The organism is Microbacterium alkaliflavum, from assembly GCF_044325405.1.
Taxonomy (GTDB): domain Bacteria; phylum Actinomycetota; class Actinomycetes; order Actinomycetales; family Microbacteriaceae; genus Microbacterium; species Microbacterium alkaliflavum.
In genome coordinates this window covers 115344-159789 of the sequence record NZ_JBIQWL010000005.1, presented here as the reverse complement: position 1 = coordinate 159789, position 44446 = coordinate 115344, and the positions used below count along the sequence as shown (strand labels likewise).

The 44446-nt window shown below is 70.5% G+C and carries 44 protein-coding genes and 1 pseudogene (1 of these 45 running past the window's edge); 23 read left to right on the top strand and 22 right to left on the bottom strand.

Annotated features, from left to right (window positions below):
- The first annotated feature begins 49 nt into the window (after nucleotides 1-49).
- From ACH3VR_RS15010 to ACH3VR_RS14995, 4 genes are read left to right on the top strand one after another with little or no spacing between them, the layout of a single operon-like run.
- On the top strand, nucleotides 50-1141 hold the full coding sequence (locus ACH3VR_RS15010) for a carbohydrate ABC transporter permease (protein ID WP_397557125.1): 1092 nt from the start codon (nucleotides 50-52) through the stop codon (nucleotides 1139-1141).
- Nucleotides 1138-2058, top strand: coding sequence for a carbohydrate ABC transporter permease (locus ACH3VR_RS15005; RefSeq protein WP_397557124.1), 921 nt, complete (start codon nucleotides 1138-1140; stop codon nucleotides 2056-2058). Before ACH3VR_RS15010 ends, ACH3VR_RS15005 begins: the two co-directional genes overlap by 4 nt.
- 32 nt (nucleotides 2059-2090) lie before the next feature.
- Nucleotides 2091-3560 carry a GH1 family beta-glucosidase gene (locus ACH3VR_RS15000; RefSeq protein ID WP_397557123.1) on the top strand — a complete coding sequence of 490 codons (1470 nt, stop codon included), beginning with the start codon at nucleotides 2091-2093 and terminating at the stop codon, nucleotides 3558-3560.
- 21 nt (nucleotides 3561-3581) lie between these two features.
- Nucleotides 3582-4595 carry a LacI family DNA-binding transcriptional regulator gene (locus ACH3VR_RS14995; RefSeq protein ID WP_397557122.1) on the top strand — a complete coding sequence of 338 codons (1014 nt, stop codon included), beginning with the start codon at nucleotides 3582-3584 and terminating at the stop codon, nucleotides 4593-4595.
- Between the two features lie 112 nt (nucleotides 4596-4707).
- Here ACH3VR_RS14995 and ACH3VR_RS14990 read toward each other — a convergent pair whose 3' ends face one another.
- Together ACH3VR_RS14990 and ACH3VR_RS14985 are read right to left on the bottom strand one after the other, a co-directional pair.
- Nucleotides 4708-5589: a VOC family protein gene (locus tag ACH3VR_RS14990; RefSeq protein WP_397557121.1), complete on the bottom strand. Its 882-nt coding sequence runs from the start codon at nucleotides 5587-5589 to the stop codon at nucleotides 4708-4710.
- Between the two features lie 141 nt (nucleotides 5590-5730).
- The gene (locus tag ACH3VR_RS14985; RefSeq protein WP_397557120.1) at nucleotides 5731-7065 is read right to left on the bottom strand and encodes a uracil-xanthine permease family protein; all 1335 of its coding nucleotides are present in this window, start codon (nucleotides 7063-7065) and stop codon (nucleotides 5731-5733) included.
- A 146-nt stretch (nucleotides 7066-7211) separates the two neighbouring features.
- On the opposite strand from ACH3VR_RS14985, the gene ACH3VR_RS14980 reads away from it, so the two are divergent.
- Nucleotides 7212-8102 (top strand): LLM class F420-dependent oxidoreductase, encoded by an 891-nt coding sequence (locus ACH3VR_RS14980; RefSeq protein WP_397557119.1) that lies wholly within the window; start codon nucleotides 7212-7214, stop codon nucleotides 8100-8102.
- A 13-nt stretch (nucleotides 8103-8115) separates the two neighbouring features.
- Here ACH3VR_RS14980 and ACH3VR_RS14975 read toward each other — a convergent pair whose 3' ends face one another.
- The gene (locus tag ACH3VR_RS14975; RefSeq protein WP_397557118.1) at nucleotides 8116-9009 is read right to left on the bottom strand and encodes a phosphoribosylaminoimidazolesuccinocarboxamide synthase; all 894 of its coding nucleotides are present in this window, start codon (nucleotides 9007-9009) and stop codon (nucleotides 8116-8118) included.
- Nucleotides 9010-9026: 17 nt separating this feature from the next.
- Nucleotides 9027-9365: a TfoX/Sxy family protein gene (locus ACH3VR_RS14970; protein WP_397557117.1), complete on the bottom strand. Its 339-nt coding sequence runs from the start codon at nucleotides 9363-9365 to the stop codon at nucleotides 9027-9029.
- Between the two features lie 92 nt (nucleotides 9366-9457).
- On the opposite strand from ACH3VR_RS14970, the gene ACH3VR_RS14965 reads away from it, so the two are divergent.
- Nucleotides 9458-10078: a PadR family transcriptional regulator gene (locus ACH3VR_RS14965; RefSeq protein ID WP_397557116.1), complete on the top strand. Its 621-nt coding sequence runs from the start codon at nucleotides 9458-9460 to the stop codon at nucleotides 10076-10078.
- Nucleotides 10079-10140: 62 nt separating this feature from the next.
- Nucleotides 10141-11616, top strand: coding sequence for a DHA2 family efflux MFS transporter permease subunit (locus ACH3VR_RS14960; protein ID WP_397557253.1), 1476 nt, complete (start codon nucleotides 10141-10143; stop codon nucleotides 11614-11616).
- 88 nt (nucleotides 11617-11704) lie between these two features.
- On the opposite strand, the gene ACH3VR_RS14955 is transcribed toward ACH3VR_RS14960, so the two are convergent.
- Complete coding sequence (locus ACH3VR_RS14955; protein ID WP_397557115.1) at nucleotides 11705-12544, bottom strand: siderophore-interacting protein; 840 nt, start codon at nucleotides 12542-12544, stop codon at nucleotides 11705-11707.
- Between the two features lie 91 nt (nucleotides 12545-12635).
- Between ACH3VR_RS14955 and ACH3VR_RS14950 the strand changes: the two genes are divergently transcribed.
- Entirely contained in the window at nucleotides 12636-13919 is a 1284-nt protein-coding gene (locus ACH3VR_RS14950; RefSeq protein ID WP_397557114.1) for an ATP-binding protein, read from the top strand.
- 16 nt (nucleotides 13920-13935) lie between these two features.
- On the opposite strand, the gene ACH3VR_RS14945 is transcribed toward ACH3VR_RS14950, so the two are convergent.
- The 6 genes from ACH3VR_RS14945 to purD form a co-directional block, all read right to left on the bottom strand.
- Entirely contained in the window at nucleotides 13936-14592 is a 657-nt protein-coding gene (locus ACH3VR_RS14945) for a response regulator (RefSeq protein ID WP_397557113.1), read from the bottom strand.
- Nucleotides 14589-15713 (bottom strand): sensor histidine kinase, encoded by a 1125-nt coding sequence (locus ACH3VR_RS14940; RefSeq protein ID WP_397557112.1) that lies wholly within the window; start codon nucleotides 15711-15713, stop codon nucleotides 14589-14591. Before ACH3VR_RS14940 ends, ACH3VR_RS14945 begins: the two co-directional genes overlap by 4 nt.
- Nucleotides 15710-16384, bottom strand: coding sequence for a DUF2306 domain-containing protein (locus ACH3VR_RS14935; protein ID WP_397557111.1), 675 nt, complete (start codon nucleotides 16382-16384; stop codon nucleotides 15710-15712). Before ACH3VR_RS14935 ends, ACH3VR_RS14940 begins: the two co-directional genes overlap by 4 nt.
- 90 nt (nucleotides 16385-16474) lie before the next feature.
- Nucleotides 16475-16855, bottom strand: coding sequence for a CU044_2847 family protein (locus ACH3VR_RS14930; RefSeq protein WP_397557110.1), 381 nt, complete (start codon nucleotides 16853-16855; stop codon nucleotides 16475-16477).
- 12 nt (nucleotides 16856-16867) lie between these two features.
- Nucleotides 16868-19234: a CHAT domain-containing protein gene (locus ACH3VR_RS14925; RefSeq protein WP_397557109.1), complete on the bottom strand. Its 2367-nt coding sequence runs from the start codon at nucleotides 19232-19234 to the stop codon at nucleotides 16868-16870.
- A gap of 54 nt (nucleotides 19235-19288) precedes the next feature.
- The gene (gene purD / locus ACH3VR_RS14920) at nucleotides 19289-20590 is read right to left on the bottom strand and encodes a phosphoribosylamine--glycine ligase (protein ID WP_397557108.1); all 1302 of its coding nucleotides are present in this window, start codon (nucleotides 20588-20590) and stop codon (nucleotides 19289-19291) included.
- Nucleotides 20591-20646: 56 nt separating this feature from the next.
- On the opposite strand from purD, the gene ACH3VR_RS14915 reads away from it, so the two are divergent.
- From ACH3VR_RS14915 to ACH3VR_RS14905, 3 genes are read left to right on the top strand one after another with little or no spacing between them, the layout of a single operon-like run.
- Nucleotides 20647-21015: a sterol carrier family protein gene (locus ACH3VR_RS14915; RefSeq protein ID WP_397557107.1), complete on the top strand. Its 369-nt coding sequence runs from the start codon at nucleotides 20647-20649 to the stop codon at nucleotides 21013-21015.
- Nucleotides 21016-21057: 42 nt separating this feature from the next.
- Nucleotides 21058-21531 (top strand): hypothetical protein, encoded by a 474-nt coding sequence (locus ACH3VR_RS14910; RefSeq protein WP_397557106.1) that lies wholly within the window; start codon nucleotides 21058-21060, stop codon nucleotides 21529-21531.
- 7 nt (nucleotides 21532-21538) lie between these two features.
- Complete coding sequence (locus ACH3VR_RS14905) at nucleotides 21539-21895, top strand: potassium transporter Trk (RefSeq protein WP_397557105.1); 357 nt, start codon at nucleotides 21539-21541, stop codon at nucleotides 21893-21895.
- A gap of 11 nt (nucleotides 21896-21906) precedes the next feature.
- Here ACH3VR_RS14905 and ACH3VR_RS14900 read toward each other — a convergent pair whose 3' ends face one another.
- The gene (locus ACH3VR_RS14900; RefSeq protein ID WP_397557104.1) at nucleotides 21907-22518 is read right to left on the bottom strand and encodes a zinc-binding alcohol dehydrogenase; all 612 of its coding nucleotides are present in this window, start codon (nucleotides 22516-22518) and stop codon (nucleotides 21907-21909) included.
- Between the two features lie 207 nt (nucleotides 22519-22725).
- On the opposite strand from ACH3VR_RS14900, the gene purM reads away from it, so the two are divergent.
- The 3 genes from purM to ACH3VR_RS14885 are packed head-to-tail and all read left to right on the top strand — an operon-like array spanning nucleotide 22726 to nucleotide 26552.
- Nucleotides 22726-23853, top strand: coding sequence for a phosphoribosylformylglycinamidine cyclo-ligase (gene purM / locus ACH3VR_RS14895; RefSeq protein WP_397557252.1), 1128 nt, complete (start codon nucleotides 22726-22728; stop codon nucleotides 23851-23853).
- Between the two features lie 6 nt (nucleotides 23854-23859).
- Complete coding sequence (gene purF / locus ACH3VR_RS14890; RefSeq protein WP_397557103.1) at nucleotides 23860-25320, top strand: amidophosphoribosyltransferase; 1461 nt, start codon at nucleotides 23860-23862, stop codon at nucleotides 25318-25320.
- Entirely contained in the window at nucleotides 25314-26552 is a 1239-nt protein-coding gene (locus ACH3VR_RS14885) for an MFS transporter (RefSeq protein ID WP_397557251.1), read from the top strand. The genes purF and ACH3VR_RS14885 overlap by 7 nt, the downstream gene beginning before the upstream one ends.
- A 44-nt stretch (nucleotides 26553-26596) precedes the next feature.
- Here the strand turns inward: ACH3VR_RS14885 and ACH3VR_RS14880 are convergent, their stop codons facing one another.
- On the bottom strand, nucleotides 26597-27163 hold the full coding sequence (locus ACH3VR_RS14880) for a DJ-1/PfpI family protein (RefSeq protein ID WP_397557102.1): 567 nt from the start codon (nucleotides 27161-27163) through the stop codon (nucleotides 26597-26599).
- Between the two features lie 106 nt (nucleotides 27164-27269).
- Here ACH3VR_RS14880 and ACH3VR_RS14875 point away from each other — a divergent pair, with 106 nt between their 5' ends.
- The gene (locus tag ACH3VR_RS14875; protein ID WP_397557101.1) at nucleotides 27270-28040 is read left to right on the top strand and encodes an IclR family transcriptional regulator; all 771 of its coding nucleotides are present in this window, start codon (nucleotides 27270-27272) and stop codon (nucleotides 28038-28040) included.
- 32 nt (nucleotides 28041-28072) lie between these two features.
- Here the strand turns inward: ACH3VR_RS14875 and ACH3VR_RS14870 are convergent, their stop codons facing one another.
- A complete protein-coding gene (locus ACH3VR_RS14870; RefSeq protein ID WP_397557100.1) occupies nucleotides 28073-28249 on the bottom strand; it encodes a DUF3073 domain-containing protein in 177 nt (58 codons plus the stop codon).
- A 166-nt stretch (nucleotides 28250-28415) separates the two neighbouring features.
- Between ACH3VR_RS14870 and ACH3VR_RS14865 the strand changes: the two genes are divergently transcribed.
- Nucleotides 28416-28955: a universal stress protein gene (locus ACH3VR_RS14865; protein ID WP_397557099.1), complete on the top strand. Its 540-nt coding sequence runs from the start codon at nucleotides 28416-28418 to the stop codon at nucleotides 28953-28955.
- Nucleotides 28956-28996: 41 nt separating this feature from the next.
- Here ACH3VR_RS14865 and ACH3VR_RS14860 read toward each other — a convergent pair whose 3' ends face one another.
- Both ACH3VR_RS14860 and ACH3VR_RS14855 read right to left on the bottom strand, forming a co-directional pair.
- Nucleotides 28997-29620: a PadR family transcriptional regulator gene (locus tag ACH3VR_RS14860; RefSeq protein WP_397557098.1), complete on the bottom strand. Its 624-nt coding sequence runs from the start codon at nucleotides 29618-29620 to the stop codon at nucleotides 28997-28999.
- Nucleotides 29620-30492 carry a DUF4097 family beta strand repeat-containing protein gene (locus ACH3VR_RS14855; RefSeq protein ID WP_397557097.1) on the bottom strand — a complete coding sequence of 291 codons (873 nt, stop codon included), beginning with the start codon at nucleotides 30490-30492 and terminating at the stop codon, nucleotides 29620-29622. The genes ACH3VR_RS14860 and ACH3VR_RS14855 overlap by 1 nt, the downstream gene beginning before the upstream one ends.
- A 164-nt stretch (nucleotides 30493-30656) precedes the next feature.
- On the opposite strand from ACH3VR_RS14855, the gene ACH3VR_RS14850 reads away from it, so the two are divergent.
- Nucleotides 30657-31415 (top strand): MerR family transcriptional regulator, encoded by a 759-nt coding sequence (locus ACH3VR_RS14850; protein WP_397557096.1) that lies wholly within the window; start codon nucleotides 30657-30659, stop codon nucleotides 31413-31415.
- 106 nt (nucleotides 31416-31521) lie between these two features.
- On the opposite strand, the gene ACH3VR_RS14845 is transcribed toward ACH3VR_RS14850, so the two are convergent.
- Complete coding sequence (locus ACH3VR_RS14845) at nucleotides 31522-31689, bottom strand: hypothetical protein (RefSeq protein ID WP_397557095.1); 168 nt, start codon at nucleotides 31687-31689, stop codon at nucleotides 31522-31524.
- A 249-nt stretch (nucleotides 31690-31938) separates the two neighbouring features.
- Here ACH3VR_RS14845 and ACH3VR_RS14840 point away from each other — a divergent pair, with 249 nt between their 5' ends.
- The 5 genes from ACH3VR_RS14840 (at nucleotide 31939) to ACH3VR_RS14820 (ending at nucleotide 37479) form a co-directional block, all read left to right on the top strand.
- Complete coding sequence (locus tag ACH3VR_RS14840) at nucleotides 31939-32208, top strand: DUF7218 family protein (RefSeq protein ID WP_397557094.1); 270 nt, start codon at nucleotides 31939-31941, stop codon at nucleotides 32206-32208.
- Between the two features lie 13 nt (nucleotides 32209-32221).
- Nucleotides 32222-33184: a DNA topoisomerase IB gene (locus ACH3VR_RS14835; protein WP_397557093.1), complete on the top strand. Its 963-nt coding sequence runs from the start codon at nucleotides 32222-32224 to the stop codon at nucleotides 33182-33184.
- Nucleotides 33185-33265: 81 nt separating this feature from the next.
- Nucleotides 33266-33697: a fluoride efflux transporter FluC gene (locus ACH3VR_RS14830; RefSeq protein ID WP_397557092.1), complete on the top strand. Its 432-nt coding sequence runs from the start codon at nucleotides 33266-33268 to the stop codon at nucleotides 33695-33697.
- Nucleotides 33694-34086: a fluoride efflux transporter FluC gene (locus tag ACH3VR_RS14825; protein WP_397557091.1), complete on the top strand. Its 393-nt coding sequence runs from the start codon at nucleotides 33694-33696 to the stop codon at nucleotides 34084-34086. Before ACH3VR_RS14830 ends, ACH3VR_RS14825 begins: the two co-directional genes overlap by 4 nt.
- 159 nt (nucleotides 34087-34245) lie before the next feature.
- Entirely contained in the window at nucleotides 34246-37479 is a 3234-nt protein-coding gene (locus ACH3VR_RS14820; protein ID WP_397557090.1) for an efflux RND transporter permease subunit, read from the top strand.
- A 181-nt stretch (nucleotides 37480-37660) separates the two neighbouring features.
- Here ACH3VR_RS14820 and ACH3VR_RS14815 read toward each other — a convergent pair.
- The 4 genes and pseudogenes from ACH3VR_RS14815 to ACH3VR_RS14800 form a co-directional block, all read right to left on the bottom strand.
- A pseudogene (locus ACH3VR_RS14815) lies at nucleotides 37661-38128 on the bottom strand (hypothetical protein); the annotation flags it as partial.
- A 332-nt stretch (nucleotides 38129-38460) separates the two neighbouring features.
- A complete protein-coding gene (locus ACH3VR_RS14810; RefSeq protein ID WP_397557089.1) occupies nucleotides 38461-39576 on the bottom strand; it encodes a DUF998 domain-containing protein in 1116 nt (371 codons plus the stop codon).
- A gap of 88 nt (nucleotides 39577-39664) precedes the next feature.
- Nucleotides 39665-40594 carry an aldose 1-epimerase family protein gene (locus tag ACH3VR_RS14805; RefSeq protein WP_397557088.1) on the bottom strand — a complete coding sequence of 310 codons (930 nt, stop codon included), beginning with the start codon at nucleotides 40592-40594 and terminating at the stop codon, nucleotides 39665-39667.
- Between the two features lie 2 nt (nucleotides 40595-40596).
- Nucleotides 40597-41214: an antibiotic biosynthesis monooxygenase gene (locus ACH3VR_RS14800; protein ID WP_397557087.1), complete on the bottom strand. Its 618-nt coding sequence runs from the start codon at nucleotides 41212-41214 to the stop codon at nucleotides 40597-40599.
- 276 nt (nucleotides 41215-41490) lie between these two features.
- Between ACH3VR_RS14800 and ACH3VR_RS14795 the strand changes: the two genes are divergently transcribed.
- Complete coding sequence (locus ACH3VR_RS14795) at nucleotides 41491-43650, top strand: DEAD/DEAH box helicase (protein WP_397557086.1); 2160 nt, start codon at nucleotides 41491-41493, stop codon at nucleotides 43648-43650.
- Between the two features lie 73 nt (nucleotides 43651-43723).
- On the opposite strand, the gene ACH3VR_RS14790 is transcribed toward ACH3VR_RS14795, so the two are convergent.
- On the bottom strand, nucleotides 43724-44446 hold the 3' portion of the coding sequence (locus ACH3VR_RS14790) for an Rv2578c family radical SAM protein (RefSeq protein ID WP_397557085.1). Its footprint extends 348 nt past the window's final position; the window shows 723 of its 1071 coding nt (coding positions 349-1071); the start codon falls outside the window, past its right edge — the gene reads right to left on this strand; its stop codon occupies nucleotides 43724-43726.

The following is a 44446-nucleotide window of genomic DNA, read 5'->3' as shown; positions in this document are numbered from 1 at the left end:
GACCCCCCCCCCCCCCCCCCGCGACCTCTCCGTCCAGCGAAGGATCGACGTGACCAGCACCCTGACGCCGCCGTCGGCGACGGCTCCCGAGGAGAAGCCCGAGCGCACCCCGCGCCGCATCGGCTTCGGGCATCGCCTGAGCCACTGGGACCTCAAGTTCTCCCCATACCTCTACATCTCGCCGTTCTTCCTGCTCTTCGTGATCGTCGGGCTCTTCCCGATCGCCTACACGGCCGTGATCTCGTTCATGGACTGGGATCTCGTCCGCAACAGCGGCACGTTCATCGGCTTCGACCAGTACGCATGGGTGCTCGCCAACCCGAAGTTCTGGATCGCGCTGCGCAACACGTTCAGCATCTTCCTGCTGTCGAGCATCCCGCAGCTCGCCGTCGCGATCTTCATCGCCGCGATGCTCGACCAGAACATCCGGGCCAAGACCTTCTGGCGCATGGGCGTGCTCGTGCCCTACGTCATGGCCCCCGTCGCCGTAGCCCTCATCTTCAGCGCGATGTTCGGCGATAAGTACGGCCTGGTCAACACGGTGCTCCAGAACATCGGCCTTCCCGCCATCCCCTGGCACTCCAACGCCTTCGCGAGCCACATCGCCATCGCGACGATGGTCAACTTCCGCTGGACGGGCTACAACACCCTCATCCTCCTTGCCGCCATGCAGGCGATCCCGCGGGACTACTACGAGGCCGCGACGGTCGACGGCGCCGGCAAGGCACGCCAGTTCTTCTCCATCACCGTCCCGAGCCTGCGTCCGACGCTCATCTTCGTCATCATCACCTCGACGATCGGCGGCCTGCAGATCTTCGACGAGCCCCGCATGTACGACCAGTACGGCACGGGCGGCCCCAACTCGCAGTGGCTCACCATCACCCTCTGGCTCTACAACATCGGGTGGGGCGAGTGGAACTTCGGCCGCGCGGCGGCCCTCGCCTGGATCCTGTTCCTCATCATCCTCGTCATCGGCATCGTCAACCTGTTCGTCACGCGCAGCCTCGTGCGCGACGAGGGGTCGCGCAACGCCCTCTCGCGCCGCGAGCGCCGTGCCGCCGAGCGCGCCGCGCGGCGACGGGTGCAGGAGCAGTCGCGGGCCGTGGCGACCCACACTCACGAGAAGGAGGAGGCGCGATGACCGCCGTCAGCCCCATCCCCCTGGCTCCGCGCGACGAGCTGACCCCCGAAGAGGCCAAGGCTGCGCGCCGACGCCGCCGTCCTCGCCACATCAAGGGCTCGCGCCCGGGCTGGATCGTCTACGGCGTGCTCGGGGTGTTCCTCCTCGGCTCGGTCTTCCCGTACTACTGGTCGCTCCTGATCGGGTCGGGCGACGCCTACACGATCCGCGACCCCAACATGTCGTGGCTGCCGGGCGGCAACTTCATCACCAACGCCCTCGCGGTCGTCAACGACCCCGCGGTGAACTTCTGGGTCGCCCTGTGGAACTCGATCTGGAGCTCCGCCGTCATCGCCCTGTCGGTCGTGTTCTTCTCGACCCTCGCCGGCTGGGCGTTCGCGAAGCTGCGCTTCGGCGGCAGCAAGTGGCTGCTCGTCTTCGTCATCGCGACGATGGCGGTGCCGACGCAGCTGGGCGTCGTGCCGCTGTACATCCTGTTCGCCGACCTCGGCTGGACGGGACAGATCGGCGCCATCATCGTGCCGGCGCTCGTCACGGCGTTCGGCGTGTTCTGGATGACGCAGTACCTGCAGCAGGCCGTGCCCGACGAGCTCATCGAGGCGGCGCGCGTCGACGGGGCCAACTCGTTCCGCACGTTCCTCACGGTGGGCCTTCCCGCCGCCCGGCCCGCGGCCGCGATGCTGGGCCTGTTCACCTTCGTGACGGCCTGGAACAACTTCTTCTGGCCGTTCATCGTGCTCGACCGGCAGAACCCGACGCTTCCCGTCGCGCTGTCGCTCCTGCAGTCGAACTACTTCATCGACTACTCGGTGGTGCTCGCGGGCGTCATCCTCGCGACCATCCCCCTCCTGCTGCTCTTCGTCTTCGCCGGCAAGCAGCTCGTGAGTGGGATCATGGCCGGAGCAGTCAAGGGCTGATGATGACTTTTCTCAGAGAGGACACCTCGCAAATGACCGCGACCGACGCGCGCTCGTTCCCGACCGGCTTCCTGTTCGGCGCGGCCACCGCCGCGTTCCAGATCGAGGGCGCCGCGCTCGAGGACGGCCGCAAGGCCTCGATCTGGGACACGTTCTGCCGTGTGCCCGGCGCGGTCATCAACGCCGACAACGGCGATGTGGCCTGCGATCACTACCACCGCTACGGCGACGATGTCGCGCTCATGAAGCGCATGGGCCTGCAGACGTACCGCTTCTCCACCTCGTGGTCGCGCGTGCGGCCCGACGGCGGTGCGCTCAACCCGAAGGGCGTCGACTTCTACAGCCGGCTCGTCGACGAGCTGCTCGCGGCCGACATCCTCCCGTGGCTCACGCTCTACCACTGGGACCTCCCGCAGGCCCTCCAGGACAAAGGCGGCTGGGCGAACCGCGACACAGCCGAGAAGTTCACCGAATACGCGCTCGACATGCACGATGCGCTCGGCGACCGCGTCAAGGTGTGGACGACGCTCAACGAGCCGTGGTGCTCGTCGTTCCTCAGCTACACGGCCGGTCTGCACGCCCCGGGTCACTACAGCGCGACCGAGGGTGTGCTCGCGGCGCACCACCTCCTGCTCGGGCACGGGCAGGTCGTGCGGGCGCTCCGCGAGCGTGATGCGGACCTCGAGCTCGGCATCACCCTCAACCTGACGGTGGCGGATGCCGCAGACCCGTCGAAGCCGGAAGACGTCAACGCCGCGCGGCTCATCGACGGCCAGTTCAACCGCTGGTTCCTCGACCCGGTGTTCCTCGGCGCCTACCCCGCCGACATCGTCGAGGACATCCGCGAAACGCACCCCGACGCGATCGAGGCCCTCGAGGCCGCGGTGCGCCCCGGCGACCTCGAGACGATCGCGACCCCGATCGACGCGCTCGGTGTGAACTACTATCACGGCGAGTTCGTGGGCGGCACGCCGTCGCCGAACCCGCCGGAGGGCGGCGACGCTCCGACCGATCGCGTCGGGCACTCCCCGTTCCCCGTGTCGGACGGCATCCACTGGTACGACCGCGGCCTGCCGCGCACGTCGATGCACTGGGAGGTCGAGCCGGAGGCGCTCACGCGCCTGCTCACCCGGGTGTCGGAGGAGTACGCCGCGCCCGCCGGCACGGTGCTCTACGTCACGGAGAACGGGGCGGCGTACGACGACGTGCCCGAGCTCGAAGACGGCGAGATCCGCGTGCACGACGAGGACCGCGCAGAGTTCCTCCGCGGCCACCTCGGCGCGATCCTCGACGCCGTCGACGCCGGCGTCGACGTGCGGGGCTACTTCTACTGGTCGATGCTCGACAACTTCGAGTGGGCGTGGGGCTATGAGAAGCGATTCGGCATCGTCCGCGTCGACTACGACACCCAGGAGCGCTCGATCAAGGACAGCGGACGCGAATACGCTCGGATCATCGCCGAGCGGGCACTCGGACGTGTAACGTCCGACGCCGGCGTGTAGCTCCGGGGGGAGACTGGTCGCATGACGACGGATGCCACACGCGCCGCTGCGACGATCGAGGAGGTCGCCGCGGCGGCGGGCGTCTCACGCTCCACGGTTTCTCGCGTCGTGAACGGCTCGACCGCTGTGAGTCCGAGCGCGCTCGAAGCGGTGCGCCGGGCCATCGAGGAGCTCAACTACGTGCCCAATCGCGCGGCGCGCTCGCTCGCGAGCCGCCAGACGTACGCGATCGCGCTCGTCGTGCCCGAAGACACGACGCGCTTCTTCGGCGACCCGTTCTTCGCCTCGATCGTGTCGGGCATCAACGCGCGCCTCAACCGCTCCGACTACGTGCTCAACCTCTTCATCGCGAGCGACGACCGGGGCGACAAGACGACGAGCTACCTGCGCAGCGGCGCCGTCGACGGTGCGATCATCGTGTCGCACCACACGAGCGACACCTTCATCGACCGCATCGCGGCCGCCGTTCCCGTCGTCTACGGCGGCCGGCCGGTCCGTGAGCGCGAGCGCGACTACTACGTCGACGTCGACAACGTGCGCGGGGGACGGGATGCCACGACCTACCTGATCGCGCGCGGTCACCGTCGCATCGGCACGATCGCGGGTCCGCTCACGATGCCTGCGGGCGTCGACCGCCTGGAGGGCTACCGCGTGGCACTCGCGGCGGCGGGGCTCGCCGAGGACGTCGTCGAGGAGGGCGGCTTCACGGCCGATGGCGGCGCCGACGCGATGCGCCGCATCCTGGCCCGAGGACCCCACCCCGACGCGCTCTTCATCGCGAGCGACCTCATGGCGCGCGGCGCGCTGTCGGTCATCGCGGCGGCGGGGCTGCGCGTGCCGGAGGACATCGCGATCGTCGGCTTCGACGACTCGCCCGTGGCGACCTCGGTGACGCCGCAGCTCACGACGATGCGCCAGCCCTCATTCGATCAGGGCGAGCACATGGCGAGCCTGCTGCTGGACCTGCTCGCCGGCAAGCACCCACGCCACGTCACGATCCTGGAGACCGAGCTGATCGAGCGCGCCTCGGCATAGCCCGGCGTCGCTTGCCCTCTTCCGCGAGCCGATACAGCTCCGACGAGCCGGTACGGCTCAGGCGGTCGGCGCCGTATCGGCTCGACGCGGCTGTATCGGCTCGATGAGGGGGTCAGGCCACCGAGGCGAGCAGGGTGTTGTTCCAGGGATCGTCGAACGTGACCGTGCGGCCGTCGTCGCGCACGGCGAAGCCGTGATGGCGCAGACGCTCCTCGAGCTCGCCGAGGGCGTCGCCGCCCGGCAGTGCCAGGTCGACGCGGCCGAGGCCGAGGGCCGGCATCCGCGGTCCTGCTCCGCGCGAGTTCCAGACGTTCATCGCCATGTGATGGTGATATCCGCCGGCGCTCACGAACACGGCCTGGTTGCCGAGCGTCGCCGTCTCGTCGAATCCGAGCACGCCGACGTAGAAGTCGCGGGCGGTCGCGACGTCGCCTACCGACAGGTGCACATGTCCGACGGATGCCGCGTCCGCCGCCGTCGCACCGTCGGCCGCGCGTTCGCTGAGGTGCTCCTGCAGGAACCGGTTCGGGTCGAGGTGGAGCGTCGCCATCTCGACCTGGCCGTGCACCCACGACCACTCGGTGCGGGCGCGGTCCCAGTACAGCTCGACGCCGTTGCCCTCGGGGTCGGTGAAGTAGAAGGCCTGGCTCACCAGGTGGTCGGCGCTGCCCGCGAACGTCCCCGGCGCGTGCCGCGCGACGGAGTAGAGCGCCGCGGCGAGGGCCTCCTGCGTCTCGAAGAGGATCGCGGTGTGGAACAGGCCCGCCGATCCGGGCGTGGCATGCCGCAGCGCAGGCTCGTGGCGGAGCACGACGACGGTGCGGCCGGCGCGGCCGAGCGTCGCGGTGTCGCCGTCGGCCGAGAGCACCTGCAGCGTGACGGCGTCGCGGTAGTAGCGCGTCATGGCGTCGAGGTCGCCGACCAGGAGCGTCACGGCGCCCATCGCGGTGTCGGCGGCGAGCCGGTCGGCCTGGTTCGCGATCACTTCATGCATGTGCATAGACAACGCCGCGGCATCCCCGGTTCTTCCCATCGCCGGGCGCCGAGGCTACATCGGTTGGACGAGACCGTGGGGATTACCCAGGATCTCGTCAACCCGATGTAGCCTCGCGGTCCGGCGAGGGGCGGGGCGGGGTCAGCGCACGGGGGCATCCGTGGGGTCGCCGCCGAGCGGGCCGACCGCGGGGATCGGGCCGCCGTCATCGGCGCCGGTCTTGCGCCACCGCGCGATCGCGTTGCCGAGGTGGTAGATCAGCAGCGCCGCGGCGGCGGCGATCACGATCGCGCCGAGCTGGAAGTCGCCCCACTGGACCTGGAAGCCCGCGATCGCCATGACGAGCGCGACGGCCGCGGTGTACTGGTTGACGGGACGCGAGAAGTCGACGCGGTTGTCGACCCAGATCTTGATGCCGATGATGCCGATGAGGCCGTACAGGGCGGTCGTGACGCCGCCGAGCACTCCGGGCGGCACCGAGTTGAAGACGGCGCCGATCTTCGGCGACAGGCTCAAGAGGATCGCCGCCGCGCCCGCGACCCAGTACGCGGCCGTCGAGTACACGCGGGTCGCGGCCATGACGCCGATGTTCTCGCCGTACGTCGTCGTGCCCGAGCCGCCGAACAAGCCCGCGACCGTCGTCGCGACGCCGTCGGCGATGAGGGCGCGGCCCGTGTGCCGGTTGACGGACGAGTCGGTCATCGTCGCGACGCCGCGCACGTGACCGACGTTCTCGGCGATGAGCACGAGCACGACGGGGAGGAACATCGCGATGACCGACCACGTTCCGGGCGACACGAAGTCGGGGAACTGGAAGGTCGGCCAGCCGATCCAGTCGGCCTTCTCCACGGCGGAGTAGTCGATCTGGCCGGCGATCGCGGCGACGACGTAGCCGACGGCGACGCCGAGGAAGATCGAGATGCGCCCGAGGAATCCGCGGAAGAGCACGCTGAAGAGGATGACCGCGACGAGCGTGATCGTGCCGATGAGCGGCTGCTGCTGGAAGTTCGTCCAGGCGACGGGCGCGAGGTTGAAGCCGATGAGGGCGACGATGGCGCCGGCCACGACGGGCGGCATGAGCCGGTCGATCCAGCCGATCCCCGCGAATTGCACGACGAAGCCGATCGCGGCCAGCAGCACGCCGACCGCGACGATGCCCGCGAGCGCCGACCCCGTCCCTGCCGTCGCCGTCGCCGCCGTCACCGGCGCGATGAAGGCGAACGACGAGCCGAGGTAGCTGGGCAGCTTGTTGCGCGTGATGATCAGGAAGAGGATCGTGCCGATTCCCGAGAAGAGCAGGGTCGTCGACACGGGGAAGCCGGTCAGCACGGGCACGAGGAACGTCGCGCCGAACATGGCGATGACGTGTTGCACCCCGATCGCGACGGTCAGGCCCCAGCCGAGGCGCTCGTCGGGCCCCACCACCTTGCCGGGCTCGACGGTGCGGCCGTCGCCGTGCAGCTTCCAGACAGCCATGGCGGCTCCTCGGTCTCAGGGGTGAAGGCTGACGTCACCCTATCTGGGAGTTCCCTGAGAGCGATGCCGCCCGCGCCGGGGCGCCGCGGCGACTCAGTCGTCGACATCCCGCCTGGCGCCGCCGCGACGTGGGTAGCGTGGTCGTCGTGCGATTCGGTGTGCATTTCATGGATTTCAACCTCCCGGGCGAGCCCGTGAGCATCGCTCCGACGATCGCGGCGACGGCTCGAGCCCTGGAGGATGCCGGCGGCTCCTGGTTCACGGCGATGGACCACTACTTCCAGATGGAGCGCTTCCGCACGGCTCGTGACCCGATGCTGGAGGGCTACACGCTGCTCGGCTTCGCCGCCGCGCACACCACCCGGGTGAGACTCGGCACGCTCGTGACCGGGGTGACCTACCGGCATCCGGGGCTGCTCTCGAAGATCGTCACGACTCTCGACGTGTTGTCGTCGGGCAGAGCGATGCTCGGTCTCGGCGCGGCGTGGTACGAACGGGAGCATCTCGCGCTCGGCGTTGCGTATCCCCCTCTCCGCGAGCGGTTCGAACGCCTCGAGGAGACCCTTCAGATCGCGCTGCAGATGTGGGATCCCGAGGCGGAGGGGCCGTACGAGGGGCGGCACTATCAGCTCGCCGAGACGATCTCGCACCCCGTGCCCGTAGCGCGGCCGCGACCTCCGATCATGATCGGAGGCAACGGCGAGCACAAGACGCTGCGCCTCGTCGCCCAGTACGCCGACATCTCGAACCTGACCGTGAACGACCCCGAAGAGGTAGAGCACAAGCTTGCGGTGCTGCGCGCCCACTGCGACCGGCTCGGACGGGACTACGCCTCGATCGAGAAGACCGTGCAGGGTGGTGCGCTCGATCCGCTCGGCGATCCCGACGCGTTCCTCTCGCGCATGGAGCGGCTCGCCGCCCTCGGGGTGGAGCACGTGCAGCTGCGCAACGTCACACCAGACCCCGTCGCGTTCGTCAGCGAGTTCGGTAAGCGGATCGCGGGGCGCCTGGCAGACATCCGGCCCGCCGACCGCTGAGCGAATCGCGGCCTCAGGCGGCCGTCAGCAGCTGAAGGAGCTCGCGGTAGCGCGCCGCGGTGCGCTCGACGATCTCGTCGGGCAGCTCGGGCGGCGTTCCCGTCTTGTCCCAGTTCGCTGCGAGCCAGTCGCGCACGATCTGCTTGTCGAAGCTCGCCATGCGCTCGGTCGGCGTCGTGCCGGTGCGCCAGGCCTCGGCATCCCAGTACCGCGACGAGTCGCTCGTCAGCACCTCGTCGGCCAGCGTCAGCACGCCGTCCGCGTCGACGCCGAACTCGAACTTCGTGTCGGCGAGGATGAGCCCATGCCCCTCCGCCGCGCGTGCGGCACGCGCGTAGATCTCGAGCGACAGGTCGCGCAGCTGCGCGGCGCGCTCGGCGCCCACGAGCTCGACGGTCTGCTCGAACGAGATGTTCTCGTCGTGCTCGCCCATCGGCGCCTTGTACGCGGGGGTGAACAGTGGCTCGGGCAGGCGGTCGCCGTCGCTGAGGCCGTCGGGGAGCGGGATGCCGCACACCGTGCCCTGCGCGCGGTACTCGGCCCAGCCCGACCCTGTGAGGTAGCCGCGGACGACGCACTCGACCGGCAGCATCTCGAGATTTCGCACAACCATCGAGCGCCCCGCGACCTCGGCGGGGATCGGCTCGGTCGGAGCGACGAGATGGTTCGGGATGCTGCGCCCGCCGTCCGCTCCCGCGAGACGGCCGAACCACCACAGGCTCAGGGTCGTCAGCAGGACGCCCTTGCCGGGGATGCCGGGCTCGAGCACATGGTCGAAGGCGCTGACCCGGTCGCTCGCGACGACGAGCATGCGGTCAGGGCTGTCGCCCTCGGCCGGGACGTAGAGGTCGCGGACCTTGCCGGAGTAGACGTGCCGCCAGCCGGGGAGCTCGAGGGGGTGTGCCACCCAGCCATTATCCCGAGTCAGGGCGTGATCTCGTCGAGGTAGGCGTACGCCTCGGCCATGAGAGGCGCCCAGGCCTCGGGCCTCGTCGTCGGCACGACCACCCACTCCTTCGCCGGCCGCCCGCGCATCTCCATGCGCTCGCCGGTTCCTGCGGCCTCCAGTTCGTCGGCGCGCGCCTCCGGCACCTTGGCGACGAGGCTGCCTTTCCACCCGATGAAGGCGAAGACCTTCCCGCGGACGCGCAGGCCCTCGCTGCCGAACATCGCGCCGATGTCGACGCCGTCCTTCGCGAGGTACTCGTCGGCGATGGGGTCGAAGATCGCGTGCGCGCGCTCACGCTCGGCGTCGTCCTTCATGAGCCACACGCTAGCCCTCGGGTGCGACATCCTGTATAGTCCACATGGACTAATCGATACGGATCAATCGATCCCGACCAATCAGAAGACACATGAGAGACGCCGTAGACCGCATCACCCCCTTGGGGGTGATGATCCTCGCGCTGCTCGGCGAAGGGGACATGCACCCCTACGAGATGATCCGGCTCATGCGCCAGCGGCGCGACGACCGGCTCGTGACCATCACGAACGGCACGCTGTACCACACGGTGGGCCGGCTGGAACGGGCGGGCCTGCTCGCCGAGGTCGGCATCGACCGCGAGGGCAACCGGCCCGAGCGCACGACCTACTCGCAGACCGAGCTCGGACGGGAGGCGGTCGGCGAATGGGTGCGGCGCGAGCTGCCCCGCATCGACCACCCGGCCGAGTTCCGCATCGCGCTCGCCGAGGCGCACAACCTCGACCGCGACGAGGTCGTCGAGCTGCTCGGCCGCCGGCGCATCGCGCTGGCGGGCGTGCTCGCCGAGCTCTCCGCAGGACGTGAGTCGGCTCGCGGACGTCAGGTCCCCGAGCAGTACCTGCTCGAGGTCGACCGCGAGACCGTCATGCTCGCGCACGACATCGACTGGCTCGACGCGCTCATCGCGCGCCTCGAGCGCCACGACTTCGCGTGGGGGCAGCCGATGGTGCCCTCCGCGCGCTATCTCGAAGAAAGAAAGGCCGCAAGGCAATGACTCATCCCTCGACAAGCTCGGGAACCGGGACGGATGCCGAGGCATCCGCTCAGCCCCGCTCCATGGGGCCCTCCACCGACGTTCTGAAGACGAAGGGGCCGCAGAACCCGTGGCCCGCGCTGTGGGCGCTCGTCATCGGGTTCTTCATGATCCTCGTCGACACGACGATCGTCTCGGTCGCCAACCCCGCCATCAAGGCCGCCCTCGACCCCGACACCAACAACCTCGACAACGTCGTGTGGGTGACCTCGGCGTACCTGCTGGCGTACAGCGTGCCCCTCCTCATCACCGGCCGCCTCGGCGACCGGTTCGGCCCGCGCAACATCTACCTCATCGGCCTCGCGGTCTTCACGCTCGCCTCGCTCGGCTGCGGCCTCTCGTCCACGCTGACGCTGCTCATCATCGCGCGCGCCGTGCAGGGACTCGGTGCTGCGATGATGACGCCGCAGACGATGGCCGTCATCACCCGCACGTTCCCGGCGAGCCGCCGCGGTGCGGCGATGGGCCTGTGGGGTGCGACGGCCGGCGTCGCCACGCTCGTCGGCCCGCTCGTCGGCGGCCTGCTCGTCGACGGGTTCGGGTGGGAGTGGATCTTCTTCATCAACATCCCCGTCGGCATCGTCGGCTTCATCGCCGCCTGGATCCTCGTGCCCAAGCTCGAGACGCACCCGCACAAGTTCGACATGGTCGGCGTCTTCCTGAGTGCCGTGGGTCTGTTCCTCATCGTCTTCGGGCTCCAGGAGGGCCAGAAGTACGAATGGGCGCCATGGGTGTGGGCCATGATCGCGGCGGGTGTGCTCGTCATCGTCTTCTTCGTGTGGACGCAGGCGCGCACCAAGAGCGAGCCGCTCGTGCCGCTCGAACTGTTCCGCGACCGCAACTTCTCGGTCTCGAACATCGCGATCGCCGCGGTCGGCTTCACGGTGACGAGCATGTCGCTGCCGCTCATGTTCTTCATCCAGCTCGCACGCGGCCTCACGCCGACGGAATCCGCGCTGCTGCTCATCCCGATGGCCCTGCTCTCGGGTGTGCTCGCACCGTTCGCGGGTCGCCTCCTCGACCGCACCGACCCGCGCTTCCTGCTCGTCCCGGGGCTGCTGTGCGTCGCCGTCTCGCTGTTCTGGTATTCGAGCCTCATGAACGTCGACACCCCGATCTGGATGTTCCTGCTCCCGTCGGCGCTCATGGGCCTGGGCAACGCGGGCATGTGGGGACCGCTCGCGACGACGGCGACCCGCAACCTCGCCCCGCAGCAGGCGGGGGCGGGCGCGGGCATCTACAACACGACCCGCACCGTGGGATCGGTCATCGGGTCGGCCGCGATCGCCGCCTTCATGCAGGGACGCCTCGAGGCGAACCTGCCGGGCGCGAGCAGTGCGCCGAGCGGGTTCGGAACGGGCGGCCAGCTCCCCGACTTCGTGCTCGACGGCTTCTCGACGGCCATGGCGCAGTCGATCCTGCTGCCGGCAGCCGTGCTGCTGGTCGCAATTGTGGCGGTGTGCTTCCTCCGTCGGCCCGAGTCGACCCGGCGCCGGTGACGCGAGGCGAAGGCCCGGTATCCGTTCTCATGAACGGATGCCGGGCCTTCGGCGTTCCTCGGGGGTTCAGGCTCGACCCCGTGGCGAGTCAGTCGGGGTCGGAGGGGTCGATCGGCGCGTGGTGGTCGAAGCCCGCCGTGCCGCTCTTCCAGTAGCCGCTCAGCGCGAACTGCTCGCGGGGGAGCGCGAGATCGTTGCGCAGGTACCGGCGCAGGGGGATGAGCCGGGATGCCTCGCCCGCCGCGAACATGAAGGTGCCGGCATCCACTCCCGACGCCTTCGCCGCCTCGGCGAGATCGGGACCGGCGGCCGTGAGGGTGAAATCGACGCGGCCCGACTCCTGGCGGAAGTACGTCTCGACCCAGCAGAGGTCGCCCGCGACGTCGGCGACGACGTCGACGCGGGTCGTCGCGGCCACCTCGGCGAGCCAGCGCGTAGCCGACGGGAACGCCGTCGGGTCGACGACGAGGAGCACGCGCGGCGCCTCCTGCGGCGCGTTCTTCGAGCCCCTCGGGCCGACGATCACCAGACGGTCTCCGGGCTTCGCCTGCACGCCCCACGCGGCGGCGGGACCCGGATCGACGTGCCGGAGGATGTCGAAGTCGACGAGCACACGATCATCCTCCCGGCGCGGATTGAGAGGCGTGAAGTCGCGCGCGAACATGGCGGCCTCGGGGCGGACGATGCCCTCTTCGCCCGGTCCCGCGGCGCGGGGGGCCGTCAGCTCGCCCGTCACCGGGTCGGGGAAGAACACGCGCGTGTGGTCGGTGGGTCCCGTGCTGACGAAATCGTCGAAGTCGGGGCCCGTCACGGTGACCCGCACGAACTGGTCGACGGGACGCGACACGGCCACGACGGTGGCCTCGCGGGCCGTGAAGCGGTGGCGGTCTCCCGCGCGGAAGAACGGCGAGATCGTGGCATCCGTCATGACGACTCCTCTGGATCGCGTGACGCAGCGACCCGATTCCAGCAAACCACGTTGTAGGACGAGGAGCACCGTGCCTCGTATGGTGACAGGCATGAGCCGAACGCATATCCGCGACTTCCACGACGACGACCTCGACGGGATCGTCAGGCTCTGGGAGACCGTGCACGACGCCGTCGCGACGCCGGTCTACTCGCTCGCCGAGGTGATCGCGTCGTGCCAGGTCGACCACGCCGTCGTCGCGGTGCGCGGCGATCGCATCGTCGGCGCGGCGGTCGGCCGGGCGGCGCACGCGCAAGGCTGGATCGTCTTCTTCGGCACGGTCGACGAAGAGGTCGCGAAGCGGTCCGGTGCGGCCCTGCTCGACGCGCTCGAGCGGCGGATGGCGACGCTCGGCCTGGCGAAGCTGTCGGTCCTGGTGGCCGGCGAGGGCGACCCCGTCGAGGCTCTGACGCAGAACGGGTTCGGCATGCAGCATCGGCTCCGCTACCTCGAGCGCCAGATGCCCGTGCAGCGCCGCGAGCTCGACCTGCTCAAGGAGGTCGGCGGCCGCATCATGCCGCGGCACCTGTGGGAGGCGGTCGCCGGCATGCAGCACGAGAAGGAGCTGCTCGAGGAGCGCCTCGTGACGCCGCTGGCGCGCCCCGACCTCGCCGAGCGGTTCGGCGTCGTGCCGCCGCGCGCCGTCATGCTCTTCGGTCCTCCCGGAACCGGCAAGACGACGTTCGCGAAGGCCGTGGCATCCCGACTCGACTGGCCGTTCGTCGAGGTCTTCCCATCTCGCCTCGGCGACTCGCCCAAGGGCATGGCTGCAGGGCTGCGCGCGACGTTCGAGTCGATCGGCGACCTCGAGCACGCCGTGGTCTTCATCGACGAGGTCGAGGAGATCGCTTCGCGCCGGCGCGGCGATCCGCCGTCGCCGACGCAGGGCGTCACGAACGAGCTGCTCAAGCTCGTCGCCGAGTTCCGCGAGCGTGAAGGACGCCTGCTGATCTGCGCGACGAACTTCGTGCGGGCACTGGATGCCGCATTCCTCCGCCACGGCCGTTTCGACTACGTCATCCCGATCGGGCTGCCCGACGCCGAGGCGCGACGCGCGATCTGGACCCGCTACGTCCCGCCCGCCATCGCCGAGACCGTGGCGTTTGAGCTGCTCGTCGAGGCGAGCGAGGGGCTGACGCCCGCCGACATCGAGTACGCCGCGCGGCGCGCCTCGCAGGCCGCGCTCGCGGAGGCGCTGCGCAATCCTGATGCTGCCGACTCCGACGCGCTCACGACGGCCGACTACCTCGAAGCACTCGGCGCGACCCGGGCGACGGTGTCGGAGGAGACCGCCGACGAGTTCGTCGACGACATCGACTCGTACGCGCGGCTCTGATCCGGGGTTCCGTCGGTCAGCGCCGCGTGTCGACCCCGCGCTCGTGCGCCCAGATCGCGAGCTCGACGCGATTGCGGGCGCCGAGCTTCGTCATGGCGCTCGCGAGGTGCGTCTTGACCGTGCTGAGCGAGATGTGCAGCTCGTCGCCGATCCCGGTGTTGCCCAGGCCCTGCGCGACGAGCGCCACGACCGCCTCCTCGCGCTCCGTGAGAGGACTCGACGGCGGAGCCGCCGACCGGCGCTCGCTGCCGGCGAAGGCCTCGATGAGCCGCACCGTCACGGTCGGGTCGATGAGCGCATCGCCGCGCGCCGCCGCGTTCACGGCCTCGGCGAGCAGCGTCGCGCCGGCGTCCTTGAGCAGGAAACCCCGCGCGCCCGCGCGCAGCGCCGCGTAGACGTACTCGTCGAGGTCGAACGTCGTGATGACGACGACGGGGATCGGATCCGCGACGTCGGGCCCGGCGAGCAGCCGTGTCGCCTCGAGCCCGTCCATGACGGGCATCCGGATGTCGATCAGGCACACGTCCGGACGCATCTCACGTGCGAGCGCGACGGCCTGCGCGCCGTCGGCCGCCTCGCCGACCACCTCGACGCCGGGCTGTGCGTCGAGGATCATCCGCAGTCCGGTCCGCACGAGCACCTGGTCGTCGGCGATCAGCACACGCACCGTCATGCGGTCCACCCCGTGCGCGGGAGGGCGGCCGAGACGGTCCAGCCGCCCGCGGGATCGGGCGCCGCGTCGCACGAGCCGCCGAACAGCGCCGCGCGCTCGCGCATGCCCCGGATCCCGAACCCGGGACCACCGGATGCCGAGACCTGGCCGTCGTCGTGCACGCGTACGCGCACGCCGTCGGCGTCGACGCCCACCTCGACCTCGACCTTCGACGCGCTCCGCGCGTGCCGCCGTGCGTTCGTCACCGCTTCCTGCGCGAGCCGGAACACCGCGGCGGCGACGGGCGGCGGCACCGAGCCGGGATCGCCGTCGACGCGCACGGTCACGGCGGGGGCATCCGCTCGCTCCAGACTGCGCAGCTCTGCGAGGCCGGGCGTGGGGGCGAGGGCGGCGGCATCGCTCGCGCGCAGCACTCCGACCATGGCGCGCATCTCGCGGAGGGTGCGGGATGCCTCGCCCTCGATCGTGCGCAGCACGTCGGCCGTGGCATCCGGATCCGTCGCGGCGACCGTCGCACCCGCCTGCGCCTGGATCGCTATCGCCGAGACGTGGTGCGCGACGGTGTCGTGCAGGTCGCGCGCGAGCTGCTCCCGCTCCAGGAGCCGCACGCGGTCGAGCTCGCGCGCCCGGGAGGCACTGCGCCACCGCAATGCGACGCCGAGCGCGGCCGTTGCGACCGCGACGGCGATGCCGCCGACCAGATCGGTCGGCGCCGGCGTGCGCGCCACGAACGTGAGCGCCGTTCCCACGGCGACGAGAGCGCCTCCGAAGAGCATCGCGCGCCCGGATCCCCACCGGAACACGGCGTAGAGCAGGATCAGGAAGTACGCCGTCGTGAAGGCCTGCGGGTCGCCGCCGGTCGGAATGCTCACGGCGGTGCCGATCGCGAAGGCGACGGCCAGCATCGTGAAGGGCCGCTGACGACGCCACAGGAGCGTCACGACGAGCCCGGAGAGCACGACGACCCAGAGCCAGCGCCAGGGCAGTTCGGGGCGGAGGGATGCCTCGACCACGGCGAGCACGGGGATCGCGCCGACGAGCACCCAGTCGCGCCACACTCGCCGTGGCGGCGCCGGAAAGGCCGCGGGCGCGTCCCAGAGCGCGCGGACCGGGCTCGTCATGCCCTCATGATAGGTGCGCGACCGGCGCGCGCCCGGCGGTGGATGACGATCTCGGCGACGACGAGATTGATGCCCCAGCCGGCCGCCATGAGCAGGGTGTGCACGACGGGCGGCGGCGTGCCGATCAGCAGCGTGTACGGCAGGAACGTTAGCACCTGCGTGCCCGCGCCGAGCCCGATCGCGTAAGCGCGCGTCATCCACGCGCCGTGGGTCGCGACGTCGCCTCGGCGGATGGCGATGAAGGCGGCGACGATCGCACCGGCCATAGTGAGGGCCAGGACGATCCGGATCGCCGAGAGCCCCGGCCCGGTGACCGCGGACGGAAAGGCGTAGAAGAGCGTCATCCACAGGGCGGAGAGCGCCGACGCGAGACCGGCCGGGGCGACGATGCGCCCTGAGATGCGGTGCCAGCGGCGCCTGCGCAGCGACGGGGCGAACTGCAGCGCGCCCAGCAGCATGAAGAGGCTCGAGCCGACGATGTGCACGACGACGGGGATCGGCGAGTCGAAGAAGCGGGCGTTGTCGGGCGTGACGGTCGCGCCCGTCGACAGCTGCGTGAGCCGGGAGGCGCCCGCGATCATGGGGACGAGGCTCAGGAGGATCAGCCCCGCCGGCGCGAGCCACTCGGGGGCTCGGCGGGCGGTGGTCCGTGCGGCGGTGGCGGTGGTCATGCCGCCATGCTCGCGGGACGGGATGCCGCGCCGCATCGGCCGTCCGGTCCGCGATGCCTCGTCCGATCGGCCGATGCCCGCGCCGATGCTTCAGGCGTCCGGTGTCGGCAGGAGGTCGAGCTCGTCCGGGATCATCCTGGGCCGGCGCGTCCACGTCATGAGGATGCGGAAGTTGGATGACGTGCCGGCCGTGATGAACGCACCCACGCCCACACTCAGCTGGATGCCGAACTCCACCTGGATCTCGTCGGGGTCGTAGGTCTCCGAGCGGAGCTTCGTGATGAGCGACCGCACGGCGGGCTGGATGCGCGACAGCGCGCCGTCCAGCCCCTGCTCCGCTCGCTGCACGGTCTCCTCTCCGGTGATGACACCGCCGCGTCCGCGGGTGACGAACTCGCCCGACGGCTGGGCGTCGGGCACCTGGATCGTGATCTCCTCGCCCTCGGCGGTCGTGTACGTCACCAGCTGCATCGGGCTCCTCCGTCACTGCGTGGGGTTGTCGGTCCGGGTGACCGTCGCGGTCCACCATCCGCTGTTGCCCTCGAGACCGCGATCGTTGACCCCGAGGTAGAACTCGCCGTTGCTCGGGCAGGCGTAGTCGAGATGCGATCCCACGAAGACGAACGGCTGCTGCTGCTCGACGCTGCCGATGAGCCCCGCGGTGGGCGAGTCGGGGAGTCCCTCGACGTTGAACTGGTGATACCAGGGGTCGGCGAGACCGTCCGGCGAGACCGTCGAGTTCGGGTTGGGCTCGTGGAGGATGGTGCCTGCGGCGTCGATCGTCACCGTGTCGCCCACTTCGCACTGAACGCCCGTCGCGGTCCACTGGGTCGCGGCGAGCACCTGGACCTCGACGGGAGCCATGACCGTCGGCGTCGCGGGCGGTGGCGGCGCGGGGGTGCTGCTGCTCGTCTCCTGGCCACGGGATTCCGATGTCGGCGAGACACCCGTACCGCCCCACAGGGTCCACGCACCCCAGGCGGCTCCGGCGATCACGAGCACCCCGACGACGATCGCGGAGACGAGCAGCACGCGGCGACGCGGCCTCTCGGCTTCCGGCGACTTCGGAGGGATCGGCGGCGTCGGCGTTCCCGATCCGAGGAAGGCGAGGGGATCCGCGGCGACCGGGACCGGCACGGCGGGGATCTCGGCGGAGTGAATGGATGCCGCGTCCTCGGTGCCGATGCGGGTGCCGGCGGGTGTCCTGACGGGGTCGACCGCGTGCTCCAAGGCCACGGGCCCGGGCCGGGCTGGGGGCTCGGCCGTGACCGGCCCGGGCGTGACCGGCCCAGGCGTGACAGGCCCGGGCGTGACCGGCCGCGGCTCGGTGATCACGGGCACGGGGTCCGCTGCGGCGGGCTCCGACTCGGCCGCATCGGTTTCGTGCGTGGCGGGCTCCGACTCGGCCGCATCGGTTTCGTGCGTGGCGGGTCCCGACTCGGCCGCATCGGATTCGTGCGTGGCGGGTCCGGTCTGGCCCGCATCGGGTCCGGGCGTCGCCTCAAAGGGTGGTGACGTCGGGCCGAACGCCGCCGGCTGAGCCTCGGCGTCGCCCGCGGCCGGTCCGAAGCCTGCGGCGTCGGCAGCGACCTCGTTCTCTCCGCGGGCAGGCGGGAACTCGGCCGATGGGGCGTGCGTGACGGCGGAGGCCGCGGTGAGCCCCGGCAGGACTACCGAGGGGGCGCCCTCGCCCTCATCAGCCGGAGTCGCGGCATCGGCGGTCGCGGCCGCCGGCTGGTGCCGGACCGCGGAGGGGTCGATGAGGCGCGTGTCATCGCCGGCGATGTACACGACGGGCGTGATCCATTCGAGGGTGTCGCGCGTGATGCCGAGGATGCCGATGCGGCCGCTTCGCACGGCCTCGTCTATGCGCCGCCCGCTCGCGAGCGCCAGGTAGAAGCTCCGTGCGAAGGCGAGGGCGGCGTAGTCGCTCACGGCGAACTGCATCGCGACGACGGCGTTGATGCCGCTGTGCACGAGAGTCGCGGCCGTGCCGGCGAACAGGTCGGACGTTCCCGTCGCCCCCGATTGGCAGGAGTTGAGCACGACGAGTCGCGGCACGCTCCCCGCCTCGTTGAGGAGGTCGGCCAGGCTGCTCGCGGAGACGAAGTCGGCGCGCCCGTCGCGCCCCACCAGGGCGATGAGGCCTTCGTCCGATTCCTCGTCGTAGCCGCCGTGGCCGATGAAGTGCACGACGTGCCACGGCTCGCTCAGAAGCTTGCCGTGCAGCCCGCTCCACGACGCGTTCTCCAGCCAGACGAGTTCGACACGCCCGTCCGCGATGTGATCGGCCAGAGCGGATTCGAGCCGCTCCTTCTCCGCCTCGACGTCGAGCAGCTGCAGACCCTTCGGCGAGGACACCATCCCGAGGATGCGCAAGGGCGCCGGGATCGCCGACGAGCGCGACCCGTACGGGGAGGAGACCCGCCGCACGAGCGGCTCCTTGCGGCTCACATAGCGCCCGGCCTGACTGTCGTAGAGGGCCTCCCACGGCAAGGCGGCGAGCTCCGGCGAGGTGAGTCTCAGCGTCAGCTGGGGCGAGAGGCCGCGTTCGGTGGCGACGGCGGAGCTGGCGCGGTACGCCTCGGCGACGCGCCCCGTGAAGATGGTGTCGAACAGTCGCACGCCGATGGCCTGCACCGCCGACTCCCGCGTCGACATGACGCGCCTCGCCGCGACCGACGAGGCGAGGATCGACGCCTCGATCTGCGGCAGATCATCGAGCACGTCGGCGATGTCGAGGGTCACCGTGGCGGTGGGCTCGCCGCCGGCGAGCGACCTGAGGACGTGCACGACGTAGGTGCCCTCGGTCGTGCCGGCACCTATCTCCACCTCGATGACCGTGTCCATTGCCGCCCCACACCGATGATGGCACCGCCGATGCGGTGCTGCACAGGGTGAAGGTCAGGACTCGGTGACGCGGGCCGCGATGTCGGTGCGGTACTGGCCGCCTTCGAGCGAGATCTCGGCGAGGGCGCGGTAGGCCCGATCGCGCGCCTCGGCGAACGTCGTGCCCAATGCGACGACGTTGAGCACGCGACCGCCCGTCGCGACGAGCGCCTCGGGCGAGAGCGCCGTGGCGGCGTGCGCGAGGTGCACACCGTCGACAGCGGTCGCGGCATCCAGTCCCGTGAGGGGGCGCCCCGTGACGGGCGACTCCGGGTAGCCCTCCGACGCGAGCACGACTGTGACGGCGGCCGCGTCGGCGAAAGCGGGACGGGGGAAGTCCTCGAGGTTGCCCGACGCGGCGGCGAGCAGCAGCTCGGAGAGCGGGTCGACCAGTCGCGGCAGCACGACCTGCGTCTCGGGGTCGCCGAAGCGGGCGTTGAACTCGATGACCTTGACGCCCTGTTCCGTCAGGATGAGCCCCGCGTAGAGCAGGCCGATGAAGGGCGTGCCCTCGGAATCCAGCTCGCGGATGACGGGCTCGGCGATCTCGCGGGTCACGTAGTCGACGAAGGCCTGCTCCGGATCGGATGCCTCGCCCTCGACGCCGCGAGCGTCGAAGCGCTCACCGAGCCAGGGCAGGGGTGAATAGGCGCCCATGCCGCCCGTGTTCGGCCCCTCGTCGCCGTCGCGGAGGCGCTTGAAGTCCTGCGCGGGGCTGAGCGGCAGCACATGGTCGCCGTCGCTGAGGAAGAAGAGCGACACCTCGGGGCCGGCGAGGAACTCCTCGACGAGCACGGGCCCGGAGCCCAGGTACGCGTCGGCGTGCGCGAGGGCCGCCTCTCGGTCGGTCGTGACGATGACGCCCTTGCCGGCCGCGAGCCCGTCGGCCTTCACGACGTGCGGAGCGCCCAGCTCGTCGAGCGCGGCCTCGACCTCGGCGCGGGAGTGGGCGCGCAGCGCGCGGCCGGTGGGCACGCCTGCGGCATCCATGATCCGCTTCGCGAACGCCTTGGACCCCTCGAGCTGTGCGGCCGCCTTGCCGGGGCCGAAGACGGGGATGCCCCGCTCGCGCAGCGCATCGGCGACGCCTGCCACGAGGGGGGCCTCGGGGCCGATCACGACGAGGTCGATCGCCTCCTCGTTCGCGTAGTCGGTGACGGCGGAGGGGTTGTTCGCGTCGAGGTCGACGATCGTCGCGTCCTGCGCGATGCCGGCGTTGCCGGGCGCCGCGAACACCTCGTGCCCTGACTCCTCCGATCGCAGGGAGAGGATGATGGCGTGCTCGCGAGCACCGGAGCCGAGGACCAGGATTCGCACCGGACAAGCCTACCGAGCGCCGCCCCCGCGTCTGCGGCCCCGCGTAGCGTGGAGGTGTGGCGAAGAAGATCGGGGTCTCGGAGGGGCGCGCGGCGCTTGCCGCCGTGCGCGCCGCGGAGGAGGCATCCACTCGCCCCGCGCGCACGGATCACGCGACGGCCGTGCGATACCTGCTGCAGCTGCTGGCCGAGAAGGCGCCGGGCAACTCGGTCGAGGTGCGCGTGCCGCCGTTCGGCGCCGTGCAGGCCGTCGAGGGTCCGCGGCACACACGAGGGACCCCGCCCAATGTCGTCGAGACCGATCCCTCCACCTGGATCGCGCTCGCGACGGGTGCCGAGCAGTGGGGGGATGCCGCGGCCGCCGGCCGCATCAGCGCTTCGGGGGTGCGCGCCGATCTGTCGGCGCTCCTGCCTCTGCGTCCCTGACGCCGCCGCCCCACGGCCGCTCGACGGGCGGACAATGGAAGCATGGGACGCGAGCCCATCACCGCATACGACGGGGACGACCCGCCGGAGAACGAGCACGTCGTCGACGAGGAGTGGGAGACCGGCGCCGTGCGCCGCGCGCCGCGGTACGGGCGCATCCTCTTCTTCAGCGTGATCGCGGGGCTCGTCGTCGCCGCGATCCACACGGCGGCGTCAACCGTGGTCGCGACGAGCGCCGATCCGTTCTCGTCGCAGCTGTCGGGGGTCGTGTGGATCTTCGGAGTCCTCGCGGTCGTCTGGGTCGCGCTCGCGCTCCTGCTGGCCGCGACGGCGGTCATCGTGATCGATCGCGTGCTCGGACGGCGCACCCGAGCCGTCATCACGGAGCACCAGACGGTCATCGTCGACGACCTCGTGTCGCCGATGACGGACGAGGTGCAGCCCTGGGTGCGTCGCGCCGACGCGGATCGCGGCGAGGACCCCGACGAACCGCCGGCTCGACAGCCTGAGGGATGATTGAGGTATGTCCGAACCGCGCACCCCTCCGACGACGCCCGCTGCCGGGAGGCGCACCGAGCGGGTGCGGGTGCGTCGCGCCCCCAGGTTCTCGGTCTTCCTCGTCGTGGGCGCGGGCCTCGGTCTGCTCACCGCCCTGATCCTCACGTTCGCGTTCGACGGCACGAACGCGCAGAGCGCCAATACGGGTCTCGTCTACTCGTCGGGCCAGGTCTTCGGCTTCATGGCCCTCATCTGCGTCACGATCGGCGTCGCCGTGTTCGCGATCTTGGCGCTCATCCTCGACCGCACCGTCGGCCGCCGCACCCGCGAGGTCACGGTCGACCGTGAGACCGTCCAGGGATCCGACCCCGAAGCCGAGTAGCCGGACGCAGATCAGGCCAGCTCGGCGATGATCGGGTGGATCGCGGCGTCGAAGGCCGCGACATCGCCGCGCAGTCCGTCGGTCACGGCGATCGTGAGCGAGCCGATCCACCAGACGCCCCGCTGTGCGAGCGGCAGCACCTGGACGTTGAGCTCGAACGAGTGGGCACGGCGACCGACCTGGCGCTCGTGCTCGGCGATCGCGCTCGCGTACGCGCGGTACGAGACGCCCGGCTTCGCCGCCGCCTCCTTGCGGTAGCGCTCCTTGGCAGACTGCGAATAGGCGAGCGCCTCGCCCGCATACGGGATCATGGCGGCGCGCAGATCGTCGCAGCCCTCCAGCGGCAGCGCGACGAGCGTGTCGAAGCCGTCGACGAGATCGAGCGGCACGGGTGACGGGTGCGCCTGCGGCTCGACCGTCATCGCCCAGTACTCGCGCCACTGGCGCTCGAGGCGGGCCTGCGCGTCGTCGTCGCGGGCGTTGAGCCGCGGAGGGATGCCGCGCAGCTGCGGAAGCTCGTCGGGCGAGCGGATGCCGAGCACCTGGCGCAGATAGAGGGCGAGAAGCACCTGCTGACTCGCGTCCTCGCGAATCACCCACTCCGGAGCCCCTGCGCCGCCCATGCCGCCATTCTAATTCTCACCCCCGACATCGCGCCCCGCCGTGACCAGTCCGTGAGCCTCCACCCGACCGCCGAGAGCGTGGGTGCCACCCGCGTGCTCGGCAGTCCGGTGGAGTCTCAGCGATCGGGAGCGAGGCGTCACGCGGCATCTGCCCAGGCGGGCCGCCGGTAGGCTTGTCGGGTGGCATCTCCCACCGACGATGCGCCCGTGACGGGCGCCCCCGCCGACTCCTCCGCAAACCCGTACACCGCCGCCGGCGTCGACACCGCCGCGGGTGACCTCGCGGTCGAGCTCATGAAGTCCGCCGTGCGCCGCACGCACGGACCCGAAGTGCTCGGCGGCGTCGGAGGCTTCGCCGGCCTCTACGACGCGTCGTTCCTGCACGACTACCGCCGTCCGCTGCTCGCGACGAGCACCGACGGCGTCGGCACGAAGGTCGCGATCGCCCAGGCGATCGACAAGCACGACACGATCGGCCTCGACCTCGTGGGCATGGTCGTCGACGACATCGTCGTCGTGGGGGCCAAGCCCCTCTTCATGACCGACTACATCGCGTGCGGCAAGGTCTTCCCGAACCGCATCGCAGACATCGTGCGCGGCATCGCGGCCGGCTGCGCCGAGACCGGCACGGCCCTCGTCGGAGGCGAGACGGCGGAGCACCCCGGCCTGCTCGGGCAGAACGACTACGACGTCGCGGGCGCCGCGACGGGCGTCGTCGAAGCGGACCGCATCCTGGGCGCCGACCGCGTGCGGGCGGGGGATGTCGTGCTCGCGCTCGCCTCGAGCGGCCTGCACTCCAACGGCTACTCCCTCGTGCGGCACATCGTCGCGGGAGCGGGCATCCAGTACGGCGACAACGCGCCCGACTTCGGCGCGACCTGGGGCGAGACGCTGCTCGAGCCCACGCGCCTGTACACCGCGCCGCTCCTGCGCCTCGTCGCCGACACCGACGACGCCGTGCACGCGCTCAGCCACGTGACGGGCGGCGGCATCGCCGCGAACCTCGCGCGCGTGCTGCCGAAGGGCACGTGGGTCGAGGTCGACCGCTCCACCTGGTCGCCCTCCCCGGTCTTCCGGGTGCTCGCCGACCTCGGGTCGCTCAGCCTCGAGCAGACCGAGGGCACGTGGAACCTCGGCATCGGCTTCCTCGCGGTCGTCGCCGCCGACAAGGCCGAGGCCGCGGCATCCGCTCTCTCTCGAGCGGGCCTGGCGACCTGGCAGGTCGGCGTCGTCCACGACGGCACGCTGCCCGACGGCGAGTTCGAACAGGGCGCCAAGGGCGTCGACGGCGGGGCCGTGCGCCTCGTCGGCACCTATCAAGACGGAGCGAAGTAACACCCCATGTGCGGAATCGTCGGGATGGTGGGCCAGGGGTCCGTCAACCAGGAGATCTACGACGCCCTCCTCCTCCTGCAGCACCGCGGGCAGGATTCCACGGGCATCGCGACGGCGGAGCGCAACGGCGTCTTCCACATGACCAAGCAGCGCGGCCAGGTGCGCGAGGCGTTCCGCACGCGCGACATGCGCTCGCTCCTCGGCGACATCGGCCTCGGTCACGTGCGCTACGCGACGAAGGGCACGGCCTCGAGCGAGGAAGAGGCGCAGCCCTTCTACGTCAACGCGCCGTACGGCATCGTCCTCGTGCACAACGGCAACCTCACCAACACGCGGGAGCTCACCGACGAGCTCTTCAACAAGGACCGCCGGCACCTCAACACGAGCTCCGACACCGAGCTGCTGGTCAACGTGCTCGCCAACGAGCTGCAGTCATCGATCACGGGGCTGCGCCTCGACCCGGACCAGGTGTTCGACGCCGTCTCGCGCGTGCACGAGCGCGTGGAGGGCTCCTACGCCGCCATCGCACTGCTCGCCGGCTACGGCCTGCTCGCCTTCCGCGATCCGTTCGGCATCCGCCCCCTCATCATCGGGACGCGCCCCGCCGACGAGGGCGGCTACGAGTGGATCGTCGCCTCCGAGTCGCTCGTGCTCGAGAACGGCGGCTTCGAGGTCGTCCGCGACGTCGACCCGGGCGAGGCCGTCTTCATCGACCTCGACGGGCACCTGCACACGAAGCAGTGCGCGACCGACCCGATCCTCGCGCCCTGCTCGTTCGAGTACGTCTACCTCGCCCGACCCGACTCGGTCATGAACGGCATCTCGGTGTACGAGGCGCGCCTGCGCATGGGCGAGCGGCTTGCCGACACGATCGCGAAGTACACGCCCAAGGGTGCGATCGACGTCGTCATGCCGATCCCCGACTCGTCGCGGCCCGCCGCGATGCAGGTCGCGCGCAAGCTCGGCATCGAGTACCGCGAGGGCTTCTACAAGAACCGCTACATCGGCCGGACGTTCATCATGCCCGGCCAGGCGGTGCGCAAGAAGAGCGTGCGCCAGAAGCTCAACGCGATGTCGACCGAGTTCAAGGGCAAGAACGTGCTCCTCATCGACGACTCGATCGTGCGCGGCACGACGTCGAAGGAGATCATCCAGATGGCGCGGGATGCCGGGGCCAAGAGCGTGACGTTCGCGTCGGCCGCTCCGCCCGTCCGGTACCCGCACGTCTACGGCATCAACATGCCGTCGCGCCACGAGCTCGTCGCGCACGGCCGCACGATCCCGGAGATCGCCGAGGAGCTCGGCGCCGACTTCGTCGTCTACCAGGAGGTCGAAGACCTCAAGGCCGCGATCCTCGAGGGCACCGACCTCGACGACCTCGACATGAGCTGCTTCGACGGCCGGTACGTCACCGGCACGGTGTCGGAGGAGTACCTGGCCTGGGTCGAGGGCTCGCAGGAATCGTGACCCCCGACTCCCGGCCGCTGTGGCACGGGAGGACCCTCGCGCTCGTCGGCATCGTCCTGCTGGCGTTCTCGCTGCGGTCGGCCGTGGCATCCCTCTCGCCCGTCCTCGACCATGTGGCGCAGGACTTCCCCGTGCCGGAGTGGGTCGTCGGGCTCATCGGCACGGCGCCGCCGGTGTGCTTCGCGATCTTCGGCGTGCTGACGCCTCAGTTCGAGCGTCGACTGGGACTCGAGCGGCTCGTCGTCATCGCGCTCGCCGTCGCGACGATCGGCATGGTCGCGCGCGGTCTCGCGGTCGACGGTCTCACGCTGCTCGGCTCGACGGCGCTCATCTTCGCCGCCGTGGGCACCGGCAACGTGCTGCTGCCGCCGCTCGTGAAGAAGTACTTCCCCGACCGGGTCGGGCTCATGACGGCGGTGTTCTCCACGACCATGGCCGTCGCCACGTTCCTGCCGCCGCTCGTGGCGGTGCCGATCTCGGATGCCGCCGGCTGGCGCACATCGCTCGCGCTCTGGGCGGTGTTCGCCGGCGTCGCGCTCATCCCGTGGATCGGACTCACGGTGCGCGCGCGGTCGGCGGCCCGCTCGGAGGCGGACGATGACGACGAGCCGCGCCCGGATGTCTTCCGGAGGATGTGGCGGCTGCCGCTCGCGTGGGCGCTCATGGCTTCGTTCGCCGTGTCGGGGATCATCGCGTACACGTCGTTCGCCTGGCTTCCCACGATCCTCGTCGACATCGCCGGTGTGGATCCGGCCACCGCAGGAGCCCTGCTCTCGCTGTTCGCGGGCATGGGTCTGCCCGCGTCCCTCCTCGTGCCCGTGCTCGTCGCCCGCTTCCGCATCGTCCGCTCGCTCTACGCCGTCGCGGTCGCGGCGGGGTTCGTCTCGATCGCGGGCCTGCTGTTCGCCCCCGCCGCCGCGCCCTGGCTGTGGGTGGCGCTGCTCGGCATCGCACCGCTGCTCTTCCCGCTCGTGCTGGTCATGCTCGGGCTGCGCACGCGCACGCACGATGCGACGATCGCGCTCAGCGGCTTCGTGCAGAGCGTCGGCTATGCGATCACCGCGGTCTTCCCGCTGACGGTCGGCCTGCTCCACGCGGGGTCGGGCGGTTGGACGTCGTCGCTGTGGCTCCTCGCGGCCGTCGTCGCGGCAGCGATCCCCGCAGGGGTCGTCGCTGCACGACCGCACACCGTCGAGGACGAGTGGGAGCGGCGTCACGGCTCATGGGCGTGAGACGCCCGGCCGGCGAGGGCACCCCGCGGGCGGTCCCAGGGCGCTCACGCGGTGACGCGCGCACCCTCCAGCACCTCGATGAAGGCCTTCATCCACGTTCCGTTGTCCGGCCAGGCACGCGCCGTCACGAGGTTGCCGTCGACGACGGCGCCGCCGTTCTCGAAAACTCCGCCCGCGGTCTCCACGTCGATCGCGAGCTCCGGATAGGCCGAGGACGTGCGCCCCGCGAGCACACCCGCCGCCGCGAGGAGGAGCGGGCCGTGGCAGGTCGCCGCGACCGGCTCGTTCGATTCGAAGAAGTGCCGCACGATCCGCTTGGCGTCCTCGTCGTTGCGGATGTACTCCGGCGCGCGTCCTCCGGGCACGACGATCGCGACGTAGTCGGCGGGGTCGACGTCGGCGAACGCGATGTCGGCGTCCCACGCGTGCCCCGGCTTCTCGGTGTACGTGCCGAAGCCGTCGACGAAGTCGTGGACGACGAACTGCAGCTTCCGCTTGACGGGGGCTCCGATGTGCACCTCGTAGCCCGCCTCCTGAAGCCGGTGGTAGGGGTAGAACACCTCGAGGGTCTCGGCGGCGTCGCCGGTGAGGATGAGGATCTTGTCTGACATGGGGGCTTCCTCTCTGGAATCAGCCCTCAGCCTCGACGCGACCCGGTGCGCCGGGAAAGCCCGGTTCTCACGATGTGCGAAACCCGTGCCGACGTACACTCTCGGCATGGGCTCCTCCCCCCGCGACGCCGCGGGCATCCGCTCCGCGGACCGCGTGCTGCGCATCCTCGACGAGATCGGCGGCACGCCCGACGGCCTCTCCGCGGCAGAGCTCGCGATGCGGCTCGAGCTGTCGACCGCGACGACGTACCGTCTCCTGTCGACCCTGCAGCAGCACGACTATCTCGTACGCGGCGCCGAGTCGCGCTACATGCTCGGCCGTGCAGTCGACGGACTCGGTCGTGCCGTGCGATCGCAGCTCGTCTCCACGGCGGCCGTCCGCGACATCCTGGCAGCCATGCGCGACGCCGCGCATGCGCCCGCCTACCTCACCGTCTTCCGCGGCGACGACATCGCGGTCGCCCACGTCGCGGACTCTCCCGCGCATCCGCGGATCGGACAGCTGCACGTCGGGTTCGCGGATGCAGCGCATGTCACGGCCTTCGGAAAGCTCATGCTCGCCGCCCTCGACGACGACGAGGTGCGCCGCTACCTCCAGCGGCGCGGGGCATCCGCCGTCACGCAGCGCTCGGTCACGGGCGAGCGGGCCCTGCTCGATCAGCTCGACGAGGTGCGGGCGCTGCAGATCGCCGTCGAGGTCGAGGAGTACATGCCGAAGCTCGCGTGCATCGCGGCGCCCGTCAAGTCGCGCAGCGGCCGCACGGTCGGGGCGGTGTCGCTGTCGACGACGGCGGACGACTTCGCGTCACGCGCGCACGAACTCGAGAAGATCGTCCGACGCGGCGCCTGGCACGTGGCGAGCAGTCTCGGCGCCTGAACGTCGATCCAGGCGGGAAGAGTCGGGCGGCGTCAGGCCTTCTCGTCTTCGTACTCGTCCGTGTACTTGTCGGCCCACTTGTCGACGTACTCGTCTTCGCTGTGGTGGCCGAGCTCGCGCTCGAGCGCCGAGTAGTTGACGCTCGGGCTGTAAGACTTCAGTTCACGGGCGATCTTGGTGTGCTTCGCCTTCTGACGGCCACGGCCCATGCGGGACCCCCTCATTTCTGAGATCCGGGCGCTGCGCGGGCATTCCGCTGCGTGGCCCGGGCAATCGCAATCCGGCTACAAGGCCGGTAAGAGTAGCATTCAGAATAACACGGAGCTTCGGAGCACCGGCGGCTCCACACCCATATGCAGAAAGGGCGATGGACCGATGACGGACGAGGCATCCGAGGTTGCGAACGAGGGGGATGCCGCATCCGCGGCCCGCGGGGCCGTCATCGTGGGGCTCGTTCCCGGTGAGCCGGTACGTGTCCTCAAAGAGGCCGCCCGGTACGCGAAGCTTCTCGGCGCGCATCTGCTCGTCGTCAACGTCGATGTCACCCGGTTCGTGACCTACGAAGACCCCGACGGCTACGTGCACTCCGCGCCGATCGACATCAACGTCGCGGGCGGCGAAGCCGACCTGGCCGTCGTCAAGAGCGAGGCTGCCGCGGTGCTCGACGCCGTGGGGCTCGCATGGAGCGCCAAGCAGCTCGTCGGCGACCCGGCTCTCGCGATCAAGCATCTCGCCGACGACGTCGATGCACGGCTGATCGTCGTGGGCACGCGCAGGCGCGGCATCGGCGAGTCGATCCGGGAGTTCTTCACCGGCTCGGTCGCGGCGCGGCTCGCCCATCGCCAGCACCGGCCCGTGCTCGTGGTGCCGCTCGGCGAGCCCGTGCCCGACGACGAAGAGATCTGGCCGGCCTGACGGCCCCGGACTCGCGATGAGCCCGGGGCCATCCGGGGGTGTCAGCCGCGCAGCGCGCGGCTGAGTGCGCGGCCCGCCGAGTCGAGCGCCGTCTCGAGCTCGTCGACGATCGAGTCGGCCAGCTGGCCGCCCCGCGCGACGTGTGCGCGCAGGTCGCCGCGGATGCGTCCGCGGAACTCCGCCACGAGCGCCTCGGCGCGGTGCAGCTGCTCGCGGCTCGCGGCTCGCGCGTCGTCGTACGGGTAGGGCGGAGCATCCGTCGCCGTCTTCGTCGTGCCGCGCTCGTCCTGGGCGGCGGCGGCGAGGTCGGCGCGCAGGCTCTTCATCGCTTCGCGCATGCTGCCGCGCACTTCGTCGGCAATGAGCCGGACGGAGTCCGCGAGGCCCGCCTCGATGCCCTCGAGCTCACCGGACCGTGACTCGACCTCGGCGTGCCCGGCCGGAGTGATCGCGTAGACGGTCTTGCGGCCGTCGACGCTCTTGGTGACGAGTCCCTCCTCCTCGAGCTTGGCGAGGCGCGGGTAGATCGTGCCGGCGCTCGGAGTGTAGGTGCCGCCGGTGCGGTCGGAGAGGGCCTGCATGATGTCGTAGCCGTGCCGCGGGCCCTCGTCGAGCAGGTTCAGCAGGTACAGGCGCAGGTCGCCGTGCGAGAAGACGGGGGGCATCACCAGCCTCCCTCGGCCGGGGCGTCGGCCTGCGGCGCGCCGTCGTCGGGCGCCGTCACGGGGGAACGGCGCAGCACCGTGATGTCGCCCGAGACGGAGTTGACCCGCACGTCGACGAAGGTGCCGCTCAGCTCGCCGATCGAGCCGACGTAGTTGGTCGTGAGGCCGCCCTGACCCGAGCGCACGACGCCGTCGACCTGGACGCGGCCGCTGACGCTGCGCATCGCGTAGTTGGCGGGCAGTCCGTCGTCGAGGCGGATCGTCGTCGCGCCGCTCACGGTGTTGAGGTTGACCGAATGCACCTCGCCGCGCGAGTCGACGAGCACCGCGCCGCTGACCGTGTCGATCGTCGCCTTGCGCAGGGCGCCCGTCGCCGCGACGTCGCCCGAGACGCTGTTGGCGTTGAGCGTGCCGGTGAGCTCGCGGATCTGCACGTCGCCCGAGACCGCGTTGACCGAGACGTCGCCCGTGAGGCCGTCGGCCATGATGTCGCCCGACACGGTGTTGAGCTTGACGTCGCTGCGCAGGCCCGAGACGAGTGCGCTCGCCGAGACGACGCCGAGGTTCAGCGCGAGTTCGCGGGGGACCGCGACGCTGATCTCCGCCTTGGGGCCGCCGGCGCCGAAGTTGCGGAACACCTCGAGGAAGTTGTCCCAGCGCAGCTGCGGGTGGTCGATCTCGACGACATCGCCGGTCGCCTCGATCCGGAGGTCTTTCACGGTGACGGCGTGCACTTCGATGCGGACGCCCGGCTCGTCGTGCGCGACGACGTCGATCTGCCCGCCGACGAGGCCGACTTTGAGCTTGCGCACGTCTTCGATGTCGATGACGCGGGTCTCACCGGGGTGGATGATCCACTTCTCGAGGGTCATGGTGCTCTCCTTGCTGATCCACTGCGAGGTTTAGTCGCGATATATCGCGTGTATCGAGACTAACACGATATATCGCGTGTCTGTCAAGCAATCCACAGAACTTCGCTTGACCTTGACGCAACGTCAAGCTTTAGCGTGGTCACCGAAGAGGGAGGAGGGATGCCATGGAGTGGTCGATCCAGCAGATCGCGAAGCTCGCCGGCACGACGAGCCGCACGCTGCGGCACTACGACGACATCGGACTGCTGAGCCCGACGAGCGTCGGCCGAAACGGATATCGCCAGTACGACGCGGCGGCGCTCGTGCGCCTGCAGCGCATCCTGCTGCTGCGCGAACTCGGTCTCGGCCTGCCGCAGATCGCCGACGTGCTCGCGCGGCCGACCTCCGAATCCAGCGCCCTGGAAGGCCATCTCGCGTGGCTGCGCCAGGAGCAGGACCGGCTCGAGCGTCAGGTCGCGTCGGTCGAGTCCACCATTCGAGCACTGAGAGGAGGTGAACGACTCATGGCAGAGAAGATGTTCGACGGCTTCGACCACACGCAGTACAAGGACGAGGTCGAGGAGCGCTGGGGCAAGGACGCGTACGCGCGCTCCGACGCCTGGTGGCGCGGGATGAGCGCCGACGAGAAGGCGGCGTGGCAGGCGCGCACCGAAGACCTCGGTCGCGACTGGACCGCCGCGGCCGAGTCGGGCGTCGCGCCGGACAGCGCCGAGGCGCAGGAGCTCGCGGCGCGGCACGTCGCGTGGCTCACCGGCATCCCCGGCACTCCGGCGGAGAAGCCCGGCGGCGACGTCAAGGGCTATGTGACGGGCCTCGGCGAGATGTACGTCGCCGACCCGCGGTTCGCGAAGAACTACGGAGGCCAGTCCGGCGCCGAGTTCGTCCGGGACGCGCTGCGCGTCTACGCCGACGCGAACCTGTGAACGTGCGACGCCGCCCGGAAGGAGCCCCCCGGGTCCTTCCGGGCGGCCTCGCACAGGTGTGGCCCTCGCGCGCCCGAAGCGCGAGGGCCACCTTTGGGGAGTCTCGCTACACGCGACCGCGGCTGCCGGTGATGAGACGGAAGAGGAAGACGATCAGGGCGATGACGCCGACGATGATCGCGACCCACAGCAGCCAGCTGAGAGCAGAGTTCAGTCCGCCGACGATCGCCAGAATGATCGCGATGACGATGATGATGATCAGGGCGAGGTTCATGGCGGTGGCTCCTTCTGAGTAGAACGCCGCTTTCGGGAAGCGGATGCCGGGGTAGGCATGGGACCACCGTGACACCCGGCCCGGACGCGAGGGAGGGGCTTGACGGCCTTCGATTCGCGGTGCTACCCGCGCGACCCCGGATCGCTCGCCTCGGCCTAATCGGCGCGGCATCCGGTGTCAATCCCCCCGTCGCGGAGCCCCCGTGGTTCTAGCGTCGAACCACGCCGAACACGCCGTGAGGAGGACGTCATGCCCGCAGGACGCGGCTCGAACAGCCTGAAGGACCCCGAGCTCTACGAGGAGCTCCGCAAGGACGGAGCCTCGAAGGAGAAGGCCGCACGCGTCTCGAACGCCGCGGCGCGGGACGGCCGCAAGAAGGTCGGCAGCCGGGGCGGCACCTCGGGCGACTACGACGACTGGACGGTCGACCGACTGCGCAAGCGGGCGAAGGAGCTGGGGCTCTCCGGCTACTCGGGCAAGCGCAAATCCGAGCTCATCGACATGCTCCGCCACCACTGAGCGGCCTCGCGGAGTGGCGAGACTCGTGCGGGTGAGCCCGGCGGACGATCCGGGCCTGCGTCGTGTGCGCGCGGGCTCCGGGTTCCGCTATCTGGCCCCCGACGGGTCGCCGGCGGGCGACGACGATCGCGAGCGGATCCACCGCCTGGTCATCCCGCCCGCGTGGGACGACGTGTGGATCTCGGCAGACCCGCTGGGCCACATCCAGGCGGTCGGCACCGACGACGCCGGCCGTCGACAGTACCTGTACCACCCGCAGTGGCGCGAGCGCCGCGACCGCGGCAAGTTCGCGCGGGCGCTCGAGCTCGCCGATGCGCTGCCGTCGGCGCGGCGTCGCGTCACGACGGCGTTGCGTGCCGAAGGCCTCGATCGCGATCGTGTGCTCGCGACGTCGTTCCGGCTGCTCGACGAGGGCGCGCCGCGCATCGGATCCGCGCGCTACCTCGAGCGGCACGGGAGCCGAGGGCTCACGACGCTGCAGAGACGGGATGCCTCGGTCGAGGCATCCGTCGTCACGCTGTCGTTTCCCGCCAAGAGTGGAAAGCGGGCGTACATCGAGCTCCACGACCCGGATCTCGCAGCCGTCGTGCAGGAGCTCGTCGCCGGCAAGCCCCGGGCCCACCTGCTCGCCTATCGGCGGGGCCCACGGAGGGTCGCCCTGACCCCCTCCGAGGTCAACGATCACGTGCGGGAGCTGACGGGCGGCCGATTCACGGCGAAGGATTTCCGCACGCTCCGCGGCACGATCCTGGCGGCCGAGGCGCTCGCCCGCATCGGCACGGTCGACACGCAGCGCGACCGCAAGCGCGCCGAGCTGCTGGCGGTGCGCACGACCGCCGAGGCGCTGGGCAACACGCCTGCCGTCGCCCGATCGAGCTACATCGACCCTCGCGTGTTCACGGCGTACGAGAAGGGACGGCTCCTCGACCTCGGCGTCTCGGGCGAATCCGCGATCCGGCGGCTGATCCTGCCCTGAGCGATCGGGCGAGGATCCCGGTCCGCGCACCGGTCGGCGCGGGAGCGGGGGTGGGGCGCGGCCTGTCTCTACAGTGGCGTCATGGCGCGGCGCCCGGCGTTCTCACCGGTGGTCTTCCTCGTGGTCGTCGTCGGCGGGGCGATCGGGGTCGCACTGCGCGCCCTGATCGTCGTGCCGCTCGCGGGCCTGCCCGATCAGCTCCTCGTGCCTCTCGTGACGCTGGGCGTCAACGTCGTCGGGTCGCTGCTGCTGGGCATCGTCGTCGGCTGGCTCGACGACCGGAGACCTCGGCTGCGGGCGTTCCTCGGCACGGGCATCCTCGGCGGCTTCACGACCTACAGCGCCTTCTCCGTGCAGGTCGTTCAGCTCACCGGCCAGGCGCCGGTCGTGGGCGTGCTGCTGGCCGCCGTCTCGATCTTCGCGGGTGTGCTCGCGGCTGCGGCGGGCCTGCGCGTAGGGCGCACGATCATGGACGTGCCGGGCGAGGTCGAGCCCCCCGAGGCGGCGGAATGACCTCGTGGACGCTGCTGCTGACCACGGCCGGGGCGGGCGGGCTCGGCGCCGGACTGCGATACCTCGTCGACGTGCTCGTCATGCGCGGGCGGCGCGGCGCGTTTCCGCTCGGCATCCTCGTCGTCAATGCGACGGGCTCGTTCGCGCTGGGTCTCCTCACGGGCCTCGCCCCCGCGATCGGCGGGGAATGGGTCACGACGCTCGGCGTCGGCCTGCTCGGCGGGTACACGACCTTCAGCACCGTCTCGACCGAAACGGTGCTGCTCGGGCAGCGCCACCGCCGCGACTGGGCCTGGACGAACCTCCTCGGCACGCTCGGGATCTGCGCGTTCGGGGCGGCGCTGGGCATCGGGCTGGGACGCCTCATCGCGGGGTGGATCCCCGCCTGAACGGAGCGGCGAGACCGCCCCGGGCGAGGCCGGGATGCGCTCCCGGCCGTGCGATACTGAGGCTCGATACACCCGCGTATCGGCCGTGTCATCCGTCGTGACGAGCGACGCGGAGCCGAAGCATCCGGCAGATCATCCCCGCACCCAGCGAAGGCCCCCGTGTCGAACCTCGCCGTCCTGAGCCTGAAGAACCGGGCGCTCATCGCGCTCATCACGATCGTCGTCGCCGTGTTCGGCGGGCTCGCGCTCGTGAACCTCAAGCAGGAGCTCATCCCCTCGATCGAGTTCCCCCAGCTGTCGATCGTGACGACGTACCCCGGCGCGTCGCCCGAGGTGGTCAGCAACGACGTCTCGACGCCGATCGAGAGTGCGATCCAGGGTATTCCCGGTCTGGAATCCACCACGGCGACGAGCTCGACGAACGCCTCCATCGTGCAGGCGTCGTTCACCTACGGCACGGATCTCGTGATCGCCGAGCAGAAGATCCTGCAGGCGATCAACCGCATCAAGAGCGACCTGCCCACGACGGTCGAGCCGAACGTCGTCTCGTTCTCGATCGACGACCTGCCCGTCATCCAGCTCGCCGTCACGGGCTACGACGACGAGGCGACCATCCAGTCCCAGCTCGAGGCATCCGTCATCCCCGATCTCGAGGACATCGACGGCGTGAGCTCTGCGCAGGTGGTCGGCGGGCGCGGTCAGCGGGTGACGATCACACCGGATGCGGCGGCCCTCGCGGCCGCCGGGTACACGCAGCAGGCGATCAGCGACGCGCTGGCGCAGAACGGCGTGCTGTTCCCCGGCGGCACCGTGACGGAGGGTGACCAGACGCTCACCGTGCAGACCGGCGCGAAGATCACGTCGTCCGACGAGATCGGGCAGCTGCCGCTCACCCCGTCGACACCGGCCCAGGCGGCCGCGGGTCTCGTGACGATCGCCGATGTCGCCGCGGTCGCCGAGGAGCAGGACCCCGTCGCATCGATCTCGCGCGTCAACGGCGAGCCGGCGCTCACGATCGCCGTCACGAAGCTGCCTTCGGCCAACACCGTGGAGGTGTCGAAGGCCGTCACGGCGGCGATCCCCGACCTGCAGGATGCGATCGGCGACGACGCGACCTTCACGGTCGTCTTCGATCAGGCGCCCTACATCCAGCAGTCCATCGACTCCCTCGCCCAGGAGGGCCTGCTCGGCCTCTTCTTCGCCGTCATCGTGATCCTGATCTTCCTGATGTCGGTGCGGGCCACCCTTGTGACGGCGATCTCGATCCCGACGAGCGTGCTCATCACCTTCATCGGCATCCAGGCGTTCGGCTACTCGCTCAACATCCTGACCCTCGGCGCGCTCACGATCGCGATCGGACGCGTCGTCGACGACGCCATCGTCGTCATCGAGAACATCAAGCGGCACTACGTCGGCGACGCCGAGAAGCTGCCGTCGATCCTGCGCGCCGTGCGCGAGGTCGCGTCTGCCATCACCGCGTCGACGATCACGACGGTCGCCGTCTTCCTGCCGATCGCGTTCGTCGGCGACGTGACCGGCGAGCTCTTCCGGCCGTTCGCCCTCACCGTCACGATCGCGATGTCGGCGTCGCTCCTGGTCGCGCTGACGATCGTGCCGGTGCTCGCGTACTGGTTCCTCAAGCCCGGCAAGCCGCTGCTCGACCCGGCGGGACGCGAGATCGACCCCGAAGCCCCCGATGCGCCGCCGACGCGTCTGCAGAAGGCGTACCTGCCCGTGCTGCGCTGGACGCTGCGGCATTCGTGGGTGACGCTCGGCCTCGCGGTGCTCGTGCTCATCGGCACGATCGCGGCGGCGCCCCTCATGAAGACGAACTTCCTCGGCGATTCCGGCCAGAACACGTTCACCGTGACGCAGGACGTCGGGCCCGCCGCGAGCCTGGACGCGCAGGACGCGGCCGCGCAGCAGGTCGAGGAGGCGATCCTCTCGGTCGACGGCATCAAGACGGTGCAGACCTCGATCGGATCGAGCGGCTCGGCGCTGCGCGACGCCTTCACGGGCGGAGGCGGCGGGATCACGTACTCCATCACGACCGACCCCGGCGCCGACCAGGTCGCGGTGCGCGAAGACGTCCAGGCGGCGGTGGCCGACCTCGACGACGTCGGCGAGGTCACCGTCTCGTCGGGCGGCGGCGGATTCGGCTCGAGCGACATCGAGATCGACGTCACGGCACCCGATCAGAAGACGCTGCAGCAGGCGACGGATGCCGTCGTCGACGGCGTCTCGGGGGCAGAGGGCGTGGGCCAGGTCACGAGCAACCTCGCGGCATCCCTCCCGTACGTCGCCGTGACCGTCGACCGGGACAAGGCGGCGCAGCTCGGCCTCTCGGAGGTCACGGTCGGCGCCCTCGTGTCGAACACGATGCAGCCTCGCGCGATCGGCACGGTCGAGATCGAGGATTCCGCCCTCACCGTGTACCTCGCCGTGCCGAACCCCCCGACGACGATCGAACAGCTGAAGCAGCTCACGATCCCGTCGGTCGCGGGACCCGTTGCGCTCGAGCAGATCGCGACGGTCGAGGAGTCGCAGGGGCCGACCTCGATCACAACGCAGCGCGGCCAGCGCACGTCGACCGTCACAGTGACGCCGTCGACCGACGACCTCGCGGCGGCGTCCGCCTCCGTGAACACGGCGCTCGCCGACGTCGACCTCCCGACGGGAGCCGATGCCACGCTCGGAGGCGTCGTGACGCAGCAGCAGGACGCGTTCTCGCAGCTGGGCCTCGCCCTGCTCGCCGCGATCCTGATCGTCTACATCGTCATGGTGGCGACCTTCAAGTCGCTGCGCCAGCCGCTGCTGCTCCTGGTCTCGGTGCCGTTCGCGGCGACGGGCGCGATCCTGCTGCAGATCATCACGGGCGTGCCGCTCGGCGTGGCGTCCCTCATCGGCGTGCTCATGCTCATCGGCATCGTCGTCACGAACGCCATCGTCCTCGTCGATCTCGTCAACCAGTACCGCGAGAAGGGGCTGACCTCGCTCGAGGCGACGGTCGCGGGCGGCTCACGCCGTCTTCGCCCCATCCTCATGACGGCGCTCGCGACGATCTTCGCGCTGACTCCGATGGCTCTGGGCATCACCGGTCACGGTGGGTTCATCTCCCAGCCGCTGGCGATCGTCGTGATCGGCGGCCTCATCTCGTCGACAGTGCTGACGCTGCTCGTTCTCCCGACGCTGTACAACCTCGTGGAAGGGGCCCGTGAGCGCCGCGAGGCACGGAGATCGGGCGGACCGGATGCTGCGCCCTCAGGTCTGGACGGTGGCGACGAGCCCATCGAACCGCGTGGTGCGGGGCGGGAGCCTGCGTTGGCCGGCGCGACGCTGACGCCCGCCGCACCCGTGCAGCAGTCGCGCCGCTCGCGCCGCGAGAAGGACTGATCCGCCCCGCGCGCGCGCGCAACACGCGCTCCGAGTGCGTCGTCTTGACGCGCGGGCGCCGGGCGACGGTGTGCCGCTCGGCGTCAGTGTGATCGCGGCGCCCGGCCCGGCGCAGCGTCGTGCTGAACGTGACGAGCCACACGAAGATGAGCGCGAAGCCCACGATCTCGAGCAGGGCGAGGGTTATGGCGCCGACGGCGAAGACCACGATCGCGGGCACGAGAACGACGGCGATGCCGGCGGAGGTGAACCTGAGAACCTTCGGCGTCCACGGGCTCGCGATCATGATGGCGAGGATCCCGACGAACGACAGCATCGTTCCCGAGGCCCCGCGTTCGTGCAGGGCGGTGTTGACGTTGAGCGGTATGAGGCCGACGAGTGCGAGATGCATGCCGAATGAGGCGATGAGGGCCACGAGCAGGCGCGCGACGTGGGTGCGCGCGTGCACGGCGGTCGCGACCTCATGGTGGATCGCGGCGAGCTCCTGCCGCACGCGGTTCGCGAAGACGATGAGCATGAAGCCCGCCGACATCGAGCCCGTGTTGAAGGCAGTCCCCGAGAAGTCGCGGTGCGTGCCGAGCTCGCTGAAATGGAGCTTCCACCACTCATGGTCGCTCGTCGTCGCCGCCGCGAGAGCTGTGCCGATCACGAGGATCACGACTGAGGTCACCGCGAGATGCTGAGCATCGACCCGCCCCCGCTGCAGGCCCGCGGCGCGCTCTGTCGCGCCCGTTCGTCGGGGCACGACGAACGTCCCTATCGGACGTCTCGCGTACGCATCGACCACCGAAGTCACCAACACACCCCCAAGTCAGGCACTTGGAAACGCTCGGGCCGGGGAGGTCTCCCTATCACCACGAGCGACCACTTCGCCTGGAAAGGACGCCGAAGCGTCCCCCATACCGTATCCCCCCAGGCCTGGGCATGCTGTATATAGGGGTCTCCACGAGCGGAGTGGCGGTCACTCGGCTCGCGAGGAGGTCAGGCGGCGACGACGTGTGCCGCGCGCCCCGCCGGAGCCTGCGCCGCGACCCCGAGGAACCGGATGAAGACCGAGATCCACGCGAAGATCAGCACGAACACGATGATCTCGAACGCCGTCAGCCCGAAGTACTGCACGACGAACAGCACGATCGACGCGATGATCGCCACGAAGAAACCCCAGCTCGTGACGAAGAACGTGCGCGGCATCCCGCGGAAGACCCGCGGCGTGGCGATGAGCAGCCCGACGAACACCAGAGCCATGCCCGTTGCGGACAGGTTGTGCACGACGAGGTTGACGTCGACCGGCACGATCCCGACGAAGGCGAGCATGATGCCCATCACGACGAAGATCGTCGAGACGGTGCGCGGACTCCTCGGATTTCTCAGGATTCCGCGGTCGACGAGGGCGCGCATGTCGTTGCCGACGTACACGGCGAAGGTCGTCACGAGCAGGCCGCCCGCGATGAGGGTGCCGTTGAAGATCGCGCTGGACAGGTCGTCGAAGGTGCCGAGGTTGCTGAAGTGCAGGTGCCACCAGTCGGCGTCGGACGTCGTCACCATCGAGGTGAGCGCGCCGATCAGGATGAACGCCATGAGCAGGGACGACATGCGCTGCGTCGTCATGCGCGACGCCGAGACATAGCTGAAGTGGGCTGTCAGGCCGAGGTTCACCGCCATGAGCACAGCGGCCCAGAACGGGATCATCGTCAGTCCGATGAATGCCTGGCTGAGGACGAAATAGAGGGCGATCGTCGCGAGGATCGCGAGGATCGTGTGCACGACGACGACCGAGATCGCGTTGACCGTGAACTTCCATCGCGCCAGGGTGAGCCGCCACTCCTGACCGGCCGAATGACGCGACCGCCAGTAGCCCGTGCCCGTCGCGGCGGCCGAGACCGCGCCGGCGATGACGGCGGAGATCTCGCCGAACGACAGTGGACCGGACAGCGGCAGATCTGGCCAGATGAAGGTCACGACAAGACCGAGGACCGCGCCGAGGGCACCCGCCGCGACACCCGCCGTGAGGCCCTCGTTGACGACGCGGAGGCTCGGCGCGGGGGTGGCCGCGGGTGAGAGGAGAGGGCCGTCGGCGGTCGCGACAGGATCGGGCATGCGCACAGTGTAAGCACGCGCGGATGCCACGGGCTCATCCGCCCGGGATGGTCTCCTCGAGCCTCACCCGAAACGGATCAGGCAGGGTTCAGCCGCGTGCCGCGGGGGCGAATTCGATGCCCCAGCGCAGCTCCCACGCCTCATCGGGCGCGAGCCACTTCAGGCCCTGACCCGAGTTGAAGGTGTCGGCGGGTGCCGTCATGGGCTCGACCGCGACGGCGACCGCCTGACCGGGGTAGCGGTCGGTCGTGAAGACCTGCACGAAGTCGAAGCCCTCGCCCTGCCAGAGGGTGAGTGTGCGCCCGTCGGGTGCCGTGAGCGTCGTGCGCACGACGCCGTCGTCGTCGCGCGCCAGGTCGCCGTACGCCGTGTCGAGGCTCAGCTCGCCGATGCGGCGCCCGGCGCGGAGGTCGGTCGCGGCATCCACCCCCTCCTCGGCGACGGGGATCTTGCGGTCGTCGAGCACGAACCGGGTCGAGCCGGGCGAGGTCAGCACGAGGTCGGCGGTGTCGACGTCGCCGATGCAGAGGTACGGGTGCGTGCCGACGGCGACGGGCGCCTCGTCGGTGCCGAGGTTGGTCACGGCGTGGACCACCTCGAGGGTGTTGTCGCCGACGGTGTAGGTCACGCTCGTGCCCAGGTGGAAGGGGTAGCCGGTCTGCGGCACGACGGGGGCGGAGAGAGTGAGAGCGCCTTCGCTCCGGGTCGTGGCCGTGTAGGACGCGAAGCGGAGGAGGCCGTGCGACGCATTGCCCGTCGCAGGCTCGGTGATCGCGAGCCGGCGCGTCTCGCCGCGCTGCGTCCAGGTGCCCGCCCGCACGCGGTTGGGCCAGGGGACCAGGACGATGCCCGATCCCGCCGGGGTCGCACTGTCCAGCGGATAGCGCGGCACGAGGTCCAGGCCGTCGACCGCGAACCCGCGCAGCGCGGCGCCGACCTGCGCGATGTCGGCGGTCGTGCGGCCGTCGGGTGAGCGCAGGGTGAACTGCTCGCCGGTCGGAGGGTGGGTCGCGGTCATCGTCAGCCTTTCTGGAGCCAGGGTCGGAGGGCGCGGGTCACCCAGGGAAGGACGAAGTAGGTCATGATCGGCGTCAGCAGCACCGTGGAAAGCAGCACCCGCGCATAGATCGGCCACTCGGAGAATCCCGGCACGAATCCGAGGAGGTACGAGGCGAGCAGGTTCGTCGGGAAGAACCCGAGCCAGATCGTGACGGCCTGCTTCCAGCGCGGCGGTGCGGACGGGATCGGCTGCTGGATCGGACCGGTCTGGGGCGCCGCTTCCATGCGACGGGTCTCGACGTGCGTCGCGAACGGGGCGTCGAACCAACCCTCGATCCCGGTGCGGCGCTCGACCCGCACCTCCTTCGCGAACGCGCGGCCCGACTCGAGCCACCAATCGCGCTGCGGCGACTGCTCCCACGCATCGAGCGTCGCCATGTCGCGGAACCGGTAGAGCATGTACCAGAGGTCGCTGCTCTCGCCGGCGCGCACCCAGCCCGACCCGAGGAAGCCCGCGAAGCCCGTCGCGAGGTCTGTGCCGGCCTGCATCCAACTCGTCGCTTCGACGGTGCGCGTCGGATCGATGCGTCGCTCGATCGCGACGGTGATCGGGTGATGGGTCGCCTCGCCCTCGGCCATGCCTCCATTGTGGTGCCCGAGCGCATGCGGTGACGGGCGTTCTTTCAGGTCTGTCCGGTACTGTGAAGGGTCGGCTCTGGACGCCGCGCTTCGTCGCGGATGGGTTTGTGAGTCCAAGGGGCCGATGGTGGGGGCGAATCCGCCCCGACGACCATCACTGTGAATGGCCCCCGGCCGGCGATAGTCCGGGTTACTCCCATGCCGCTGCGAGCGGCAGCGCGCGCGTGCGCCTGGGGAGTGCTGTTCTCGTGCAAGAGAACCCAGAAGGACACACCCATGCCCAAGAACAAGAAGCCCGCCGGCGGTCGACCGGCGAAGAACTTCGAGCCCCGCTACGGTGCGAAGACGAGCTATCAGGATCGCAAGCGCCGGGATGCCGACGGTCCGTCGCGCTCCGCGGACTCGCGTCCGGGCAGCAAGAGCCCCAACCACCGCGGCTACCGCGCCGAGCCGGCCAAGGCGCCCGCGAAGCGACGCTGGACGGCGCAGGAGAGGGCCGGCCGCGACGAGGCTCGCGGCATCCGCAGCCAGGCCGGCGGTGCGTCGGCGAAGGGTCATGGCGACCGCGCCCCGCGCTCGTACGACGACCGTCCGCGTCGCGATGACCGCCCCGCGCGCTCCTATGACGACCGCCCGCGCCGTTCGTACGATGACCGTCCGGCTCGCAGCTACGGCGACCGTCCGGCTCGCCCCCACGATGACCGTCCGCGTCGCGAGGACCGCCCTGCCCGCTCGTACGACGACCGTCCGCGTCGCGATGACCGCCCGGCCCGGTCGTACGACGACCGCCCGGCCCGGTCGTACGACGACCGCGGCGGCCGCCCGTCGCACCTCGACCGCGTCGACCGCGACGACCGCCGCTCGTTCGGCGACGGTCGTCCGTCGTACCGTTCCGACGACCGTCCGCGGCGCTCCTACGACGAGCGTCCGAGTCGCGATGACCGTCCGCGTCGCGACGACCGTCCGGCCCGTTCCTACGACGACCGTCCGCGTCGCTCCCATGATGACCGTCCGGCCCGTTCGTACGACGACCGTCCGCGTCGCGACGACCGTCCGGCCCGCTCGCACGACGACCGCCCGCGTCGCTCCTACGACGACCGTCCGCCGCGCCGCGACGACCGCCCGCACCGCAACGACGGTCCGAACCGCTCGGACTGGAGCGCGACGCCCGCGCGCGACAAGGCCCACGAGGACCGCGTCGACGTCGTGCACGAGCGCCTGCAGGCCGAGGCGATCCAGGCCGACAACGTCGCCGGCACGGGCTTCGGCGATCTCGGTCTCGGTCAGAACATCGTGAAGGCGCTTGCAGACCTCGGCGCGGCCTCGCCGTTCCCGATCCAGGCCGCGACGATCACGCCGATCCTCGAGGGCAAGGACGTGCTGGCGCGCGGCCGCACCGGGTCCGGCAAGACGATCGCCTTCGGCGCTCCGCTCGTGGAGAGCGTGCTGCGCGCGCAGGCGGGTCAGCGCCGTGAGTTCGGCCGGTCGCCGAAGGCGCTCATCCTCGCACCGACGCGCGAGCTCGCCCTGCAGATCGACCGCACGATCCAGCCGATCGCGCGCTCGGTGGGCCTGTTCACGACGCAGATCTACGGCGGCGTGCCCCAGGCGCGCCAGGTCGGTGCGCTCAAGAAGGGCGTCGACATCGTCATCGGCACGCCCGGCCGCATCGAGGACCTCGTCGACCAGGGCAAGCTCGACCTCTCCGAGGTCCGCATCGCGGTGCTCGACGAGGCCGACCACATGTGCGAGCTCGGCTTCTTCGAACCCGTGCAGCGGATCCTGCGCCACACCGCCGAGGGCTCCCAGAAGCTCCTCTTCTCGGCGACGCTCGACCGTGAGGTCGCGGGCCTGGTCGACGAGTTCCTCGTCGACCCCGCCGTGTACGAGGTCGCGGGCGAGGACCAGGACTCGGGCACGATCGAGCACCGTGTGCTCATCATCGATCACCGCGACAAGGCCGAGATCCTCGGCTCGCTCGTCGACCGCGAGGGCAAGACCCTCGTCTTCGCCCGCACGCGCGCCTACGCCGAGATGCTCGCCGAGCAGTTCGACGACGCCGGCATCCATGCCGTCGCACTCCACGGTGACCTCAACCAGGCCAAGCGCACGCGCAACCTGGAGCGCCTCACGTCGGGACGCGTCAACGTGCTCGTCGCGACCGACGTCGCGGCCCGCGGCATCCACGTCGACGACATCGATCTCGTCATCCAGGCCGACGCGCCTGACGAGTACAAGACCTACCTGCACCGCTCGGGCCGCACGGGCCGCGCGGGCCGCTCGGGCACCGTCGTGACGCTCGTGACGCGCCAGCGCCGCCGCCGCATGACGGAACTGCTCGACCGCGCCGAGATCGAGGCGCCGTTCGACGAGGTGCGCCTCGGCGACGACCTCATCGAGGAGCTCGCCGGCCGTCAGGTGGACCCCGTCGCCTGAGTCGACCCGCTCGGAGAAGTCCCGTCGCCCTCGACGCCCTGCGCGAGGTCGGCGGGACTTCTCGCGTGCGACCTCAGAACAGCATCGCGGGGCCGGATTGTGCGGCCGCGCGGCCTCGTGAGGTCGTGACGATCTGACTCCGCGCGGCCAAGCCGGAGACCGGTCCTCTGCGAGGCGAGTCGTCTTCGGCCTGGCCACCGAGGCCGTGCACGCGCAGGAGCGGATGCACGCGCTTGGCGAGCCAGGAGCGGTACTGCTTGGGCGCGTAGGCCGACGCACCGGGGTAGAGCCCGCGATAAGACGACACGAGTTCGGGATGCTCGCGCTCGAGCCACTGCATGAACCACGGTTTGACTCCTGGGCGCAGATGGAGCGCGCCGTAGACGACTCTCGCGGCTCCCGCCGCCTTGATGCGTCGCAGCGCGTCGTCGAGCATCGGGATCGAGTCGGTGAGGTGCGGCAGCACCGGCATGAGGAAGACCGTCACGCGGAAGCCGGCCTCGGTCGCGGCTCGCACGGTGTCGAGGCGCGCGGCCGTCGTCGGGGTGCCGGGCTCGACGAGCTTCTGCAGTGTCTCGTCGAAGACGGCGATCGACATCGCGATCGTGACGGGGACGGATGACTTCGCCTCCTGGAGCAGCGGCAGGTCGCGACGCAGCAGCGAACCCTTCGTGAGGATCGAGAACGGCGTGCCCGAATCGGCCAGCGCCGACACGATGCCGGGCATGAGCCGGTACCTCCCCTCCGCGCGCTGATACGGATCGGTGTTGGTGCCGAGCGCGACCGGCTCACGCAT

Excerpts from the sequence above, each read along its gene's own strand:
- ACH3VR_RS15005 (WP_397557124.1), top strand. The coding sequence starts at position 1,138 with ATGACCGCCGTCAGCCCCATCCCCCTGGCTCCGCGCGACGAGCTGACC.
- ACH3VR_RS15000 (WP_397557123.1), top strand. The coding sequence starts at position 2,091 with ATGACCGCGACCGACGCGCGCTCGTTCCCGACCGGCTTCCTGTTCGGC.
- ACH3VR_RS14995 (WP_397557122.1), top strand. The coding sequence starts at position 3,582 with ATGACGACGGATGCCACACGCGCCGCTGCGACGATCGAGGAGGTCGCC.
- ACH3VR_RS14990 (WP_397557121.1), bottom strand. The coding sequence starts at position 5,589 with ATGCATGAAGTGATCGCGAACCAGGCCGACCGGCTCGCCGCCGACACC.
- ACH3VR_RS14985 (WP_397557120.1), bottom strand. The coding sequence starts at position 7,065 with ATGGCTGTCTGGAAGCTGCACGGCGACGGCCGCACCGTCGAGCCCGGC.
- ACH3VR_RS14970 (WP_397557117.1), bottom strand. The coding sequence starts at position 9,365 with ATGAAGGACGACGCCGAGCGTGAGCGCGCGCACGCGATCTTCGACCCC.
- ACH3VR_RS14965 (WP_397557116.1), top strand. The coding sequence starts at position 9,458 with ATGAGAGACGCCGTAGACCGCATCACCCCCTTGGGGGTGATGATCCTC.
- ACH3VR_RS14960 (WP_397557253.1), top strand. The coding sequence starts at position 10,141 with ATGGGGCCCTCCACCGACGTTCTGAAGACGAAGGGGCCGCAGAACCCG.
- ACH3VR_RS14955 (WP_397557115.1), bottom strand. The coding sequence starts at position 12,544 with ATGACGGATGCCACGATCTCGCCGTTCTTCCGCGCGGGAGACCGCCAC.
- ACH3VR_RS14950 (WP_397557114.1), top strand. The coding sequence starts at position 12,636 with ATGAGCCGAACGCATATCCGCGACTTCCACGACGACGACCTCGACGGG.
- ACH3VR_RS14945 (WP_397557113.1), bottom strand. The coding sequence starts at position 14,592 with ATGACGGTGCGTGTGCTGATCGCCGACGACCAGGTGCTCGTGCGGACC.
- ACH3VR_RS14940 (WP_397557112.1), bottom strand. The coding sequence starts at position 15,713 with ATGACGAGCCCGGTCCGCGCGCTCTGGGACGCGCCCGCGGCCTTTCCG.
- ACH3VR_RS14935 (WP_397557111.1), bottom strand. The coding sequence starts at position 16,384 with ATGACCACCGCCACCGCCGCACGGACCACCGCCCGCCGAGCCCCCGAG.
- ACH3VR_RS14930 (WP_397557110.1), bottom strand. The coding sequence starts at position 16,855 with ATGCAGCTGGTGACGTACACGACCGCCGAGGGCGAGGAGATCACGATC.
- ACH3VR_RS14925 (WP_397557109.1), bottom strand. The coding sequence starts at position 19,234 with ATGGACACGGTCATCGAGGTGGAGATAGGTGCCGGCACGACCGAGGGC.
- ACH3VR_RS14910 (WP_397557106.1), top strand. The coding sequence starts at position 21,058 with ATGGGACGCGAGCCCATCACCGCATACGACGGGGACGACCCGCCGGAG.
- ACH3VR_RS14905 (WP_397557105.1), top strand. The coding sequence starts at position 21,539 with ATGTCCGAACCGCGCACCCCTCCGACGACGCCCGCTGCCGGGAGGCGC.
- ACH3VR_RS14900 (WP_397557104.1), bottom strand. The coding sequence starts at position 22,518 with ATGGGCGGCGCAGGGGCTCCGGAGTGGGTGATTCGCGAGGACGCGAGT.
- purF (WP_397557103.1), top strand. The coding sequence starts at position 23,860 with ATGTGCGGAATCGTCGGGATGGTGGGCCAGGGGTCCGTCAACCAGGAG.
- ACH3VR_RS14880 (WP_397557102.1), bottom strand. The coding sequence starts at position 27,163 with ATGTCAGACAAGATCCTCATCCTCACCGGCGACGCCGCCGAGACCCTC.
- ACH3VR_RS14875 (WP_397557101.1), top strand. The coding sequence starts at position 27,270 with ATGGGCTCCTCCCCCCGCGACGCCGCGGGCATCCGCTCCGCGGACCGC.
- ACH3VR_RS14870 (WP_397557100.1), bottom strand. The coding sequence starts at position 28,249 with ATGGGCCGTGGCCGTCAGAAGGCGAAGCACACCAAGATCGCCCGTGAA.
- ACH3VR_RS14865 (WP_397557099.1), top strand. The coding sequence starts at position 28,416 with ATGACGGACGAGGCATCCGAGGTTGCGAACGAGGGGGATGCCGCATCC.
- ACH3VR_RS14860 (WP_397557098.1), bottom strand. The coding sequence starts at position 29,620 with ATGCCCCCCGTCTTCTCGCACGGCGACCTGCGCCTGTACCTGCTGAAC.
- ACH3VR_RS14855 (WP_397557097.1), bottom strand. The coding sequence starts at position 30,492 with ATGACCCTCGAGAAGTGGATCATCCACCCCGGTGAGACCCGCGTCATC.
- ACH3VR_RS14850 (WP_397557096.1), top strand. The coding sequence starts at position 30,657 with ATGGAGTGGTCGATCCAGCAGATCGCGAAGCTCGCCGGCACGACGAGC.
- ACH3VR_RS14845 (WP_397557095.1), bottom strand. The coding sequence starts at position 31,689 with ATGAACCTCGCCCTGATCATCATCATCGTCATCGCGATCATTCTGGCG.
- ACH3VR_RS14840 (WP_397557094.1), top strand. The coding sequence starts at position 31,939 with ATGCCCGCAGGACGCGGCTCGAACAGCCTGAAGGACCCCGAGCTCTAC.
- ACH3VR_RS14830 (WP_397557092.1), top strand. The coding sequence starts at position 33,266 with ATGGCGCGGCGCCCGGCGTTCTCACCGGTGGTCTTCCTCGTGGTCGTC.
- ACH3VR_RS14825 (WP_397557091.1), top strand. The coding sequence starts at position 33,694 with ATGACCTCGTGGACGCTGCTGCTGACCACGGCCGGGGCGGGCGGGCTC.
- ACH3VR_RS14810 (WP_397557089.1), bottom strand. The coding sequence starts at position 39,576 with ATGCCCGATCCTGTCGCGACCGCCGACGGCCCTCTCCTCTCACCCGCG.
- ACH3VR_RS14805 (WP_397557088.1), bottom strand. The coding sequence starts at position 40,594 with ATGACCGCGACCCACCCTCCGACCGGCGAGCAGTTCACCCTGCGCTCA.
- ACH3VR_RS14800 (WP_397557087.1), bottom strand. The coding sequence starts at position 41,214 with ATGGCCGAGGGCGAGGCGACCCATCACCCGATCACCGTCGCGATCGAG.
- ACH3VR_RS14795 (WP_397557086.1), top strand. The coding sequence starts at position 41,491 with ATGCCCAAGAACAAGAAGCCCGCCGGCGGTCGACCGGCGAAGAACTTC.